Raw genomic sequence first — 55,890 nt, forward strand, 5'->3', positions numbered from 1 at the left:
CCATCAGGGTGCGCGCCCTGTGCGCGCAGGAGTTATCGAGGGCCAAAGCATAACATTGCTATGTGTCGGAACCGTTCCCGGCAAGCGCGCGCCGGCGCCGGACGTGCCGTTCCGGTCGCCTGGCCACCTCCCGTGCCATCTCTTCCTCCACCTCTCCCGCCGCCGCGCCACAGCGCGAAAACCGGACGGTGGCGCCGTTCGAAATCGCGACGTCCGCTACGCGGGCGCCCTCGCCGCCACCCGGCGGCTGCGCGCCAACCCGTTGATGCAAAAGACAATTCACCGCCTTCCGTGCGCTGGCACAGCGGTTGCGAAGAGAAGCCGGGCCCCGCGACGCGGCGAGCCTGGCAACGGCGCTGCCCGGCAGCCGCCGTGAACGCAATCACTGGAAGGAGACATGGATATGGAAGTGCAATCGCAAGTCCAGGTGATGGGCATCGATGCCGGCGGCACGATGACCGACACCTTCTTTGTGCGCTCCGATGGCCGTTTCGTCGTGGGCAAGGCGCAAAGCAACCCCGAGGACGAATCGCTGGCCATCTTCAATTCGTCCGAGGACGCGCTGGCGCACTGGCAGCGCGGCGTCGACGACGTCTATCCCGAGCTGCTGACCTGCGTGTATTCGGGCACCGCGATGCTCAACCGCGTGGTGCAGCGCAAGGGGCTCGACGTGGGCCTGATGGTCAACAAGGGCTTCGAGCACGTCCACTCGATGGGCCGCGCGATCCAGAGCTACCTCGGCTACGCGCTGGAAGAGCGCATCCACCTCAACACCCACCGCTACGACGAGCCGCTGGTGCCGCTGTCGCGCACGCGCGGCGTGACCGAGCGCACCGACGTGCAGGGCGAGATCGTGATCCCGCTGCGCGAGCACGAGACGCGCCAGGCCACGCGCGAGCTGGTGGCGGCCGGCTCCAGGGCCATCGTGATCTGCTTCCTCCAGTCGCACAAGAACGGCACCAGCGAGCAGCAGGCGCGCGACATCGTGCGCGACGAGCTCAAGAAGCTCGGCGCCGACATCCCGGTGTTCGCCTCGGTGGACTACTATCCGCAGCGCAAGGAAAGCCACCGCATGAACACCACGGTGCTCGAAGCCTACGCGGCCGAGCCCTCGCGCCAGACCCTCAAGAAGGTCAGCGACCGTTTCCGCAAGCACGGCGCCAAGTTCGACCTGCGCGTGATGGCCACCCACGGCGGCACCATCAGCTGGAAGGCCAAGGAACTGGCGCGCACCATCGTCTCCGGCCCGATCGGCGGCGTGATCGGCTCGCGCCTGCTGGGCGAGACGCTGGGCTACGACAACATCGCCTGCTCCGACATCGGCGGTACCTCGTTCGACATGGCGCTCATCACCAAGGGCAACTTCGCCATCGCCGCCGACCCCGACATGGCGCGGCTGGTGCTGTCGCTGCCGCTGGTGACGATGGATTCCGTGGGCGCGGGCGCGGGCAGCTTCGTGCGGCTCGACCCGTACAGCGGCGCCATCAAGCTGGGGCCGGACAGCGCCGGCTACCGGGTCGGCACCTGCTGGCCCGAGAGCGGGCTGGACACGGTCTCGGTGTCCGATTGCCACGTGGTGCTCGGCTACCTCAATCCCGACAACTTCCTCGGCGGCGCCATCAAGCTCGACGTGGCGCGCGCGCGCCGGCACATCAAGGATCAGATCGCCGACCCGCTGGGCCTGTCGGTGGAGGACGCCGCCGCCGGCGTGATCGAGCTGCTCGACCTGCAGCTGCGCGAGTACCTGCGCTCCAACGTCAGCGCCAAGGGCTACAACCCGACCGAGTTCGTCTGCTTCTCTTACGGCGGCGCGGGGCCGGTCCATACCTACGGCTATACCGAAGGGCTGGGCTTCAAGGACGTGATCGTGCCGGCCTGGGCCGCGGGCTTCTCGGCGTTCGGCTGCGCCTGCGCGGACTTCGAGTACCGCTACGACAAGAGCGTCGACCTGGCGCTGCCGCAGGGCGCGGCCGAGGCCGACAAGGCGCAGGCCGCGCAGACCATCCAGCAGGCCTGGTCGGACCTGGCCGCCAAGGTGATCGAGGAATTCCGCATCAACGGCTTCAAGCCCGAGGACGTGATCCTGCGCCCCGGCTACCGCATGCAGTACATGGGCCAGCTCAACGACCTGGAGATCGACTCGCCGATCCCCAGCGCGGCCGGCGCCGCCGACTGGGACCGCATCGTCGATGCCTTCGAGCAGACCTACGGCCGCGTGTACGCCAGCTCGGCGCGCTCGCCCGAACTGGGCTTCTCGGTGACGGGCGCGATCATGCGCGGCATGGTGCTGACGCAGAAGCCGGTGCTGCCCGAAGACCCCGACGGCGGCCCCACGCCGCCGGCCGCGGCCCGCATCGGCACGCGCCCGCTCTACCGCCAGAAGCGGTGGCACGACGCGGTGCTGTGGAAGATGGAGGCGCTGCAGCCGGGCAACACCATCACCGGGCCGGCCATCATCGAGTCCGACGCCACCACCTTCGTGGTGCCGGAGGGCTTCGCCACCACGCTCGACAAGCATCGCCTGTTCCACCTCAAGGAAGTGAACAAGGCAGCGAAATAACAGGAGACACGCCATGAACATGATGTCCAGCAAGGAAGTCGGCCTGGCCGACCTGCTCAAGACCGGCCAGACGCTCAAGGAATTCCGCGACGCGATACTCGAGCGCACCGCGCAGACCGGCCACTACAACGGGCTCACGCGCCTGGCCTTCCGCGAGCGCGACCCGATCCGCTACGAAAAGCTGTTCTCCAAGCTGCGCGGCGGCCTGGTGCATGCGCGCGAAACCGCCAAGAAGATCGCCGCCAGCCCCATCGTCGAGCAGGAAGGCGAGCTCTGCTTCACGCTCTACAACGCCGCCGGCGACTGCGTGCTGACCTCGACCGGCATCATCATCCACGTCGGCACGATGGGCGCGGCGATCAAGTACATGATCGAGAACAACTGGGAGGGCAATCCCGGCATCCATCCCGGCGACATGTTCACCAACAACGACTGCTCGATCGGCAACGTGCACCCGTGCGACATCGCCACCATCGTGCCGATCTTCTCGCACGGCAAGCTGGTGGGCTGGGTGGGCGGCGTGACCCACGTGATCGACACCGGCGCGGTCACGCCCGGCTCGATGTCGACCGGGCAGGTGCAGCGCTTCGGCGACGGCTACATGATCACCTGCCGCAAGACCGGCGTGAACGACACGCCGCTGCGCGACTGGCTGCACGAAAGCCAGCGCTCGGTGCGCACACCGAAATACTGGATCCTCGACGAGCGCACCCGCATCGCCGGCTGCCACATGATCCGCGACCTGATCGAGGAAGTGATCGCCGACGAAGGGCTGGAAGCCTACGAGGAATTCGCCTACGAGGTGATCGAGGAAGGGCGGCGCGGCCTGCAGACCCGCATCAAGGCCATGACGCTGCCGGGCAAGTACCGCAAGGTGGCCTTCGTCGACGTGCCCTACAACCACCCGGACGTGCAGACCTCGTCGGCCTTCGCCAAGCTCGACTCGATCATGCACTCGCCAGTGGAGATGGAGATCCGCAAGGACGGCTCGTGGCGGCTGGACTTCGAGGGCGCGAGCCGCTGGGGCTGGCATTCGTACAACGCGCACCAGGTGGCCTTCACCAGCGGCATCTGGGTGATGATGACCCAGACCCTGGTGCCGACCCAGCGCATCAACGACGGCGCCTACTTCGGCACGGAATTCCACCTGCCCAAGGGCACCTGGATGAACCCGGACGACCGCCGCACCGGCCACGCCTACGCCTGGCACTTCCTGGTGTCCGGCTGGAGCGCGATGTGGCGCGGGCTGTCGCAGGCGTATTTCAGCCGCGGCTACCTGGAAGAGGTCAACGCCGGCAATGCCAACACTTCCAACTGGCTGCAGGGCGGCGGCATCAACCAGGAAGGCGAGATCCACGCGGTCAACAGCTTCGAGGCCTCGTCGTGCGGCACCGGCGCCTGCGCCATCAAGGACGGGCTGAACCACGCCGCGGCGATCTGGAACCCCGAAGGCGACATGGGCGACATCGAGATCTGGGAGATGGCCGAGCCGCTGCTCTACCTCGGGCGCAACGTCAAGGCCAACTCCGGCGGCTACGGCAAGTACCGCGGCGGCTGCGGCTTCGAGACCCTGCGCATGGTGTGGAAGGCGCAGGACTGGACCATGTTCTTCATGGGCAACGGCTACATGAACAGCGACTGGGGCCTGATGGGCGGCTACCCGGCCGCCACCGGCTACCGCTTCGAGGCGCACAAGACCGGCCTGAAGGAGCGCATCGCCGGCGGCGACAGCCTGCCGCTGGGCGGCGACGCCAACCCGGACCTGCCGGACTACGAGAACCACCTCAATGCCGGCGCCGTCGTCAAGCGCGACCAGCAGTGCATGACCACCGAGGACTGCTACGACAACTACGACCTGTACCTGAACTACCTGCGCGGCGGCCCCGGTTTCGGCGATCCGCTCGACCGCGAGGTGGAGGCCATCGAGCGCGACCTGAACAGCGCCGTGCTGCTGCCCGAGTACGCGCAGAAGGTCTACGGCGCGGTGGCGACCAGGGACGGCAACGGCATCTGGAAGGTGGACGCCCGGCAGACCGCGCTGCAGCGCGTCGAGATCCGCAACCAGCGCCTGGCGCGCTCGCAGCCGACCCAGGAATGGATGAAGGGCGAGCGCGAGCGCATCCTGGTCAAGCATGCCTCGACCCAGGTGCAGCACATGTTCGCCACCAGCTTCGGCCTGTCGCAGAAGTTCGAGCAGCAGTTCCGCGCGTTCTGGGACCTGCCGGAATCATGGACCCTGACCGAGGACGAGCTCGACGTGCCGACCTACGGCTCCAAGTACCGCATGGACCTGTCCAAGATGCCGGACGTCCATACCGTGGTGCTGGTCGAAGAGTAAGGCCGCCCCGGCACATCCAATCACGCAGGATTCAGGAGAAGACGCAAGATGTCTACCTATACCAGTGAACAGGTCAAGAACCTCGTCGACGGCAAGCTCGACTGGGACACCACGCTGCGCATGCTGTCCATGCCCAAGGACGCGGAGCGCTTCAAGCTGTACGTCGAGGCGCTGCAGAAGAAGCTCGACTGGGACGACCGCATCGTGCTGCCGCTGGGCCCGCACATGTTCATCGTGCAACAGGCCAAGACCCGCAAGTGGGTCACGCAGTGCGACTGCGGCCATGTGTTCTGCGACTACCGGGAGAACTGGAAGCTGCACGCCAACATCTACGTGCGCGACACCGAGGAAGCCATGACCGAGGTCTATCCGCACCTGATGGCGCCGGACACCCAGTGGCAGGTCTACCGCGAGTACTACTGCCCGAAGTGCGGGACCATGCACGACGTGGAGGCGCCCACGCCGTGGTATCCGGTGATCCACGACTTCGAGCCGGACATCGAGGCTTTCTATACCGACTGGGTGAAGCTGCCGCTGCCGGAGCGCGCGGACTGACGCGCGCTCCGCTGCCGATGTAGTCCATCCTCCGCATCGGGCAACCGCATGTGGACAGGCCGCCGGTTTTGGCCGGTGGCCGGACGGCCGTTCGATTTTCGGACGGCCGTCCTGTTTTCGGACGGCGCCGCGCGGGCGGTCCGGCGCGCGCGCGCCGTGGCGCGGCGCCGGGCCGGTGGCGTGGAATTTGCTCGCAGTCTGCGGGCAGGGATGGGCAAGTCCCGGCTGGCCCTGGTGGCGCTGCCGGGAGTAGCATGCGCAAAGCAGACGGCCAGGCAAGCGAAGGCGCAGACCAGGAACGCGGGCGCCAGTCCCGCGCAGGCAGAGCCAGAGAGCGAAAAAGAGCGAGCCGGCACACCGGCCATTCGTGATCCGCCACCGGCGGACCCCGCAAGGAGACACGGCATGCATCCAGCCAGCACACCGATGGACTGGTTTTCCCATCCCGATCATGACGCGAGCATCATGTCCGCCTGGGAACACCTGATTGGCGGCGGCGAGGCGAATGCCGGCGAGCTGCGCTGCGTGGTGGACGACTCGTGGCGGCGCTGCCTCGTGGCCCGCGTCGATCCCGGCGCCGGCGCCGCGCCGCCGCCGCTGGGCCAGGACGGCCTGCGGGCGCGGCGCGAGAAGAACGCGCGGCTGGTCAGCACCAGCCTGCCGCTGATCCAGCAGACCCACGAATTCCTCTCGCAGACCGGCACCATCATGCTGCTGGCCGATCCCGACGGCATGATCCTGCAGCAGGAAGGCGACATGCGCATCGTCGAGCCGGCCGGCGAGGTCGGCCTGATTCCGGGCTGCGACTGGACCGAGCTGAACTGCGGCACCAACGCCATCGGCACCGCGCTGGCTTTGCAGCAGCCGGTGCAGATCCACGGCGCCGAGCATTTCTGCGCCGGCATCAAGCGCTGGACCTGCTCGGCCACCGTGATCCGCGACCCGCTCGACGGCGGCGTGCTCGGCGTCATCGACGTGTCCGGCCTGGCGCAGACCTACAGCCGGCACAGCCTGGCGCTGACGGTCTCGCTGGCCGGGCGCATCGAAAGCCGCCTGGCCAAGCTGGCGATGGAGCGCCGCCTGCGGCTGCTGGACCGCTGCGCCAGCCACTTCGGCTCGCTGCGCAGCGACGGCGTGCTGGTCCTCGACGAATGCGGGCAACTGGTCAAGGCCAATCCGCAGGCGCCCGCGGCGCTGCTGCGGCTGGGCGTGGACACCGCGCTGGACCGCCGGTTCTCGGTGCCGGGCCTGGGCATCCGGCAGGCCGGCGCCGCCGTCCGGCCCGCGCCGGACTGGCTGCGGCTGGCCCGCCTCGAAACCGTCCGCGAGGTCGGCGAGACGCTCGGCTTCCTGCTGGTGATCCCGGCCGTGCCGCAGCGCGCGGCCAGCGGCGCGCCGCCGGCGCGCACGGCCCCGGCGCCGGCCTTCTCGCGCATCGTCGGCAACGGCGCCGCGCTGCGCTCGGCGGTGGAGAAGGCGCAGCACCTCGCGCCGTCCCGGGTGCCGGTGCTGCTGCTGGGCGAGACCGGCGTCGGCAAGGAACTGTTCGCCCAGGGCATCCACCAGGCCAGCGCCTGCGCCGAGGGGCCGTTCGTGGCCCTGAACTGCGGCGGGCTGTCGCGCGACCTGCTCGCCAGCGAGCTGTTCGGTTATGCCGAAGGCGCCTTCACCGGCGCGCGCAAGTCGGGCGCGGCCGGCAAGATCGAGGCCGCCAACCGCGGCACGCTGTTCCTCGACGAGATCGGCGAGATGCCGCTCGACATCCAGCCGCACCTGCTGCGCGTGCTCGAAGAAGGCGAGATCTACCGGCTCGGCGAGAACACGCCGCGCAAGGTCAGCTTCCGGCTGGTCGCCGCCACCCACCGCAACCTGCGCGACGACGTGGCCGCCGGCAAGTTCCGCATGGACCTGTTCTACCGCATCGCCGTCACCAACATCGCCATCCCGCCGCTGCGCGAGCGCAAGGACGACATCCCCGCGCTGGTGGCGCACTGGCTCACGCATCTGTGCGAGCGCTACGGCCTGCCGCTGGCCTCGTTCGACGACGACGCCTATGCCTGCCTGCTCGCCTACGACTGGCCCGGCAACGTGCGCGAGCTGCGCAACGCGCTCGAAGGCTCGCTGCTGATGGCCGACGGCGGCGTGATCACGGTCGACAAGCTGCCGCTGGAGATCGGCGCGGCCGCCTGGCAGGGCGATGCGGCCCGGGCGGAACCCGCGGCTGCCGCGCCGCCCGGCGCCGTGTATTCGCTGGAGATGGCCGAGGCGGAATCGATCCGCCGGGCGGTGGCGTACAGCGGCGGCAACCTGACCAAGACCGCCTCGCACCTCGGCATCGCCAAGAGCACGCTGTACCAGAAGATCCGCAAGTACGGCCTCGCGGCGGCGCTGAGCGAGACGCGGGGCAGGGTGCCGTAGCAGGGGCGCGGGATTACCTCGAAGGTAATCGCCGCATGGCGCCGGCCGTGCTGTAATGCCGTCATGGACACCCTGACCCCCAGCTCCGAGACCGCCACCGACTTTCCCGGCCTGCTGCGCTACTGGCGCGGCAGGCGCGGCTACAGCCAGCTCGCGCTGTCGCTGGCCGCCGGGGTGTCGCAGCGGCATATCAGCTTCCTCGAGTCGGGCCGCGCCCGGCCCAGCCGCGAGATGGTGCTGTCGCTGGCGGACCGCCTCGGCGTGCCGCTGCGCCAGCGCAACCGGCTGCTGCTGGCCGGCGGCTTCGCCCCGGCCTACAGCGAGCACGGCCTCGGCGCGCCGGCGCTGCAGATGGTGCAGCAGGCGGTGGCGCTGATCCTGAGCAAGCAGGAACCGTATCCGGCGGTGGTGCTGGACCGCTTCTGGAACCTGCTCGACGCCAACCGGGCCTACCGCGACATGCTCCGCGTGCTGCTCGGCGGGCGCGCGCCGTCCACGCTGGAGCCGGGCGATGCGCGCGTCAACCTGATGCTCACGGTGTTCGACCCGCAGGGGCTGTGGCCGGCGCTCGGGAACGCCCGCCAGGTCGGCCGCTACCTGCTGCGCCGGGTCTGGCAGGAACTGCAGACGCAGGCGCAGGACCAGGCCGCGCGCGCGCTCTTCGCGCGCATCGCGGCCTGGCACCCGGACCTGCTCGGGCCGGGCGGCCTGCCGCTGGCCGACGACGAGGCCGCCGGCGGCCCGCCGCCGCCGCTGCTGCCGGTCACGGTGGCGGCGGGCGGCTTCCGCGCCGCGCTGTTCACCACGCTGACCACGCTCGGCATTCCGCAGGACGTGACGCTGCAGGAAATGCGCATCGAGTGCTTCTTCCCGGCCGACGAGGCCTCGCGCCTGGCGCTGGAGGCGCTGGCCAGCCACGCCGCGGCCGTGGCGCCCTAGGCCGGGGCGCGCCAAGCAAGCCTTGGCGCACCCGTGCTAACATGCCGTTGCCGGCGCGCCTGCCATCCCCGATGGTGGCGCGCCGGCATCGTTACGTCTTCAGGGCGGGGTGCAAGTCCCCACCGGCGGTATGCCACCACAGCGCGTGGCGAGCCCGCGAGCGCCCGCATTCCCGTGCGGGGTCAGCAGACCTGGTGAGAGGCCAGGGCCGACGGTCATAGTCCGGATGAAAGAAGATGGGCGGTACAACCCGGCTGGCTCCCCCCGGCATGCGCGTGCTGCGCGCGTGCGCGGCTGGATTTGCCCGTGTTTTCCGCTGATCCCCTGGAACGCCCGCTTATCGTTGCAATAGGAGCGTTTCATGCTGTCACTTCCCACCCAGGAACAACCCGTTGTCGCTTTCCCGGCCGGCGCGGAGGCCGACCAGCGCCCGCTCGGCGAGCGCATCGCGCGGGCGCTCGACGCCATGCGCGAAGGCCGTCCCGTGGTACTGCTCGACGATGACGACCGCGAGAACGAGGCCGACCTGATCCTTTCCGCCGAGCGCCTGACCCAGGCCAACATGGCCATGATGATCCGCGAGTGCAGCGGCATCGTGTGCCTGTGCCTGACGCGCGAGAAGGTGGCCAGCCTGGGCCTGCGCCCGATGGTCGAAAACAACCGCAGCCAGTACGGCACCGCCTTCACGGTCTCGATCGAGGCACGCGAAGGCGTGACCACGGGCGTGAGCGCGGCCGACCGCATCACCACCATCCGCGCCGCCGTCGCCGAGGACGCCGGCCTCGATGCCGTGGTCAGCCCCGGCCACGTATTCCCGCTGGTGGCGGTGGACGGCGGCGTGCTGGCGCGCCGCGGCCATACCGAAGGCTCGGTCGAGCTGGCCCGCCTGGCCGGGCTGGCACCGGCCGCGGTGCTGTGCGAGCTGATGAACCCGGACGGCACGATGGCGCGCCGCCCCGAGGCGCTGGCGTTCGCCGAGATGTACCGCCTGCCGGTGCTGACCATCGCCGACCTGGTGGCCTGGCGCGGTCAGCAGGGCTGAGCGCGGCGCCCCGCGGCGCGGGGCGGCGGCGGGACCGTATGCGACAATGCGGCCTGTTTTCTGCCTGAACGAGGGTCCGTCCATGTCCTTGCGCGCCGCTTTCCACGCCGTTTCCTGTGCCATCGTCCTGCTTGCGGGCGGCAGCCTGTGCCTTGCCGCCCATGCCGAGACGGCCACCGGCACGGTCCGTTCCGCCGCGGCCGCCGCCACGGCGGGGCTGTATCAATGCCCCGGCGCCGACGGCGGCGTGGCATTGCGCGCCACGCCGCGCGAAGGCTGCACCGCGGTGGCGGCGCCCGAGACCGGCGCGCCCGATCCGCAGCGCTGGCTGCCGCTCGCGGGCGCCAGCGGCGCGATCTCCTATTTCGACAAGACCTCGGTGCGCCGCCGCGGCGCGGAAGTGGGCGTGGCCGTGATGCGCAACGCGCCGGCCGGCGTGATCCGCACCACCAGCGGCGAGCAGATCCGCTCCTCGCTCCGGCGCATGATCTTCAACTGCGCGACCTCGATGTACGCGGTGGTCGAGCAGACCTTGTATTCGAAGCGCTACGCACGCGGCGAATCGCTCTACACCATCGGCGCGCCGCAGGCCGGCATGCCGCAGCAGGTCGCCGCCGGCACCGTGGCGGGCGAGCTGTTCAACCGCCTGTGCCACTGAACGGGCCGGCGCGCGCGTCAACCTTTTGCGCTCCTGCGCCGTTGCTGGTAGCGAAGGCGACCGGCGGCGGGCATGCCCGCGACGCCAGCAGTTCGCCGTGCCGCCCGCATCTGCATGCCGCGCCGCGCCAATAGGCCGACGTGCCGACGTGCCGGCGCGTTGCCGCGATGACGGGGAAACGGTGCCCAGTGGCAACATGCCGTCCGGGGGGACCGGCACCGGGGTGAGATCCGATCGAGAGGCTGCGGCCTCTCTTTTTTTTGCCTGCCCGGCAGGGCGGCACGCGGCCGCTGTGCACCGCACGAAGACCGGGGTGCGCCATGCGCCGTTTCGGGGCGCCGGCCCCCGCGTTGACGAAGCGCGATCCGTATCCTAGCGTTGCAGATTCGGGGTTCGTCCATACTGGTTCCAGCGAGCCCGACAAACGCGAAACGCGCACGACACCCGCGCGATGACTGCCATGCCCGCCTTCCCACGCCAAGCGCCGCGATCCGCAAGACGCCGACGAACGGCCTGCGCGCCTGACCTGCGCCGCACCGCGCTCCCGGTGTGACGCACCGGCCCGAAAGCCGCGCGCCAAGCGGCTTCCAGCCCACCGGGGTTTCAAATTGTTGCAAACGTTGCGTGGTCGAAACGTGACTTTTAAGTCTCGAATTGTTAAGGTCCTATTGCGCATTGCAACAAGGCTGTTACTTTTTCAAGACATTGTCGTTATGATGCGTCGCGTGCTCTTTCGGGATCGCGCCGGCGGCGTGCCGAAGCCGCCGCGCCCGGCCGTGACCTGCGCGACCGACGCGATCTCCGCCTGCCGCCGCCCCGGCCCGGCGATGGCCCGCCTCTTGCAGCGAAGCCTGCCGCGGCCCTTGTGTTCAACCCTGCCTGCCACTGGCATCCATGTCCGATACCGTTACCGTGCCGACCACCGTCAACCTTCCGCGCCGCCAGCCGGCGCGCGCCAGCAGCGGCGCCCTGCGCCTGGGCCGGTGGTTGTGCGGCGGACTGCTGGCGGTGTGCGCGCTGGCGGCGCATGCGTTCGACTTCGAGACCGTGGCGGCGCGCGCGCGCCAGCTTGCGGCCACCCCGTACAAGACGCCCGCGCAGAACCTGCCGCGCGAGCTGCGCGAGCTCTCCTACGAGCGCTACCGCGAAATCGAATTCAAGCCCGACCGTCACCTGTGGCGCAACGCCAAGCTGCCGTTCGAGCTGTCCTTCTTCCATGAGGGCATGGTGTTCGACCAGCCGGTGCGCATCAACGAAGTGGTCAGCGGCAGCGTGCGCGAGATCCGCTTCGACCCCTCGGCCTTCAACTACGGCCCGCACAAGCTCGACGCGACCAAGCTCAAGCCGCTCGGCTTCGCGGGCTTTCGCGTGCTGTTTCCGCTGAACCAGCCCAAGGTCAAGGACGAGGTGGTGTCGTTCGTCGGCGCGAGCTATTTCCGCGCGCTCGGCAAGGACCAGTGGTACGGCCTGTCGGCCCGCGGGCTGGCGCTGGACACCGCGCTCAACTCGGGCGAGGAATTCCCGCGCTTCGTCGAATACTGGATCGAGCGCCCGTCGCCGGCGGACAAGCAGCTGACCATCTACGCGCTGATGGATTCGCGCCGCGTGAGCGGAGCCTACCGCATCGTGCTGCGCCCCGGCGCGGAGACGGCGATGGAGGTGAAGTCGCGGCTGTTCCTGCGCGAGCACGTCACCAAGCTTGGCCTGGCGCCGCTGACCAGCATGTACCTGTTCGGCGAGAACCAGCCGTCGCCGGTGCCGGACTACCGGCCCGAGGTGCATGACTCCGACGGCCTGTCGGTCCAGCTCGGCACCGGCGAGTGGCTGTGGCGCCCGCTGGGCAATCCCAAGCGGCTGCTGGTGACGTCGTTCTCGGCCACCAACCCGCAGGGCTTCGGCCTGATGCAGCGCGACCGCAGCTTCGGCAACTACCAGGAGATCGGCGCGTGGTACGAGCGCCGGCCGAGCGCGTGGGTGGAGCCCAAGGGCAACTGGGGCTCGGGCCGCGTGGAGCTGGTGCAGATCCCGACGCCGGACGAGACCAACGACAACATCGTGGCCTACTGGGTGCCGGACAATCCGCCCAAGCCGCGGCAGCCCTTCGATTACGAATACCGCCTGCTGTGGCAGAAGGACAGCGAAAAGCTGCCGCCGCTGTCGTGGGTGACGCAGACGCGGCGAGGCCAGGGCCTGAGCCGCAAGCAGGAGGACACCAGCTTCTCGCTGGCTGTCGATTTCGAAGGCCCTGCCTTCAAGAAACTGGCCGCCGACACCCGCATCGATCCGGTGATCTCGGCCGACAGCAACGGGGAGCTGCTCAGCACTTCGACGCAGCGCAACGAGGCCACCGGCGGCTGGCGCATGACGATGGTCGTGCGCCGCAAGGACGAGACCAAGCCGGTCGAGCTGCGCGGCTATCTTCGCAACGGCAATACAACCCTATCCGAGACGTGGAGCTACATCTTACCCCCAGGCTAAAGCGGCGCGCCGCCCCGGCGGCGGCATGCGAGCGCTATCTCGATCGCGTGCCGGTCTCGCCCGACCAGCGCCGCGAGCTGCTTGGCGAGATCGCCGGCAGCGACGGCGCCGAGCCGGCCATGCAGCAACTGCAGCGCAAGCTCGCAGCGAAGGACTGCGCCAAGGACGGCGCGCAGCCGGCCCCCGGCGGCGCGGCCTACGCCTCGGTCTGGCGCCGCCTCGGCCTCGCCTACGGCGCGCCGCAGGCAGCGGGCGAGCCGCTCATCGCGCGGCGCGAGGACGGCACCGTGCATATCGACACCGGCCCGGCCCCGCGGCGCGCCTCGATGGTGCCGCGCGCGTGGCCGCCCCACATCGTCACCGGCTTCCTGCGCAACCTGGGCCGCCGGCTGTTCGGGCGCCCGCCGGTGCCCGAGACCTGGGACACGCTGCACGACGGCCCCGACGCCGAGGGCAAGTGGCACCCGGCCGGCACGCACCGCCGCTGGGTGCTGCTGGGCCTGGTGGCAGGGCAGACCGCGCTGGCCACCTATTTCATGACGAAGGTGCTGCCGTACCACGGCACCGACCCGCTCGAGATCGCCGTGCTGGCGCTCTTCGCCATCCTGTTCTCGTGGGTGTCGGCCGGGTTCTGGACCGCCATGATGGGCTTCCTGGTGCTGGCCAAGGGTGGCGACCGCCACCTGATCTCGCGCTCCGCGGCGCAGGCCGGGCCCATCGCCGAGCAGGCGCGCACGGCGGTCATCATGCCGATCTGCAACGAGGACGTGACGCGCGTGTTCGCCGGCCTGCGCGCCACCTATGAATCGATGGAGCGCACCGGCGAGCTGGCGCGCTTCGATTTCTTCGTGCTGTCCGACAGCGGCAACCCCGATCTGCGCGCCGCCGAGACCGACGCCTGGATGGAGACCTGCCGCGCCGTCAACGGCTTCGGCCGCATCTTCTATCGCTGGCGCCGCCACCGCGTCAAGCGCAAGACCGGCAACGTGGCGGACTTCTGCCGCCGCTGGGGCAGCGCCTACCGCTACATGGTGGTGCTCGACGCCGACAGCGTGATGAGCGGCGAATGCCTGACCACGCTGGTCAGGCTGATGGAGAGCAACCCCGGCGCCGGCATCATCCAGACCGCGCCGCTGGCGGTCGGGCGCGAGACCATGTACGCGCGCGTGCAGCAGTTCTCCACGCGCGTGTACGGCCCGCTGTTTACCGCCGGCCTGCATTACTGGCAGCTGGGCGAGTCGCACTACTGGGGCCACAACGCCATCATTCGCATCCAGCCGTTCATGGAGCATTGCGCGCTGGCGCCGCTGCCGGGCAAGGGGCCGCTGGCCGGCGAGATCCTCTCGCACGATTTCGTCGAGGCCGCGCTGATGCGCCGCGCCGGCTGGGGCGTGTGGATCGCCTACGACCTGGAAGGCTCCTACGAGGAACTGCCGCCCAACCTGCTCGACGAGGTCAAGCGCGACCGCCGCTGGTGCCAGGGCAACCTGATGAACTTCCGGCTGTGGATGAAGCAGGGCTTCCACGCGGTGCACCGCGCGGTGTTCCTCACCGGCGTGATGGCCTACCTGTCGGCGCCGCTGTGGTTCCTGTTCCTGGTGCTGTCGACGATCATGCTGGCCAAGCACGCGCTGGTGCCGCCCGAGTATTTCACGCAGCCCTACCAGTTCTTCCCGACCTGGCCCGAGTGGCATCCCGAGAAGGCGCTCGCGCTGTTCTCGGCCACGGCGACGCTGCTGTTCCTGCCCAAGGTGGCCAGCGTGCTGCTGCTGATGAAGGACGCGCGCAACTACGGCGGGCCGGGCCGGCTGGTCATGTCGATGCTGATCGAGGTGGTGATGTCGGCGCTGCTGGCGCCGGTGCGCATGCTGTTCCACACCAAGTTCGTGGTGGCGGCCTACAGCGGCTGGGGCATTACCTGGAAGTCGCCCCCGCGCGAGGATGCCGAGACCACCTGGGGCGAGGCGTTCCGCCGCCACGGCCTGCATACGCTGCTCGGCCTGGCGTGGGGCGGACTGGTGCTGTGGATCGATCCGAGCTTCGTCTGGTGGCTGCTGCCGATCGTCGGCGCGCTGGCGCTGTCGATCCCGATGTCGGTGTTCCTGTCGCGCGTGTCGTTCGGCCGCGCGCTGCGCCGCGCCCGGCTGTTCGTCACGCCCGAGGAAGCCCGGCCGCCGCGCGAGATGGTGGCCATGCAGGAGCACGTGGAAGCCGCCGGCGAGCCGCCGGCCTTCATCGACGCGGTGGTGGACCCCGTCACCAACGCCCTGATGTGCGCCACCGGCTCGTCGCGCCTGATCCAGCCCGAGGCCACGCGGCTCGCGCATGCCGCGCTGGTGCAGCAGGCCCTGACCGAGGGGCCCGAGAGCCTGGGCGCCGCGCAGAAGCACCTGCTGCTGGGCGACCCGTTCGCGCTGGCCAGCCTGCATGAGCAGGTGTGGGCCTCGCCGCTGGCGCATGCGAGCTGGAAGGAAACCCGCATCCTGCCGCGGCGCGCGGCCAACGTGGTGCCGCTGCGGCCGCGGCTGGCCTGAGCAGCGCGCGGACGACGGCGCCGGCATTCCTCGCGGGGAATGCCGGCGTTTTTCTTTGTGGGGCAGAGCGCGGAGGGAGGGGAGAGAGGGGGCGGTGTCCCGGACCTCAAGCAGGCTTGTCCGGCGCGATCGCGGGCCGGCGCGCTAGCGCAGTGCCGAGGTGCAGATCGGCGCGTTGATGTAGACATCCCCCACGCGGCGCTCGCCGCGCTCGCCGCGCGTCATGTAGCGGAACATCATGCTCACGCCGAGCTTGGTGAGGATTTCCACGTCGCGGTTGGCGCAGATATTGCGCTGCAGGGGCGCGGCATAGCTGAGCTCGAAGCTGGCGAGGTCCAGCATCGGGCCGCGGTACTTGGTGAGCTCGAGCTGGAACAGCACGTGCTTGCCCGGCACCGACTGGCAGCGGCGCAGGCGCGTCTCGCCGTCGATGTCGATCGGCAGCATGTCGTTGAGCTGGCGGCAGGCGCGCGCCAGGATGTTGTCCGGCCGCGCGGTGTTGCGCAGCAGTTCGGGCACGCCGGCCGCGCCGGTGTTCTGGCCGGTGGCCGCGCCCTTGAGCATCTGGGCCAGCGCGTCGGCTTCGTCGGGCGGTGCCGCAGGAGCGGAGGCGGCGGCTTTGGCGGGCGGCGGGGCCGCGTGCGCGTGCCGCGCCCACGGCAAGCTGGCCGCGCCGGCGGCGGCCAGGGTCAGTAAGGCGGTAAGCAGAGCGTGTCTTGTTCTCATGCAGGAAAACGTTGCCGGAAGCCATGCCGGCAGGCTGGCTTCCGCGGTGCGTCGGGCTGCGTGACCGTCCGCCCCGGGCGGCCGACAGGGTGGCATTGTACCCTTGGCCTTGCCGCGGTTGAAAGCCAGCCCCCCTGATCCACGCCGCGCGGCGGCGCGCCCGGGCGCGGACCTTCGCCGCCGGGCGCGCGCACGCCGCGCGCGCCAGCATCATCCGCGTTTGCCGCCGCGGGTGCGCGGCTTGTTACGCTATGCAACAATTACGCCTTTCGCCTTGTCGTCCCCGCGCGCGCCGCCGGCTGCGCGTCCCCCGTTCCCCAGGATGTTCCGATGAGCCTCTCCGCCCGCGCCCCCCGGGCCGCGCGTTTCCCCCTCTGGCTGCTGGTATGCGCGTCGCTGACCGCGCTGGGGCCGCTGTCCATCGACATGTACCTGCCGAGCTTTCCCGCGCTGGCGGCGGATCTCGGCGTGGACATCGGGCGCGTGCAGCTGACGCTGGGCACCTTCCTGGTGGGGCTGGCGGCGGGGCAGGCTTTCTATGGCCCGATCAGCGACCGCTTCGGGCGCAAGCCGCCGCTCTATGCCGGGCTGGCGCTGTACGCGGCGGCCGCCGCCGGCTGCGCGCTCGCGCGCGACGTCGAGGCGCTGATGCTGTGGCGCTTCCTGCAGGCGCTGGGCGGCTGCGCCGGCATGGTGATGGCGCGCGCGGTGATCCGCGACCGGCTCGAGGCGCACGAGTCCGCGCGCGCCTTTTCCTCGCTGATGCTGGTCATGGGGCTGGCGCCGATCCTGGCGCCGATCATTGGCGGCGCCGTGCTCGGCGTGTTCGGCTGGCGCGCCATCTTCTGGCTGCTGTGCGGCGCCAGCCTGCTGATCCTGCTGGTGGTCCACCGCTATATGGAAGAGTCGCTCGACCACGCCAGCGCCATGCCGCTGCGCCTGGGCCGCGTGCTGTCCAACTATGGCGAGCTGCTGCGCGACCGTGGCTTCGTCGGCTATTCGCTGTCGGCCGGCTGCGCGCAGGCCGGCATGTTCGCGTACATCGCGGGTTCGCCGTTCGTGCTGATCGAGCTGCATGGCATCGCGCCATCGCACTACGGCTTCGTGTTCGGCACCAATGCGCTGGGCCTGATCGCCATGTCGCAGGTCAACGCGCGGCTGGTGCGCAACCGCGCGCTCGACCACGTGCTGCGCGGCGCGCTGCTGGCGCCTTGCGCGGCCGGCGTGATGCTGGCCGCGGTGGCGCTGGCGGGCACGGCGCCGCTGCCGGTGCTGCTGGCGGGGTTCTTCGTGTTCATCGGCAGCCTGGGCTGCATCCTGCCCAATGCGTCGGCGCTGGCGATGGCCCATCAGGGCCACCGGGCCGGCACGGCCTCGGCGCTGATGGGCACGCTGCAGTTTTCGCTCGGCACGCTGGCCGGCGCCGCGGTCAGCGTCTGGCGCGACGGCACCGCGCTGCCGCTCGCCGTGGTCATGGCGGTGTGCGGGATCGGCGCGGTGGGCATGCGCCTGGTCGGCCGCGCCGGCATGCAGGCGCAGCGCCCGGCATGAGCCGGGCCGCGCGGGGTCAGGACACGGCGGCGCCGCTTTGCTGCACGACCACCAGTTGCGCCGGCATCGGCGCGGCGTAGCCGGCTTCGCCGAAGCTCTCGCGGATGACGCGGTTGGTGTCGAAATACACCTGCCAGTAATTGTCGTTATGGCAGTACGGGCGCACCGCCAGGACCGGGCCGACCAGCGTGAACTCCAGGATTTCCACGTCCGGCGCGGGCTCGGCCAGGACGTTGGGCAGCGCGGCCAGGCGTTCCTTGAGCAGCGCGATGGCCGCGGCCGCATCGGTGCTGCCGGCCAGCTGGGCTTTGAGCTCGACGCGGCGGAAGGCGTTGGCGCTGAAGTTCTGGATGGTGTCGGAGAAGATCTTGTTGTTGCCGACCACGGTCAGCACGTTGTCGGGCGTGTCCAGCGTGGTGGCGAACAGGCCGATCTCCCTGACCGTGCCGGTCACGCCGGCCACCGTCACGAAGTCGCCGACCTTGAACGGGCGCAGCACCACCAGGAAGGCGCCCGCGGCGAAGTTGGCCATCAGGCCCGACCACGCCATGCCGACGGCCACGCCGGCCGCCGCGATCAGCGCGGCGAAGGTGGTGGTCTGGATGCCGAAATAACCGAGGATGCCGATCACCAGCACCACGTTCAGCGTGACCGTGACGATCGAGCCGACGTAGCGCAGCAGCGTGGGGTCGACCTTCTGCTTGGCCAGCGAGCCCTGCACCAGGCGCACCACGAAATGGATCAGCCAGCGGCCGATCACCCAGAAGGCCAGGGCGGCAAGCACCTTGACCCCAAACTCCGTCGCGTAGGCGACGACGACTTCCTGTAGCTTCTGCAGCGTGGTGGCATCCATCGCGTTCTCCCTTGCTGGCTCTTGCAGGTTCATGAACACCGAACGTCGTGCGGCGCCGCCCGCGCGCGCCGGCGGCGCGGCGCACGTGCGGGCTACGCATTATTGCGTTGCGGCGAGCGGAAGTTCAAGCACAGAATTGTGGGGCTTGGTGTCTGCCGCGGCGGCCGGCTCACCAGCTGGTTTCGCGCTCCGGCGTGGCCGAGATGCGGTGCAGCGAGAGATCCGCGCCGTTGTATTCCGATTCGGCATCGAGCCGGATGCCGACCACCTTCTTGAGCGTGCCGTAGACCACGGTGCCGCCGACCAGGGCGATGACGATGCCCAGCAGGGTGCCGATCAGTTGCGCGACCAGCGAGACGCCGCCGATGCCGCCCAGCGCGCGCGCGCCGAAGATGCCGGCGGCAATGCCGCCCCACGCGCCGCACAGGCCGTGCAGCGGCCACACGCCCAGCACGTCGTCGATGTGCCATTTGTTCTGCGCCAGCGTAAACAGATAGACGAACAGCACGCCGGCGATGGCGCCGGTGATCAGCGCGCCCAGCGGGTGCATCAGGTCCGAGCCCGCGCACACCGCCACCAGCCCGGCCAGCGGCCCGTTGTAGGCGAAGCCGGGATCGTTGCGGCCCGCGGCCCAGGCCGCCAGCGTGCCGCCGGCCATCGCCATCAGGGAGTTGATCGCCACCAGCCCGCTGATCTTGTCGACGGTCTGCGCGCTCATCACGTTGAAGCCGAACCAGCCCACCGCCAGCACCCAGGCGCCCAGCGCCAGGAACGGGATGTTGGAGGGCGGATGCGCGCTGATGCGGCCATCCTTCTGGTAGCGGCCGCGGCGCGCGCCCAGCAGCAGGATGGCCGGCAGCGCGATCCAGCCGCCCATCGCATGGACCACCACCGAGCCGGCGAAGTCGTGGAACGGGGCGCCGGCCACCGAGGCGATCCAGTCCTGCACGCCGAAGCGGTTGTTCCAGGCGATGCCCTCGAAGAACGGGTAGACCAGGCCGACCAGGACGAAGGTGGCCACCAGTTGCGGGTTGAAACGCGAGCGCTCGGCAATGCCGCCCGAGATAATCGCCGGAATGGCCGCGGCAAATGTCGCCAGGAAGAAGAACTTCACCAGCTCATAACCGCTGCGCTGCGCCAGCGTCTGGGCGCTGGCGAGGAACTCCACGCCATAAGCCACCGTATAGCCGATAAAGAAATAGGCAATCGTGGATATGGCGAAATCCACCAAAATCTTGACCAGCGCATTGACCTGGTTTTTCTTGCGCACCGTGCCGAGCTCAAGAAACGCAAAGCCCGCGTGCATGGCCAGCACCATGATCGCCCCTAACAGGATGAACAGGGCATCGGTGCCGCTCTTCCAATTGTCCATACATTCCTCATGCTCAAAATGGGAGCACCCGTATGCAATAACCGTTCCAGATCGGTCCCATACAGGTGCATGACTGCACCGTCTTGGTGGTTATCGCACTGCTTTGTGGTCGGCGGCGGTGGTTGGGGACTGGCAATGTCGGCCGCGGGCGGGCAGAATGCGCCGTGCCGCGCGCCGGGAGGCGAGCCGGCGGCCCGCGCGGCCTGCGCCAAAATGATGCGGTGCATTGATTTGGGGCGTGTGGATGGCGTCGGTCTGCACCAAAATGAGCGTTGTCGCCATATCGGTGCATGACGGCGTCGGTGGCGCTGCCGGTTCCGACGGGGGCGCCAGGGGGCTTCCGGGCCGCGCGGCGGGGCCGGGCGGCCGGTGCCGGACAGGCTCGCGCGCCGTGCCCGCGGACTTACGCGCGTTCGAATTCGGCTACCCTCACGAACCGTATTTGAAAGCGTGGAAAAGGAGTGTAAATTCCCCGCAAAGGCGCTTGACTCAAGGATTTCCGGCTTTTTTCGTTGCATTGGTGCCACTGGGGATTGCCCAATGCGTAAAGCGCGGATTAGACTGCGCCGATCGGTGATTTGCCGCGTGGCAGACACTCCGATGACGACGACCAACAAGGGAAATCAGCCATGAATAAAGGTGAACTGGTATCTGCCATCGCCGCTGACGCGGAACTGAGCAATGCTGCAGCAGAGCGCGCGCTGAATGCCGCTCTGGACAACATTAAGAAGGCGGTTGCCAAGGGTGATTCGGTAACGCTGGTGGGCTTCGGCAGCTTTGGCTCGGGCAAGCGCGCAGCGCGCACCGGCCGCAACCCGCGTACTGGCGAAACCATCAAGATTCCGGCCGCCAAGACGGTGAAGTTCTCCGCCGGCCAAGGCTTCAAGGACGCTGTGAACAAGAAGAAGTAAGCAGTTCGCGTCTGCAGCGCAGCGGAAATGAGAAGGCGGCCTCGAAAGGCCGCTTTTTTATCGTCCCGCATTCCCATCTCCCGCATCTCATTGCCCGTGTCTCCGGCGGTATCGCCGGCGGCATCGTCCCCGCCCGCGCGGGCGCGGCGGCGCGGCCGTTCCGGGTTACACTGCCGGGCATCGGCGCGGGCCTTCGCGGACCTGCCCGGCAGCCCCCAGAATCCGGATTTTGATCATGAATGACCTGTCCCACCAGCTTTCCATGACCGTGTTGATGACACCGGACATGGCCAACTTCTCCGGCAACGTGCACGGCGGCACCATCCTCAAGTATCTCGACATGGTGGCCTATGCCTGCGCCAGCCGCTACGCGGGGCGCTACGTGGTGACGCTGTCGGTGGACCAGGTGGTGTTCCGCCAGCCGATCCACGTCGGCGAGCTGGTGACGTTCCTGGCGGCGGTCAACTACACGGGCCGCAGCTCGATGGAGATCGGCATCAAGGTGGTGACGGAGAACATCCGCAGCAAGCTGGTGCGCCATACCAACAGCTGCTACTTCACGATGGTGGCGGTGGACGACAACGGCGCCCCGGCCGAGGTGCCGACGCTGCAGCCGCGCGACGAGGTGGAGCGCCAGCGCTTCGCCGCCGCGCAGGCGCGCCGCCAGCTGCGCCAGGAAATGGAAAAACGGCATGACGAGATCACCGGCAAGGCGTCCTGAGACGATGGGCGCGGCCATGCAGACCATGATGAAGCGCAAGCTCGCTTTTGCCCTTGCCGCGCCGGCGCTGCTGGCGCTCGCGCTGCCGGCGCGGGCCGAGGAGATCGGCAGCGTCAGCACCAATTTCCGCATCACGGGCTCCGACAAGGTGGTGATCGAAGCCTATGACGATCCGGTGGTGGCGGGCGTGACCTGCTACGTGTCGCGCGCGCGCACCGGCGGCATCAAGGGATCGCTCGGCATGGCGGAGGACCCGGCCGAAGCCTCGATCGCCTGCCGCCAGGTGGGCCCGATCTCGTTCAAGGAGCCGCTGCGCCAGCAGGACAATGTGTTCTCCGAGCGCATGTCGATCCTGTTCAAGGCGCTGCACGTGGTGCGCACGGTGGACCGCAAGCGCAACACGCTGGTCTACCTCACGTATTCCGACCGCATCGTCTCCGGCAGTCCGCAGAACAGCGTGACCGCGGTGCCGGTGGGGGCGGACACGCCGATTCCGATCAGGTAGAGCCGCCGGGATCCCGCTTCCCGCCATATCCGCATCGTCCAGCATCGTCCACGCATTCCCATCCGGCGGGCCCGGCCCCGGGCCCGGCCCGCTGCAATTCCAATCAAGCATCGGAGAAGACAACATGACTCAGCAAGGCAAGGTGGCGCTGGTGACGGGCGCGGCCCGCGGCATCGGCAAGGCGGTGGCGCAGGCGCTGCTGGCGGCGGGCTACCGCGTGGTGTTCGCCGGCCGCACGGCCGAATCGATCGAGGCGCTGGCCGCGCAGGCGCGCGCGGACGGCCACGTCGCGCTGGCGGTGCAGTGCGACGTGGGCGACCCGGCCTCGGTGGAGCGCCTGTTCGAGACGGTCCGCAAGGAATTCGGCCGGCTCGACGTGCTGTTCAACAACGCCGGCATCAACGCGCCGGCGGTGCCGATCGACGAACTGTCGGTGGAGCAGTGGCTGGCGGTGGTCAACACCAACCTGACCGGCGTGTTCCTGTGCTCGCGCGCGGCCTTCGCGCTGATGAAGTCGCAGAGCCCGCGCGGCGGGCGCATCATCAACAACGGCTCGATCTCGGCGCACGCGCCGCGGCCGAACACGGTGCCGTACACGGCCACCAAGCACGCCATCACCGGCCTGACCAAGAGCCTCTCGCTCGACGGCCGCGCCCACGACATCGCCTGCGGCCAGATCGACATCGGCAACGCCGCCACCGACATGGCCTCGCGCATGGCGCGCGGCGTGCCGCAGGCCAACGGCGAGATCGCGCCGGAGCCGCTCATGGACGTGGCCCACGTGGCCAGCTCCGTGGTCCACATGGCCAACCTGCCGCTCGACGCCAACGTGCAGTTCATGACCGTGATGGCCACCAAGATGCCGTTCGTCGGGCGCGGCTGAGCGGCGCGGCGCGGAACGCGGGGCCGGCACGCAGCCGTGCCGCCGTGGCCGCGTCGGGCCAGCGTCAGGCCGCCGCATCGAACATCTTGCGCAGCGTCGACTTCAGGATCTTGCCGTTGGCGTTGCGCGGCAGCATCTCCGGGCAGAACACGATCCGCACCGGCACCTTGAACGCGGCCAGCCGCTCGCCCACGAAGGCCTGCAGCTCGGCTTCCGTGACCTGCGCGCCGGGCTTCAGCGCGACCACCGCGGCCGGCTCCTCGCCCAGCGTGCGGTGGGCGATGCCGACCAGCGCCGCGTCCATCACCGCGGGGTGGCCGTAGAGCGCGCTTTCGACCTCGATGCAGTAGATGTTTTCGCCGCCGCGGATCAGCATGTCCTTCATGCGGTCCACGATGTACAGAAAACCGTCCTCGTCCAGCCGCGCGATGTCGCCGGTCCGGAGCCAGCCGTCCACGAAGGCCTGCGCGGTGGCCTCGGGCTTGTTCCAGTAGCCGCGCACCACGTTCGCGCCGCGCACCATCAGCTCGCCGGTCTCGCCCGCGGGCAGCGCGCGCCCGCGCCCGTCCACGATCTTCATCTCGCCCACCGGCAGCGCGGGGCCGCTGCTCTCCGGGCGCGCCACGTATTCCTCGGCGCTGTGGCTGGTGAAGGTGGCCGAGGTCTCGGTCATGCCCCAGCCGATGCCCGGCGCCGAATGCGGGAACACCTCGGTGATGCGCCGGACCAGCTCGGCGGAGGCGGGCGCGCCGCCGTAGTTCATGTTCTCCAGCGAGGTCAGGTCGAAGCGCGCGCGCTCGGGATGCTCGATGAGCTGCCACGCGATGGTCGGCACGCCGCCCGCCGCCGTGCAGCGCTCGCGCTCGATCAGCGCCATCGCGCGCAGCGGCTCCCAGCGGCGCATCAGCACGATCTTGCTGCCGTTGGCCAGCGCGCCGTTGAGCGCCGCCATGCAGCCGGTGACGTGGAAGAACGGCACCGACAGCAGCATGCCTTTCTGCGGCGCCAGCGGATCGGGCGCGGGAATCGGCTCGCCGCGGCGCAGGCAGTTGCGCATCGGGCTGAACAGGCCGGCCACCGCCACCGTGGCCGAGTTGCGGTGCGTGCCGAGCGCGCCCTTGGGCTTGCCGGTGGTGCCGGAGGTGTAGAAGATGGTGGCGTCGTCGTCCGGCTCGATGGCGATGTCCGGCACCGGCAGCGCGGGCAGCGCGGCCCACGCATCGGGCGCGCCGAGCAGGCTTTCCAGCGCGGCGATGCGCGCGTCGCCGCGCGCGGCGCCGGCGCGGCTGACGTAGACTTTTTCCAGCGCGGGGCAGCCGGGCAGGTGTTCGAGGATGCGGCCCAGGCGCTCGTCGTCGACGAAGGCGACCCGGCTGCCCGAATCGGCCAGCCCGTATTCGAGCTCGGCGCCGGTCCACCAGGCGTTGAGCGGCGTGATGATGGCGCCGGCCAGCAGCGCGCCGTAGAAGATCACCGGCCATTCGGGCAGGTTGCGCATGGCCAGCGCCACGCGGTCGCCCTTGCGCACGCCGTCGCGGGCCAGCGCGTGCGCCACCGTCAGCGCGGCGCGGCCGAAGGCGTCGTACGAGACCCGTTCGTCCTCATAGACCACGAAGGTCTTGCCGCCCTGCGCGCGGGCGAGCAGGAACAGCTCGCGCAGCGTGGGCGGCGCGTTCCTGAAGATGGTGGTGGGAATGCCGCGGATGACGCGCGTCTCGGTCTCGAACGGAGCGCCGGGCGCGGTGAGGCGGGCATGCGCCTCGGCCAGGCTGATGGCCGGCCAGGACGCGGCCGCTTGCGGTTGGTTCGGCATCGGTGCCTCCCTGACTGCATGGCGGAATGGAGCCCGCCGCCGGCGGACTCCCGAGGGAACAGCGGGAACAGTGGGCGCGCGCGGGCACGGGCGTGCCCGCGCGGCTCAGATCGTCACGCCGCCGTCCACCACCATCGCCTGCCCGGTCATGAAGGTGCTGGCCGCCGAGGCCAGGAACACCGCCGCGCCGGCGATCTCCACCGGCTCGCCGATGCGGCGCAGCGGCGCGCCCTGGGTCGACTGCTTGTAGCGCTCCGGGTCTTCCCACAGCGCGCGCGCGAAGTCGGTCCTGATCAGCCCCGGCGCGATGCAGTTCACGCGCACGTTGTGCGGGCCGAACTCCACCGCGAGGTTGCGCGCGAGCTGGAAGTCGGCCGCCTTCGACACGTTGTACACGCCGATGGTGGGCGAGCCGCGCAGCCCGCCGATCGACGACACGATGATGATGGAGCCGTCGCGGCGCGCGATCATCTGCGGCGCCACCATCTGGATCAGCCAGTGGTTGGAGATGACGTTGTTGTCCAGCACCTTGCGGAACTGCTCGTCGGTGACGCCGCTCATGGGCCCGTAGTAGGGGTTGGAGGCGGCGTTGCAGACCAGCACGTCGATCTTGCCGAAGGCGCGGCTGGTCTCGTCGACCAGCCGCTGCAGGTCTTCCTTGGAGGAGATGTTGGCGGGCACGGCGATGGCGGTGCCGGCGCCATGCCTGCCATTGATGGCGTCGACGACTTCCTGGCAGGCCTCGGCCTTGCGCGAGGAAATCACCACACGGGCGCCCTGTACCGCCATCTGCTCCGCGATGGCGCGGCCGATGCCGCGCGAAGAGCCGGTGACGATGGCAACCTTGCCGGTCAGGTCGAACAATGACATGCGTGTCTCCAGATGTCCGCGTCCTCGCCGCGCGGGACCGGATGTTTTATGAAAAGCGTGATCGGGATGCGGGCGCGGAAGCCAGACCCGCCGGACCTGCCGGCGCGCCGCGCAATGCTACCGCCCGGTAGATTATGGTCGGGCGGCATGGCCCAGTCCACACGCAAAGCGGCGGCCGGCACGGCTTATCAGTGTTTTTTCTGCCGGCAATTCACGCGGTGCATGGCCGTGTTCTGCACAGCGGGAGGCGGTATGCTGGCGGCGCGGCGGCGGCATTGCCCGCGCCGGGGAGATACGCTTCATGCTTTGGCAGATCAGGAACACCGGCGTCGCCCTGCTTGGCGCCATCCACGTACTCGATGCGCCGCTCACGGCGCTGGCGCCGGCGGCGGAACAGGCCTACCGCGCGGCCTCGCGCGTGGTCTTCGAGGTCGCGCTGGACCGCGTGCCGGACGGCGGCGCGGCCTATTTCCCGGAAGGGGACGGCCTCGGCCGGCATCTCGCGCCCGCCGTGCTCGGGCAGGTGCGGGCGCTGTGGCAGGACTTCGGCCTGCCCGCCGCCGAGCTGGAGCGCCTGCGTCCGGTGTTCGCGGCGCTGCACCTGCAGTTCGCGCTGGCGGCGCGGCAGGGCATCGTGGCGCAGCACGGCGTGGACCGCTACCTGTGGATGCGCGCGCGGGCGGACGGCCTGCCCGCCGAGGCGCTCGAAGACGCCGGCGAGGCGCTGCGCCTGCTGCGCGACGTGCCGCTGCACGAGCAGCTCGGCATGCTGGCGTTCTTCGCCGCGCAGCCCGCGCTGGCCGCCGCCGAGCCGGCCGACATGGTGCGCTGGTGGCGCGGTGGGCAGGCCGCGCCGTTCGCCGCGCTGCTGGCGCAGCGGCGCGCGCAGTGGCCGGCCACGCTGGCGGCCCTGGTCGACGCGCGCAACCGGCTGTGGCTGCCGAAGATCCAGGCGCTGATCGCCGCGCGCACGCCGGCGCTGGTGGTGGTCGGCGCGCTGCACCTGGTCGGCGAGACCGGCTTGCCGGCGCTGCTCGCGCAGGCCGGATTCGAGACGCAGCCGGCCGGCGCCTGACACGCGGCCGGCGCTCAGCCGGCGCGCGATGCCGACAACAGCGCCGGCAGCATCGCCTTCAGCGCCTGCGCGTCGGCCGGCTCCAGCGCCAGGCCGAAGCGCCCGGCCAGCAGCGCGATCACATCATCGGGCGCATCGAGCCGTTCGCGCTGCACGCTGCCGTCCGCCGCGCGCACGTGGAACTCGCCGTCGAGCAGGGTGAGCCGCGCCTCGCCCTGCGAGCGCGCCACGGTGAGGCTGTTGCGGAACAGGCTGTCCGGGTGGGTGGCGGTGTACCAGTTGCGCTGCTCGTAGTCGATCTCCTGCTGCGGCGAGAGGTCGAAGCGGTAGAGACGGAACCAGCCCTCGGCGCCGCGCGCTTCCATGTCGTACTGGTGGAAGGCCGCGGGCGCGGCATCCGCCGGGGCCGGGGCCAGCCGGTAGGGGAACGCGGGATCGGCCTCGCCGGCCGGCGGCAGCGGCAGCGCGCGGTACGGCGTGGGGCCGCCGAAGCCCACGTCCACGATATGGCTCAGGTGCGCGGCTTCCACGCGCAGCAGCATGTGCGACTGCATGGTCGGCACCGCGTCCGGCACGTGCCAGCGCACGCGCGCGGCCAGCGCCGTGACGCCGTAGCCGAGCGCGCGCAGCGCGGCGGCCAGCAGGGTGTTGTGCTCGAAGCAATAGCCGCCGCGGCGCCGGCTTACCAGCTTGTCGAACACGGCGTCGATGCCGATGCGCACGGGCCGCCGCAGCAGCACGTCGATGTTCTCGAACGGAATCCGCGCCAGGTGCGCGGCGATCAGGCTGTCGAGCGCGGCGCGGTCGGGGGCCGGCGGATGAGGGTGGCCGATGTGGCAGAGATAGGCTTGCAGGCGCGGGGCGCTCAGCGTGGTCGGCGTGTTCAGTGTGGTCATGGGTATCGTCATGCGAGGTCAGGACAGCGCCAGCAGCGCCGGCACGTCGAGCAGTTCTATATCGGCGTAATGCAGCCGCAGCAGCCCGCGCGCTTCCAGCTCGCGCAGCGCGTGGTTGACGGTCTGGCGCGACAGCCCGAGCATCTGGCCGAGCTGCTCCTGCGGGATGTGCACGGAGCGGCGCCCGCCGGCGGGCAGGTCGCCGTAGGCCTGCGCCATCGCCGCCAGCCGGCGCGCGGTGCGCGCCAGCGGCGGCAGCACCTGGGTCTCTTCCACGTAATGAAAGGCCTCGCGCGTCTTGGCCGCCAGCAGCTTGCCGAACTCGCGCCACCATTGCGGATGCTGCGCCAGCATGGCGTAGAGCTTGTCGCGCGGCAGGTGCAGCACGGTGGCGGCGCTGGTGGCGTGCGCGTCGTGGGTGCGCGCCAGGCCGTCGAACAGGCAGATCTCGCCGAACCACACGCCCGGGACCAGCAGGCCGAGCAGGGCGGCCTTGCCGGCGGCGCTGTGGGCGTCGATCTGCAGCGTGCCGGCGAGCACCGCGAAGATGCCGTCGAAGGCGTCGCCGCGCGCGAACAGCAACTGGCCGGCGGCCAGCCGGCGCGGCGTGGCGTCGCGCAGCAGCGCGTCCTGCATGGCCGCGGGCAGCGCGGCGAACCAGCTTCCCGCGCGCAGCACCGGCAGCGGGTCGGGCGCCTGCGCCGGCTGCGCGCGTGGCGTTGCGGGCATCGTCGTCTCCTGTGTTTTTGTCTGGCCTGGCGGGCTTGGTGTTTTCCCTCTGCCGGGGCGGCCGGGGACTGTCAAAAACCGGACAGACCCGCGTGCCGGCGCCCCTTTACCATACCGCCACATCCGGCCCCATCATAAGCCGCACGGCGAGCGGCGGCATTCGCGGGACGGCAGGAGACACAGTTGAAAACACTGATCGACCACCTCGCGAACTACGCGGCCTACCACCGCGATCCGCGCAATGTGTTCACGCATTTTATCGGCATTCCGATGATCGTCCTGGCCGTGACCACGCTGCTCGCGCGCCCGGCCATGCCGCTCGGCGAGGGCCCGGCCTACCTGACTCCGGCGATGGTGCTGTACGCGCTGTCGTGCCTGTTCTACCTGCGCCTGTCGGCCGGCTTCGGGCTGGCCATGACGGCGATCCTGGCGGGCTTCGTCTATGTGGGCGGCCTGCTGGCGGCGCTGTCCACCGGCGCCTGGCTGGCCTGGGGCATCGGGCTGTTCGTGATCGGCTGGGTGATCCAGTTCGTCGGCCACTATTACGAAGGCCGCAAGCCCGCCTTCGTCGACGACCTGTCCGGCCTGGTGGTGGGGCCGCTGTTCCTGGTGGCCGAGACCGCCTTCGCGCTCGGCCTGGCGCGCGACACGCGCGAGGCCGTCAGCGCCCACGCGCACTGAGCGGACGGCCGCCTACGCGGCCTGCGCCAGCAGCCAGCCGCGCAGCTGCAGCACCTTGTCGTCGGGCGCCAGCCCGCGCCGGTGCGCGAAATAATAAGCCTTGCGGCTTTCGGCCTCGGCCGGCAGCGCGGCCAGCGGCATCACCAGCCGGCCCTGCGCCAGCTCCTCGGCAATCAGGATGCGCGGAATCAGCGCCACGCCCACGCCGGCGGCGGCGGCCTGCGCCAGCATGGTGTAGAGGTCGTAGCGCGGGCCGCGCATGGCCTGCGCCGGCAGCGCCGCGCCCGCCGCCGCCAGCCAGTCGTGCCACGCGCGCAGGCGGGTGGTCAGGTGCAGCAGCGGCAGCGCCAGCAACTGCGCCAGGTCCAGCCGCTTGCGCCGCCCCAGCAGCGACGGGCTGCACACCGGCACCGAGGGGCCTTCCTGCAGGATGCGCTCGCCCTCGGTGCCCGGCCACAATCCCTCGCCGTAGTAGATCGCCGCGTCGAAGGCGGTATCGCTGAGCTCGAATGCCTCGGTGCGCGCCGACAGGTGCAGCGTGAGGTCGGGCAGGGCCTGCGCCAGCTGCGGCAGGCGCGGGATCAGCCACTGGCTGGCGAAGGTCGGGCCGATGGCCAGCTCGATGGCGCGCCCGCGCGGGCGCTGCGCCATCACGTCCAGCGTGACCTGCTCGATCTGGTCCAGCCGTTCGCGCACTTCCTCGGCATAGGTGCTGCCGGCCGGCGTGAGCGCGATGCGCTTGCGGATGCGGTGGAACAGCGGCACGCCCAGGCGCGCCTCGAGCGCGGCGATCTGCCGGCAGACCGCGCTTTCGGTCACGGCCAGCTCGTCGGCGGCGCGGGTGAAGCTGCCCAGCCGCGCGGCGGCCTCGAACATCTGCAGCGCGGTGAGGCTGGGTATGCCTTTGCGCATAGTGCGTTTTTGGAAGGAAGTTGGTGCGAAGTTATCAATTGTACGAAGTCCCGCGCGGTCTCACAATAAGGCCGCCGGGAGGCTCCAGGCTCCCGCCGTCCCCCGAAAACAAACGATTTCCAGCGTATTGACCATGACCAAGCCGAATCTGCAACGCCTGCTCGAAACCATCTGTGGCGAAGCACAGGCAACCGAGTTGCTGCAATTGATGAATGTTTCGCCCGAATTGCTGAACGCTGGCGGCGACACGGCCAGCCGCGCCGAAGTGGCGCAGGCCCTCAACATGGTGCTGTTCGCCGGCATCCTCGAGCGCGTGCCGACCGGCATGGCCTACACCCGCGACGTGATCCGGTCCGGCGGCCGCGTGGTGTTCGACCACGGCGCGCTGCGCACCGTGAAGTGGGACTGCGGCAGCCTGCCCGGCGGCGAGATCGCCTTCACCCGCATCCTGGGGCCGCTGGGCTACCGCCTCAACGGCACCTATCCGCTGGAGCGCATCGGCATGACCGGCCGCTCCTACGCGCACGCCGACCTGCCCGACGACATCGCCCAGTATTTCCTCAGCGAACTGCACCCGGAGCGCTTCAGCGCCGAATTCCAGGCCGCCGTGTCGCGCGTGGTGTCGGGCTCCGCCGACCCGCTGGGCGAGGACGCCGTGGTGCTGCTGGCCGTGCTCGAGCGCGATGCCAGCCTGCCGCTGGCCGACGCCGCGCGCCTGGTGCCGCAACTGGCCGCCTGCTTCGAGCGCCACCACGCCGCGCCGGCGCTGGCCGACTACGAGCTGCTGCTCAAGGAATCGGCCGAGATGGCCTGGATCTCCACCGAGGGCAACGCCTTCAACCACGCCACCGACCGCGTGGCCGACGTGCGCGCCGTGGCCGACGCGCAGCGCGGCCTGGGCCGCCCGATCAAGGACACGGTGGAAGTCTCGCGCTCGGGCCGCGTGCTGCAGACCGCGTTCAAGGCCGATCCGGTCGAGCGCGGTTTCGTCGGCGCGGACGGCGCCATCGTGAAGCGCACCGTGCCGGGCTCGTTCTACGAGTTCATCACGCGCGACTTCGTGCCCGCCACCGAGGGCACCGCCGGCACGCTGGACCTGTCCTTCGATGCCGGCAACGCGCAGGGCATCTTCAAGATGACCGCGGCCTCGGCCTGCTGAAGCCGGCGCGCCGGCTTCAGGGCTGGCCCGCCGGCAGCGTCAGGCGGGCCAGCAGCCCGCCCAGCTCGCCGCGGCCCAGTTCCAGGCCGCCGTCGTAGAGCGCGGCCATCTCGCTGACGATGGCCAGCCCCAGGCCGCTGCCGGCGGCGGTTTCGTCGAGCCGCGCGAAGCGGGCCGTGGCCAGCTCGCGCGCCGCCTCCGGCATGCCGGGGCCATCGTCCTCCACCCGCACTTCCAGCATTTCCCCGCGTTCGGCCAGCGTCACGCGCACGCGCGAGGCGGCCCACTGGCAGGCATTGTCGAGCAGGTTGCCGAGGATCTCGATCAGGTCCTGGCGGTCGCCGGCAAAGTGTCCTTCCCCTTCCACCTCGATGGCGATCGCGCGCCCGGCATGCAGGCGGGCCAGCGCGCGCGCCAGCTCGGCCGCAGCCGGGCCGGCCTCGATGCGCGCGCCGCGCGCGCTGGCGGCGCCGGCCGCGCGCGCGCGCGCCAGGTGGCGGTCCACCTGGCGGCGCATGGCCTCGACCTGCGCGGCGGCGGCGCGCGCGGCGTCGCCGGGCAGCCGGGCGGCCTCGTTGGCGAGGATGGCCAGCGGCGTCTTGACCGCGTGGGCAAGGTCGGCGGCCTGCCGGCGCGAGCGCGCCAGCGCGTCGGCATTGCGCGCCAGCAGGCTGTTGATCTCGCTGACCAGCGGCACCACTTCGGCCGGCCACGTGCCGCCCAGCCGGCTTTCGCGGCGCGCCTGCATCGCCGCCAGCGCCTGGCGCAGCCGCGCCAGCGGCGCCAGCCCGAACTTCACCTGCGCCGCCACCGCCAGCAGCAGCCCGGCGCCGAGCGCCGTGAGCGACCACGCCAGCAGCCGGTTGAACGCCTGGCGCGCGGCGCGCAGCTCGGTGCGGTCGAGCGCCACCGAGAGCGTCACCGGCGCATCGGCCGAGGCCAGCACGATCGGCCGCGACACCACCAGCAGCGACTGGCCGTTGGGCCCGGGGCGCACCTCGGCGTGGCTGCCGGCGACCCGGCTGTCCACCGTGGCGGGCATGTCCGCGTCCCACAGCGAGCGCGAGCGCAGCGTGCTGCCGCCGCCTTGCGCCTGCCAGTAGGCGCCGGAGTAGGGCAGCTCGTAGCGCGGGTCGGCCGGCGCGCGCGTCAGCGCGAGCTTGCCGTCGGCGCTCCAGTCCAGCGCGGCGGCGAGGCTGGCGAGCTGGTTGTCGAGCTGGCGCACGTAGGTCTGGTTGACGTGGCGGGCGAACAGCGTGGACAGCAGCCAGCCGGTGCCGCCGAGCGCGGCGGCCAGCCAGATGGCCGCCACCGCGAGCAGGCGCAGCGCGAGCGACTGGCGCATGGCTCAGTCTCCTGCCGGCGCGGGCGGCGGGCGCAGCCGGTAGCCCTGGCCGCGCACGGTCTCGATCACGTCCACGCCGAGCTTGCGCCGCAGGCGGCCGACGAAGACCTCGATGGTGTTGCTGTCGCGGTCGAAATCCTGCGCGTAGATATGCCCGGTCAGGGTGGCCTTGCTGACGATGGCGCCCGGGTGGTGCATCAGGTAGTCCAGCACCTTGAACTCGTGCGCGGTCAGCACCACGGCCGCGCCGTCCACCGTGGCCATGCCGGTGCGCGGGTTCAGCCGCAGCGGACCGCAGGCCAGCTCCGGCGCCGGCATGCCGTGGGCGCGCCGGATCAGCGCGCGGATGCGCGCCAGCAATTCTTCCATGCGGAACGGCTTGGCGAGGTAGTCGTCGGCGCCGGCGTCGATGCCTTCGACCTTGTCGGTCCAGCTGTCGCGCGCGGTCAGGATCAGCACCGGCACGTTGACCTGCGCCGCGCGCCAGCGGCGCAGCACGGACAGGCCGTCCAGCCCGGGCAGGCCGAGGTCGAGCACCACGGCGTCGTAGGGCTCGGTGGCGCCGAGGTGGCAGCCGTCGATGCCGTCGGCGGCGGTGTCGACCGCGTAGCCGGCGTCGGCCAGGCTGGCGTGGACCTGGGCGGCGAGCGTGGCTTCGTCTTCCACCAGAAGGATGCGCATGCGGGGTTCAGGGTTTCTTGCGGGCCTGGTCGAGATCGCGCCCCTTGGCCTTGAGCAGGGCCGCGGTGCGGGCATCGTATTCGAGCTTGGCGACCGCGCCGGTGGGCAGCAGCAGCTTGACCTCGTACTGCCAGAGGCCGTCGTCGTGGTCGAGCTTGACGCCGATCACGTCGCCGGCGTACTGCGCCGCGACCGTCTCCAGGATGCGGGTGAGGGGCAGGATCTCGCCCGACTGCACCGCGGCGCGCGCGCGGTCGGCGTCCTTGTCGGCATGCGCGGGCGCCGCGGCGCACAGCAGCGACAGCGCGGCCAGCAGCGGCAGCGGGTAGCGAAAACGGCAGCGGGGGCGGCGGGCGGCGGGGTCTGTCTTCATCGGGCGCATGGTGGACGCATGGTGCGCGGGCTTGGCTGAACAGAGGCTGAACGCGGCGCTCAGGCGCGGTTCAGGGAGTGCTCGCCACAATCGGCGCCTTCGTCGTTGCCGCCTTTCCGGGAGCCTGCCATGCCAGACCTTCGCGTCTCCAATGATAGTCCTTCGCGCCGCCGGTCCGGCGCGGCGCGGCGCGCGCTGCTGCTGGCCGGCGCGGTCGCGGCGGTGCTGCTCGGCGTGATCGCGCTGTTCTGGCCGCACGCCGGCGCGCGCGCCGTGCTGCACGAGTGGAAGCACCTCGACGGCGGGCTGCTGATGATCGCGCTCGGCGCGCTGCTGCTCGGGCCGGTGTTCGCGTTCGGACTCGACGCATGACTAGGACGTTGCTGATTTTTTCCGCCGCCGGTGCCGCGCGCGAGCGCGCCTCGCGTTCCCCGTTTTCGTGTTTACCCCTTGTTTTCAGGGGCCAAAGCGGTGCGCGCTGCTGCTTCCACGCGACACAACGGCGCACCACGACAGGAAAAAACCCGGAAAAACCCGGGGAAAACCCCGCTTTTTGCATCGACAAGCACGAAAACCCCTTGACGTGCGCTCGTTTCCGCTATGATTCAGTCGGTGTCGCGCGCCGACAGCCGGCTGGTCAAGAACCAGCGCGGCATCGGGTGCCACATCCCGTGCGACATCCTTCTGTTCAACTCATATTTATCGATATGGCGACCAAAGCGAATCCGACCGCGAAGACTGCAACCAAGACCGCTGCCAAGAAGGCACCGGCAACCAAAGCACCCGTAAAGGCTGCTGCCAAGAAGGCCGCGCCGGCCAAGAAGGCTGCTCCCGCTGCTGCGGTAACACCGAAGCCGCTGAAGGAAACCTTCAACAAGTCGAGCCTGGTCGCTCACCTGGTAGCCCAGACCCAGCTGGAAGCCAAGGCCGTGAAGACGGTGCTGGCCCATCTGGAAAACACCATCGTCAGCGCGCTGCACAAGAAGGGCGCCGGCGAATTCACGCTGCCCGGCCTGATGAAGGTCACGGCGCAACAAGTGCCGGCCAAGAAGAAGCGCTTCGGCAAGGACCCGTTCTCCGGTGAAGAGCGCTGGTTCCCGGCCAAGCCCGCGAGCGTCAAGGTCAAGGTGCGCCCGCTGAAGAAGCTGAAGGACGCGGCCGCCGCCTGACCGGCGACTGTGCCGGGCTTCCACGGGGAAGCTTGAATGCAGCTTGAGAGAAGGAGCCGCTTGCCGGCTCCTTTTTCTTTGCAGCGCCGCCCGCGGGGCCGCCATGCGCGGCATCCGGCGAGGCAACCGCCGCCATGCCGGATTCGCGCGGAACGGCGATAATCGCGGGGCCGCCGGCCCGGGGCCGGCACCTAGGAGCATCCATGTTTTCTCGTCGTTACGGCGCGGTGTGGTTGTCCGCGCTGGCCTTGCTCGCCTGCGCGGTCCTCGCCGTGGCCCACCGCATCTCGCCGGGCTGGCTCGCCGTGCCGGTCGCGCTGCTGCTGGTCGGCCTGCGCGACATCGGCCAGTCGCGCCACTCCATCCTGCGCAACTACCCGATCTGGGGCCACCTGCGTTTCTTCTTCGAATTCATCCGCCCGGAAATCCGCCAGTACTTCATCGAGGACGACACGCACGAGATGCCGTTCTCGCGCCAGCAGCGCAGCCTGGTCTACCAGCGCGCCAAGAACGAGGTCGACAGCCGGCCCTTCGGCACCGAGATCGACGTGCGCCTGGCGGGCCACGAATGGATCAGCCACTCGCTCGCGCCCACCCGCATCCCGTCGGCCGACTTCCGCATCACCGTCGGCGAGGGCCGCGCCCAGCCGTACTCGCTGTCGGTGTTCAACGTGTCGGCGATGAGCTTCGGCGCGCTGTCCGGCAATGCGATCCGCTCGCTCAACCGCGGCGCCAAGATCGGCGGCTTCATCCACGACACCGGCGAAGGCTCGATCTCGCCCTACCACCGCGCCGAGGGCGGCGACCTGATCTGGGAAGTGGCCTCGGGCTATTTCGGCTGCCGCCGCGCCGACGGCCGCTTCGATCCCGACAAGTTCGCCGAGCAGGCCCGCTCGCCGCAGGTCAAGATGATCGAGGTCAAGCTCTCGCAAGGCGCCAAGCCCGGCCACGGCGGCGTGCTGCCGGCGGCCAAGGTGACGCCCGAGATCGCCGCCACGCGCGGCATCGGCATGGGCGAGGACTGCATCTCGCCGGCCACCCACAGCGAGTTCTCCACGCCGCTGGGCCTGCTGCAGTTCGTCGAGCGCCTGCGCGACCTGTCGGGCGGCAAGCCTACCGGCTTCAAGCTCTGCATCGGCCATCCGTGGGAATTCTTCGGCATCGTCAAGGCCATGCTCGAATCCGGCATCCTGCCCGACTTCATCGTGGTCGACGGCGCCGAAGGCGGCACCGGCGCGGCGCCGCTGGAATTCGTCGATCACATCGGCGTGCCGCTGCAGGAAGGCTTGCTGCTGGTCCACAACACGCTGGTCGGCGCAAACCTGCGCGACAAGATCCGCATCGGCGCGAGCGGCAAGATCATCACCGCCTTCGACGTGGCGCGCACGCTCGCCACCGGCGCCGACTGGTGCAACTCCGCGCGCGGCTTCATGTTCGCGCTGGGCTGCGTGCAGGCGCAGAAATGCCACACCGACCGCTGCCCGGTCGGCGTGGCCACCCAGGACCCGGTGCGCCAGCGCGCCATCGTGGTGCCGGACAAGGCCCAGCGCGTGGCCAACTTCCACCGCCAGACCCTGCACGCGCTGCAGGAACTGCTGCAGGCGGCCGGCCTGCAGCATCCGGGCGACCTCGAGCCGCACCACATCGTGCGCCGCATCTCGCCCAACGAGGTGCGGCTGATGTCCGAGCTGCTCAAGTTCCTCGCGCCGGGCGACCTGCTCAACGGCAACTTCCGCTACCAGCTCTACGAGAAATACTGGCCGCTGGCGCGCGCGGACAGCTTCGCGCTGTAGGCCGCGCGGCCGGGGTTACTGCGCCGCGCCGCCGGCCGCCCGGAACCCGACCGACTGCGCCAGCACCGGTACCTCGTCCTCGTTGAGCGACATGGCTTCCGCGAGCTGGCGCTGGTTCAGCCATCCGCGCACCACGGTGGCCAGCCCGCTGGACGCGCAGTAGAGATAGACGTTCTGGGCGATGGCGCCGGCGGCCACGCCCGAGAACACGTCCTGCTGCTGCCTGGGCATGCCGGTCATGCGGCCGTGGTTGACCACGTACACGAGGTCGAGCGCCGCTTCCTTGACGAAGTCCTGGTAGCCGGTCAGGCCGCGCGCGTCGATGTCGCGCTTGAGCAGCAGGCAATGCTGCTGCGGATCGTAGCGGTACAGGCCGCCCGGCAAGGCGGCGTAGACGTCGATTTCGTGGATGCCGTGGGCGGAGGGCGCCGTATGCCCGCCGGCGGCGGCGCGGTTGATGCCGTTGGCGGCCCACAGCAGCTCGCCGAGGCGGTGCAGCGACAGCGCCTCCGTGCCGAACTCGCGCGTGCTGTGGCGCTGCCAGAGCGCGCCCATCAGCGGCAGCCCGGTGGTCATGTCCGGCGCCGGCAGCGCGATGGTCTTCGCCGGCGTGCCGGCCGAGGGCCTCGGCAGCAGTCCGGCGACAGGCTGGTACGTCAGCAGTTTTTCCTGGTTCATGGCAAGCCTCGTTCAGGTCATGTGCGGTGCGTGGCCGCGGGCAGCGTGCCGGCCGGCGTGGTCGATGCGCTGCTGGCGGGAGCTTCGGGTGAAGGCGGATGGAAAGGACAGCGCGGGCGGCTAGCAGAGCCAGCCGATGGCCCGCAGGAAACGATGGCCGTCTCCGGTCACGTGCATCCGCTTGCAGCCGGGCACTGGCGCTTCCAGGCGCACCAGCTGCCGCTCGACCAGCGCGCCGATGTCGGCGGGATCCAGCTCGCGATGGCGCGCCGAATCGTTAAGGATCATCAGGGCTGCGATCTCGTGAGGGCTCAGCATCACAGGCATCATTGTCTCCAGCACGCGGATATGGCTATCGGGGCGCCGCCGGCGGCCATCGGGACAGAGCCATTGCGGCAGCCCGGCCGTGTCCGCTTGCGGTGCTCAAGAACTATATGTGCCACGGCGCCATCTCTGGCGCCATGTCGCATGGCCATTGCGCTGGATCAAACCGGGGGCGGCGCGGTGCCGCGGCGCGCATGCGGTGCGCGGTCGGTGCGGCGCGAAGTGTGCGGGCGGGGACGCCCGGCGCCCGCACCCGCGGCATGCGCGAACGCCGGCTACGGGATCGACATGCCTGCGCGGGGTTCTACTGGTCCGCCTTGGCGCCCGACTTGCGCACGATCTCGGCCCATTTGTTGCCTTCGGCCTGCGTGTAGCGCGCGAACTCGGCCGGCGACGAGCCGACCGGCTCGGCGCCCATCTCGGCGTACTGGCGCTGCACGTCGGGCTGGCGCAGGGCCTGCGCGGCGTTGGCCGCGAGTTTTTCGACCACCGGGCCGGGCGTGCCGCGCGGCGCCCACAGGCCGTACCACGTGCTGATGTTGAAGCCGGGCAGGCCGGATTCGGCCACGGTCGGCACATCCGGCAGCGCGCGGGCGCGCTTGAGCGTGGTCACGGCCACCGCGCGCAGCTTGCCGGCCTTGATGAACGGCATGGCCGAGGGCATCGAGTCGAACATGAGCTGGATCTGGCCGCCCATCAGGTCGGTCAGCGCGGGCGAACTGCCCTTGTACGGCACGTGCTGCATCGACACGCTGGCGGCGATCTTGAACGATTCCCCGGCAAGCTGCTGGGCCGAGGCGTTGCCGGCCGAGCCGAAGTTGAGGCTGCCGTTGCGCGCCTTGGCCAGGGCGATCAGGTCGCGCACGGTCTTGACCGGCGACTCGTTGTTGACCACCAGCACCAGCGGCACGTCCGCGAGTTGCGTGATGGGCACGAAATCGCGGAACGCGTCATAGCGCATCTTGGGGTAGATGCTCGGGTTGATCACGTGCAGCGAGGCGTTGGCGAGCAGCGTGTAGCCGTCGGCCGCGGACTTGGCCACGTTCTCGGCGCCGATCATGCCGCTGGCGCCGGGCCGGTTGTCCACCACCACGGTCTGCCCGAGCGTGTCGCCCATGCGCACGGCGACCACGCGCGCCAGCAGGTCGGTGGGGCCGCCCGGCGGATAGGGCAGCACCAGGCGGATCGGGCGCTGCGGGTAGTCGTCGGCGGCGCGCGCGGGCGCCGCGCCCAAGGCGCAGGCGATGGCGACGGTGGCGAGGGTGGCGGCGCGCAGCGCTAGCCCGGTTGCGGCCCTGCGGCCGGCGTGGTGGTGCATGGTTCTGTCTCCTGGATTTTTATCGCGACTTTGCCGACCACCTGGCGGGCTTCGAGCGCGTGCAGCGCCTCGGCCAGCCCGGTCATCGGGTACACCTTCGACACGGTCGGCCGAATTTTTCCCGCGCTGGCCCACGCCAGCAGCGTCTGCATCACGGCCTGCAGCGCGGGCGCGTGCTGCGCGCGCTCGTTGGCGGGCGTCCAGCCGATATAGCGGCCGACGAAGAAGCCGTGCAGCGTCAGGTTCTTGACCAGCAGCAGGTTCAGCGGCGCCTGCGGGATGCGCCCGCTGGCAAAGCCCACGCTGAGCAGCCTGGCGTTGGCGGCGGCCGCGCGCAGCGACTGGTCGAACAGGTCGCCGCCCACCGGGTCCACCACCACGTCGGCGCCGCGCCCGCCGGTCACGCGCTTGACGGCGGCGGCGAGGTCTTCGGGGGCCAGCGCGTGCGCCGCGCCGCGCCGCAGCGCCTCCTCGCGCTTGGCTTCGGTGCTGGCGCAGGCAATGACCTGCGCGCCGAGTTCGCGGGCGATCTCCACCGCCGCCAGCCCGACCCCGGCGCCGGCGCCCAGCACCAGCACGGTCTCGCCGGGCTGCACCGCGCAGCGCCACACCAGCCCGCAGTAGGCGGTGCCGTAGGACAGCGGGACCGGCAGCGCGCGCAGGGTGTCGACCGCATCCGGTATGGGGTAGACCGTGTACTCGGGCAGGCAGACCTGCTCGGCGAAACAGCCCCAGTCGGCGATGGCCACCACGCGGTCGCCGGGGCGCAGGCGCGTGACCGCGCTGCCGCGGGCGACCACGCGGCCCACCGCCTCGGTGCCGGGCACGAAGGGCAGCGGCGGCCTGGTCTGGTAGCGTCCGGCCACCATCAGGCCGGTGGCGTGGCTGACGCTGGCGTATTCGACGGCGATCACCACCGCATGCGGGTCGAGCGCCGCGGGGGCGAGTGCTGCGGGGTCGAGAACTGCGGGGTCGAGAACTGCGGGGGCGGGGATGTCCGCCACGCGCACGTCCTCGGCCGGGCCGAACCGGTCGCACAGCAGGGCGCGCATCATGCCGCGGCTCCCGCTGCCTGCCGCACCACGCCGGCCGCCAGCCAGCGGTCGAGATCGTCCTGGGAGACTCCCCATTCGCGCAGCACGGCCTCGGTGTGCTCGCCGATGCGGGGCGCGGCGCCCGTGGGGCGGCGCAGGCCGCGGGCGGGAATGCCGGCGAACGGCAGCGTGCCCAGTCCCGGCTGCTCGATCTGCTGGAAGGTGCCTTGCTGCGCGGCCTGCGGATGGTCCAGCACCTGCCGGTGGTCGCGCACCGGCGCGTGGAGCACGTCGTGCGCCTGGAACACATCGAGCCAGTGCGCGGTGCGCTCGCGCGCCAGGCAATCGGTGACCGCGTCGCGCAGCCAGCCGGCATGGGCCATGCGGCTGGCGTTGTCGGCAAAGCGCGGGTCCGCGGCCCAGCCGGGCTGGCCGAGCGCCTGGCAGAGCCGGCCGAACTGCGCATTGTTGAGGGCCAGCAGCGTGATGCTGCCGTCGCGGGTCGGGAACACGCCGTTGGGCGCGCTGACCGGGCCGGCCGCGGCCGTGCCCTGGATGGCGTATTCGAGAATGTTGTTGGCCTGCAAGGCGCAGCAGGCGTCGAACAGGCTCAGTTCCACGTGGGCGCCGGTGCCCGCCGTGCGGAAGCGCCGGCACAGCGCGGCGGCGCACGCCTGCGCCGCGTACAGGCCGGTGGCCGCGTCCGCCAGCAGCATGCCGATGCGGCGCGGCGTGCCGTCGGCGAGGCGGTTGGCGAACATCAATCCGCTGTCGGCCTGCATGACCGAGTCCGAGGCGGGATGGTCGGCATAGGGGCCGTCGGCGCCGTAGCCGCTGATGGACACATAGACCAGCGCCGGGTTGCGCGCGGCCAGCGCGGCGTAGCCCACGCCGAGGCGCTCGGCCACCTGCGGGCGGAAGTTCTGCACCACCACGTCGGCCCGCAGCGCGAGGTCGAACAGCAGGGCCTTGCCGGCATCGGTGGCCGCGTCGACGCAGACGCTGCGCTTGCCGCCGTTATAGGCCACCGACAGCGCGCTGTGCTCGCCGCGCACCACGCCCACGTGCCGGCCCCAGTCGCCCGCGGGCGGGTCGACCTTGACCACCTCGGCGCCTTGCTGCCACAGGATATGCGCGCAGTACGGCCCGGCGATGCCCTGGCTGATGTCGAGCACGCGCAGCCCGGCGAAGGGCAGGTCGGCAGGCGAAGCGGAAGGATGAGTGGGGTGCGGGGGCTGGGTCTGGGCCATCGGTATCGAACGCGGAATCGTCAGGTGGCTGGGGATGGCTTATGCTACGGCGCATCTCCCGCGGTAACAATCCGCCTGACTGTGCCAACCGTGTTGATCCATGATTGACAATACCCTCGGACATCTCGATCTCAACCTGATCCGCCTGTTCGTCACGCTGGTCGAATCGAAGACGCTCACGGCCGCCGCCGAGCGCGGCGGCATGACCCGCTCCAACGTCTCGCGCCGCCTCAAGGCGCTCGAGCAGCATATGGGCGCGCAACTGATGCGGCGGACCACGCGCCACGTGGAGCTGACCGAGGCGGGCCGCCTGCTTTATGCCCACGGCGTGCGCATGCTGGACGAGCTGCAGGCCGCGGGCACCTCGATCGACAGCCTCGGCCAGACCGTGCGCGGCGACGTGCGCATCCGCCTGCCGACCGGCCTCGGCCATCTCTACCTGGCGCAGGTGCTGCTGGAGTTCGCGCGGCAGTATCCGGCCATCTCATTGCGGGTGCTGATCAACGACTACATCGGCGATCTCGTGTCCGCCGAGGTGGACGTGGCGCTCAAGATCACCTCCCAGCCGCCGGACGACCACGTGGCCCGCCGCATCTGCGCGGTGGGCTGGACCCTGTGCGCGGCGCCGGACTTCCTGGCGCGGCATGGCGCGCCGGCGAGCGCCGAGGCGCTGGCGGGCTGCGACCTGATCTCCCCGGCTTCGCTGGGGCGGCGCTTCGATCTCAAGCTCAAGATGGCCGGCACGCAGCTGATGCTGCGCGTGGCGCCGCGCATCCAGTCCGGCGACTACCCGTTCCTGGTCGAGACGGTGACGGGCGGCCTCGGCGTGGCGCTGCTGCCGCGCTATGCGGTGTGGCGCCAGATCGCGCGCGGCGAACTGGTGGCGGTGCTGCCGGAATACGAGCCCGAAGGCGTGGGCGACAGCATCTACATGCTGACCGCGCCCAACCGCTTTCCCACGCTGGCCACGCGCACGCTGATGGATTTCATGCGGGCGCGGCTGGAGCGCGAGGCGGGGAACTGGGCCGGCAGGGGGGAGGAGGAGACGGAGGAAGCAAAGGATGCGGAAGGAACGGCGGCGGCGAGCGGAGCCGGGACGGGCTCCGCGCAAGACAGCCGGCGGCCCGGAGGCGGCCCGCCGGCCGGCCCGCTTACTGCGGACCCATCTTCTTGATCAGCGCGTCGAGCTGCTCGCATTCCTGCTCGGTCAGGTCGGTCAGCGGCGCGCGCACCGGGCCCGCGTCATGGCCGACCAGCCTGGCGCCGGCCTTGACGATGCTCACGGCATAACCGGCGCGGCGGTTGCGGATGTCCAGGTAGGGCAGGAAGAACTCGTCGAGCAGGCGGTTGGTGGTGGCGTGGTCGTCGGCGGCGATGGCGCGGTAGAAATCCATCGCCGTCTTCGGGATGAAGTTGAACACGGCCGACGAATACACCGGCACGCCCAGCGCCTTGTAGGCCGCGGCATAGACTTCCGCGGTCGGCAGGCCGCCCAGGTACGACAGGCGGTCGCCCAGCTTGCGGCGGATGCGCACCATCGGCTCGATCTCGCCCACGCCGTCCTTGAAGCCGATCAGGTTGGGGCAGCGGTCGGCCAGCCGTTCCAGCATCTCCGCGTTGATGCGGGAGTTGGCGCGGTTGTAGACGATCACGCCGATGTTGACCGACTTGCACACCTCCTCGATATGGTTGGCGATGCCTTCCTGGCTGGCTTCGGTCAGGTAGTGCGGCAGCAGCAGGATGCCCTTGGCGCCCAGGCGCTGCGCTTCCCTGGCGTAGGCGATGGCCATGCGGGTCGGGCCGCCGGCGCCGGCCAGGATGGGCACCTTGCCGGCGCAGGTTTCCACCGCGGTGCGGATCACGTTGGCATAGTCGTCCGGCGTCAGCGAGAAGAACTCGCCGGTGCCGCCGGCGGCGAACAGCGCGGTGGCGCCGTAGGGCGCCAGCCATTCGAGGCGCTCCACGTAGGTGTCGGGACGGAAGTCGCCTTGCGCGTCGAAGTCGGTCACGGGGAAGGAGAGCAGGCCTTCCGAGATGATCTGCTTGAGTTCTTGTGGTGTGGTCATGATGGCTGGTCCTGAGCGCCGCAAGGGCAAGGTTTAGGTCAGTTGGCTCCGTGCTTCCCGTGGGGAGCACTCGTTCTTGAGATATGTCATCGTACAACTGTGACCGGGTTTATGCAAGCGGATTTGTCATGAGGGCGACCGTGGGAGGTGGCGATGGCGGAAAGCGGCGGCGCTGGCCGGCCGGGCAGGGGACCGGCTTCGATGCGCCGCTTCGCGTCGAATGTCCGCCGAATACCCGCCGGATGCCTGAAAGCTCGCTGAAAGACAGGTACGGTAGCGCTTCGGAAGCCTTCTTCCGCACGCCATGTCCTATCGGCAAAGCCGCCCGGCGACCAATCGGTCTTGCAGCCCGACATCGGGTAAACACATAGCTTCGCATCCGAAACCAGGTGCTTATAATTCTAGTTATACGATGACATATCACGAGGCCGGCGGCAGTCTCGATGTGGCCGGCACCGGTTGGAAGGGGGCCTCCACGCGCGCGGCCGGCCTGCCGGAGACCCCATGAATCCCAGCAACACCCTCACCGTGGCCGGCGAGGCCACCCGCCGCAGCAACGTCCGCTACTGGATCCTGCTGATGATCTTCGTGGTGACGACGGTCAACTACGCCGACCGCGCCACGCTCTCCATCACCGGCCCGGCCATGCGCCAGGAGTTCGGCTTCGACGCCGTGCAGATGGGCTTCATCTTCTCCGCCTTCAGCTGGGCCTACGTGATGGCGCAGATCCCGGGCGGCTGGCTGCTCGACCGCTTTGGCGCGCGCCGCATCTATGCGTGCAGCATCTTCCTGTGGTCGCTGTTCACGCTGCTGCAGGGTTTTATCGGCGTGTTCGCCACGGTCGGCGCGGCCGTGACCACGCTGTTCGTGCTGCGCTTCGCCGTCGGGCTGGCGGAGTCGCCGGCGTTCCCGGCCAACGCCAAGGTCGTGGCAAGCTGGTTCCCCACGGCCGAGCGCGGCACCGCCTCGGCCATCTTCAATTCCGCGCAGTACTTCGCCGCGGTGCTGTTCACGCCGCTGATGGCGTGGCTCACGCATGCGCTCGGCTGGTATCACGTCTATATGTGGATGGGCGCGTTCGGCATGGTGCTGGCGGGCCTGTGGCTCAAGGTGGTGCGCAGCCCGGCCACGCATCCGGCGGTGAACCGCGCCGAGCTGGAGCACATCCGGCAGGGCGGCGGCCTGATCGAGATGAGCGGCGACGGCGGCAAGGCCCGCGCCGGCAAGGAGCCCGCCGGCGCGCGCTGGTTCTATGTGAAGCAACTGCTCTCCAACCGCATGCTGCTGGGCGTGTACCTGGGCCAGTACTGCATCAACGTGCTTACATATTTCTTCCTGACGTGGTTCCCGGTGTACCTCGTGCAGGCGCGCGGCATGTCCATCCTCAAGGCCGGCTTCGTGGCCTCGCTGCCGGCGATCTGCGGTTTTCTCGGCGGCGTGCTGGGCGGCGTGATCTCGGACACGCTGCTGCGCCGCGGCCATTCGCTCACGATGGCGCGCAAGGTGCCGATCGTCGCCGGCATGCTGCTGTCGGTCAGCATGGTGGCCTGCAACTACGTGGACAGCGAATGGCTGGTGGTGGGCTTCATGGCGCTGGCCTTCTTCGGCAAGGGCATCGGCGCGCTGGGCTGGGCCGTGGTGGCCGATACCGCGCCGAAGGAAGTGATCGGGCTGGCCGGCAGTATTTTTAATATGTTCGGCAATATTGCCGGCATCGTCACGCCGATCGTGATCGGTTATATCCTTGGCGCCACCGGCTCGTTCAACGGCGCGCTGGTCTTCGTCGGCGCCAACGCGCTGGTGACGGTGATCAGCTACCTGGTGATCGTCAAGGAAATCGGACGCGTCGAGCTCAGGCATCCCTGAGCGGCGCGCGGCACGCATCTGGGCACGTATCTGGCAAGGAACAAGGAAGGTCATGTCGGTGATCGATATCAAGATTGAACAACCAGGCGGCGCGCCGGCGGGCGCGCAGGCGCAGGGCGCCCCGCTGTACATCCGCATCCACGAGCAGGACAACGTGGCCATCGTCGCCAATGACGGCGGGCTGCCCGAAGGCGCGGTGTTCGCCGACGGGCTGACGCTGCGCGAGCGCGTGCCGCAGGGCCACAAGGTGGCGCTGGCCGACCTCAAGGCCGGCGACGCGGTGGTGCGCTACAACGTGGTGATCGGCTACGCGCTCAAGGACCTGCCGCGCGGCAGCTGGGTCAACGAGCGCGTGATCGAGATGCCGGTCGCGCCCGAGCTGCACGACCTGCCGGTCGGCACGCGCGCCGCGGCGCCGCTGCCGCCGCTGGAGGGCTACACCTTCGAGGGCTTCCGCAACCCGGACGGCTCGGTCGGCACGCGCAACATCCTCGCCATCACCACCACCGTGCAGTGCGTGTCGGGCGTGGTGGAGCACGCGGTGCGCCGCATCAAGGCCGAGCTGCTGCCGCAGTATCCCAACGTGGACGACGTGATCGGCCTGGAGCACACCTATGGCTGCGGCGTCGCCATCGACGCGCCGGACGCCATCGTGCCGATCCGCACGCTGCGCAACATCGCGCTCAACCCCAATTTCGGCGGCACCGCGATGATGGTGAGCCTGGGCTGCGAGAAGCTCCAGCCCGAGCGCCTGATGCCGGCCGGCACCATGCCCGCGCAGGCCGGCGCCGGCAGCCTCGACGTCGGCGTGGTGTGCCTGCAGGACGACGCGCATGTCGGCTTCGAGAGCATGATCGATTCCATCATGGCGATGGCGCACACGCACCTGGCCAGGCTGGACCAGCGCCGCCGCGAGACCTGCCCGGCTTCCGAGCTGGTGGTGGGCGTGCAGTGCGGCGGCAGCGATGCTTTCTCGGGCGTGACGGCCAACCCGGCGGTCGGGTTCGCCACCGACCTGCTGGTGCGCGCCGGCGCCACGGTGATGTTCTCCGAAGTCACCGAGGTGCGCGACGGCATCGACCAGCTCACCGCGCGCGCGGCCACGCCCGCGGTGGCGCAGGCCATGATCCGCGAGATGGACTGGTACGACCGCTACCTGGAAAAGGGGCGCGTGGACCGCAGCGCCAACACCACGCCCGGCAACAAGAAGGGCGGCCTGTCCAATATCGTGGAAAAGGCGATGGGCTCGATCGTCAAGTCCGGCACCAGCGCCATCACCGGCGTGCTGTCGCCGGGCGAGAAGCTCACGCAGAAGGGCCTGATCTACGCCGCCACCCCGGCCAGCGACTTCATCTGCGGCACGCTGCAGCTTGCCGCCGGCATGAACCTGCACGTGTTCACCACCGGCCGCGGCACGCCCTACGGGCTGGCCGAGGTGCCGGTCATCAAGGTCGCCACGCGCAGCGACCTCGCGCGCCGCTGGCACGACCTGATGGACGTCAACGCCGGGCGCATCGCCACCGGCGAGGCCACCATCGAGGACGTGGGCTGGGAGCTCTTCCTCCTGATGCTGGACGTGGCGAGCGGACGCAGGAAGACCTGGGCCGAGCATCACAAGCTGCACAATGCGCTGGCCCTGTTCAACCCGGCGCCCGTGACCTGAGTCCCGCCGCGCGGCCGGTTTCCGCCGGCGTCCGGGACACGCGTCCCGGACGCCTTTACATTGGCGCGGCGCCAACCTTAAATTGGGGAAGGATCCGTTCCCCACCGCGGCGACAACACACCGCACAAACCAGCCGCACAAGGCAAAGGGCGCCGCCACGGCAGGCGCCCGGCCTGCCACCACCGCGTTGCTCCGTTCGCTTCGCCATGCCGCTTTTCCCGCCGACATGACGCTTCGGCGGGGGCATGCCGTGCGCGCGTTTGCCGGCCGCGTGGCCAGCTACCGAACCGGGGACTCACGTCGCGAGGTGCATCATGGCTGACCTGTCCGGTGAACTGGTGGAAGAATGGAGGGCAAGGCTGCGCGGCAAGGCGCTGCTGCCCGGCGAAGCGGGCTACGATGAGGCCCGCACGATCTGGAACGCGATGATCGACCGGCGCCCCGCGCTGATCGTCAAGGCCGCGGGCGCGGCCGACGTCATGGCCACGGTGGCGTTCGCGCGCGACCGGAACATGCTGCTGTCGGTGCGCTCGGGCGGCCACAACATCGGCGGCCACGCGGTATGCGACGGCGGTATCACGCTGGATCTGTCCGGCATGAAGTCGGTCCGCATCGACCCGGTGGCGCAGCGCGCCCACGTCGAGCCCGGCGCCACGCTGGCGGAGTTCGACCACGAGGCGCAGGCCTTCGGCCTCGCCACGCCGCTCGGCATCAACTCCACCACCGGCGTGGCCGGGCTCACGCTCGGCGGCGGCTTCGGCTGGATCAGCCGCAAGTTCGGCGCCTCGGTCGACAACCTCACCGGCGCGCACGTGGTCACGGCCGACGGCAAGCTGCTGCGCGCCAGCGCGGGCGAGCACGCCGACCTGTTCTGGGCCATCCGCGGCGGCGGCGGCAATTTCGGCGTGGTGACGATGTTCGAGTTCGCCCTGCATCCGGTCGGCCCCGAGATCTACGGCGGGCTGATCGTCTATCCGCTGGAGCAGGCGGGCACGGTGCTGCAGGGCCTGCGCGACCGCTTTCCCGGCATGCCCGACGAGCTCACCGTGTGGGCGGTGCTGCGGCAGGCGCCGCCGCTGCCGTTCCTGCCGCCCGAGGTGCACGGCAAGCCCGTCGTGGCGCTCGCGGTCTGCTACATCGGCCCGGTGGAAAACGGCCCGCAGCTCGCCGCGCCGCTGCGCAACCTCGGCACGCCCTATGGCGAGCACCTGGGCCCGATGCGCTTCGCCTCGTGGCAGCAGGCATTCGATCCCATGCTGGTGCCGGGCGCGCGCAACTACTGGAAGTCGCACAACTTCGCCGGGCTCGACGACGGCCTGATCGAGGTGCTGACGGCGTGCCTCACCCGGCTGCCGTCGCCGCAGACCGAGATCTTCATCGGCGCGATGGGCGGGCAGACCAACCGCGTGGCGCCGGACGCCACCGCCTACGCCAACCGCGACGCCAACTTCATCATGAACGTGCATGGCCGCTGGGACGACGCGGCCAGCGACGCCGCCTGCGTCGCCTGGGCGCGCGAGGTCTTCACGGCGGCTGCGCCCTATGCGCTGGGCACGGTGTACGTCAACTTCCTTACGCAGGACGAGGGCGACCGCGTGGGCGCGGCCTACGGGCCGAACTACGCGCGGCTGGCGGAACTGAAGCGGCGCTACGACCCGGGCAACCTGTTCCGGCACAACCAGAACATCAAGCCGGCCTGAATCCAGGGAGCGATGAAGCGGCGGCGCGGGCGGGGAGCCGCCGCGAGAAAAAGGCGCGATTGGCGCCCAGGATTGTCCACCGGATACCAGTCATGCCGTCGGCAGGAATGGCGCAAGGGGGCACGCCTCCTCCCGCCATGCCCGGCCCGGCTCAGATCAGCCGCGCCCCCGGCCACGCGCCGGACATCACGATATTGCGCACCGACTGCCGCACCGTCTGCATGATGTCCCACAGTTCGGGCACCGGCGGGCGGTTGCGCGCGGTCGCCAGCGCCACCTGGCGCGTGACCACCGGATCCACCAGCCGGGCCGAGTGCAGCCGGCCCTGCGCCACGCGGTCGGCGACCGCGGCGAACGGCAGCAGCGTGGCGCCGCAGCCGTCTTCCACCAGGCGCATCGCCACGGTGTTGGAGGCATCGCATTCCAGCGCGAGCTGCAGCGCGGTGCCGCTGCGCGCGGCCAGCGACTCGGCCAGCACGCGCAGGCCGTGGCCGGTGCTGGGCAGGATCAGCGGCACTTCGGCGAGCCGGCGCACGGCAAAGGTCGGGCCGAGATGGCTCCACGAGGTCGGCGTGACCAGGGTCAGGTCTTCCTCGAGCAGGATGTCCACCTTCAGCGCGCCTTGCTGCTCGGGCAGGTAGAGCAGGGCGACGTCGATCTCGCCGGCCGCGAGCCACGCCAGCACCGGGCTGGCCAGCCCTTCGACGAAGCGTACCTTGGTGGCGGGAAAGCGCTGCTTGAGCGCGGTGCCGATGCTGGCGAACGCGGTGTTGGCGATGGTCGGCTGCGCGGCGATCACCAGTTGCGCCGGCCCCTGCGCCGACGACGCGCGGATGGCCTCGCGCGCCTCCGCCAGCGTGGCGGCGACCTGGCGCGCGTAGACGATCAGCGTCTGGCCGGCCTCGGTCAGCACCACGCCGCGCCCGCTGCGGTGGAACAGGCGCGTGTCCAGCGCCGATTCCAGCCGCGCGATCTGGCGGCTCACGGTGGACTGGTCGGCGCCCATTTCGAGCGCGGCGCGCGAGATGCTCTGCGTGTTGGCCACGCAGACGAAGCAGGCCAGGTCTTCCGAGTTCAGCGTGCTTGCCGTCATCGCACCGCCGCCATCAGCCCTTGGCCGCCGGCTTGTCGCCGATGGCGTGGCCGGCCATGTGCTCGAGCGCGCGCACCAGGCCGGAGTGGTCCCAGCGCGCGCCGCCGAGCGCGCCGCACACGTTGAACAGTTGCTGGCACGAGGCGGTGTTGGGCAGGCTCACGCCGAGCTTGTGCGCGGTGGACAGCGCCAGGTTCAGGTCCTTCTGGTGCAGCTCGATGCGAAAGCCCGGGTCGAAGGTGCGCTTGATCATGCGCTCGCCGTGCACCTCCAGGATGCGCGAACTGGCAAAGCCGCCCATCAGCGCCTCGCGCACGCGCGCCGGGTCGGCGCCGGCCTTGGCGGCCAGCACCAGCGCCTCGCCCACGGCCTCGATGGTCAGCGCGACGATGACCTGGTTGGCCACCTTGGCCACCTGGCCGTCGCCCACGCCGCCCACCAGCGTGATGTTCTTGCCCATCAGCTTGAGCAGCGGCAGCACGCGGTCGAACGCCTCCTGCCTGCCGCCGGCCATGATCGACAGCGTGGCGGCCTTGGCGCCGACCTCGCCGCCGGACACCGGGCCGTCCACGTAGTCGCAGCCGAGCGCCTCGATCCTGCCGGCGAACACGCGCGTCTCGATCGGCGAGATCGAGCTCATGTCGACCACGGTCTTGCCCTTGGAAAGCCCCTGTGCCACGCTGTTGTCGCCGAACAGCACCTTTTCCACGTCGGGCGTGTCGGGCAGCATCAGGAAAACGACCTCGCTCTGGCGCGCCACCTCGGCGGCGTTGGCGCACGCCTGCGCGCCGGCGTCGAGCAGGGCCTGGGGCGCGCCGCTGCGCGAGTGCACGTAGAGCGCGTGGCCGCCGGCCGCGAGGTGCTGCGCCATCGGCGTGCCCATCACGCCCAGGCCGATGAATCCGATCTTGCTCATGTCTGTCCTCTCTTCATGTGCGCTGCCTGGCGCCACGCCATGCAGCCTCAGGTCGTCAGGCTGCTTCAGCCGGCGAAGCGGTCGCGCAGCGCCTGCGTCGCGTTGCGGAAGATGCCCTGGTCCACGCCCACCGCGACGAAGGCCGCGCCCATGTCGAGGTAGCGGCGCGCGTCGGCCTCCACCGGCGTGAGCGTGCCCACGGCCTTGCCGGCGCGATTGGCGGCCGCGAAGATGCGCGCCACCTGCGCCTGCACGTCCGGGTGGTTGGGGTTGCCGATGTGCCCGCACGCGGCGGCCAGGTCGGACGGGCCGATGAAGATGCCGTCCACGCCGTCCACCGCGCAGATCTCGTCCACGGCATCCACGCCTTTCTGGCTTTCGATCTGCACCAGCACGCAGATATTGTCGTTGATCCGGCTGAAGTAGTCGGGTACCGTGCCGTAGCGGTTGCTGCGCTGGGACATCGACACGCCGCGCACGCCGGCCGGCGGGTAGCGCGTGGCGCTGACCGCGCGGCCGGCCTGCTCGGCGCTTTCCACGAACGGGATCAGGAAATTGTAGAAGCCGATGTCGAGCAGGCGCTTCATCAGCACCGGGTCGTTGACCGGCGGGCGCACCACCGGCGCGCTCACGCTGCCTTGCAGCGCCTGCAGCTGCGGGATGAAGGTCAGCACGTCGTTGGGCGAATGCTCGCCGTCGAGCAGCAGCCAGTCGAAGCCGGCCAGGCCGAGGATCTCGGTGGTGGTGGCGTTGCCCAGCGAGCACCAGCAGCCGATCAGGCGGCGGCGCGCGAGGATGTCGGCGCGGAAGCGGTTGGGCAGCGGCGAGGGCAGCAGCGAGTTCGGCAGCGGGGTCGGCAACGAAGGCATGAGGCGGTGTGTCCTGGCGCAGTTTGTCTGGTACGGGCGGAGTCGGAGGGAGTCGGGCGTCAGCCCGTGATGCCGATCTGCCACGGCGCGAATTCATGGTCGCCCAGGCCCAGCAGCTCGCTCTTGCTGCGCTGGCCCGAGGCGGTGGCCAGGATCTGCGCGAAAATGCGCTCGCCCATTTCCTGGATGGTGGCGGTGCCGTCGAGGATCTCGCCGCAGTTGATGTCCATGTCTTCCTCCAGCCGCCGGTACATCGGCGAATTGGTGGCGAGCTTGAGCGACGGCACCGGCTTGGCGCCGAACATGGAGCCGCGCCCGGTGGTGAAGCAGATCAGGTTGGCGCCGCTGGCGATCTGGCCGGTGGCGGAGACCGGGTCGAAGCCCGGCGAATCCATGAAGACGAAGCCCTTGCGCGTGATCGGCTCGGCGTAGCGGTACACGTCCATCAGCGGGCCGGTGCCGCCCTTCATCGACGAGCCCAGCGACTTCTCGAAGATATTGGCCAGCCCGCCGGCCTGGTTGCCGGGGCTGACACGGCCGTTGATCTGCACGTCGCGCCCGGCGGCGTAGACGTCCTTCCACCAGCGGATGCGCTCGACCAGCTTCTCGCCCACCTCGCGGCTGGCCGCGCGGCGCGTCAGCGTGTGCTCCACGCCGTAGATCTCGGGCGTCTCCGACAGGATGGCGGTGCCGCCGTGGCGCACCAGGAGGTCCATCGCGGCGCCGAGCGCCGGGTTGGCGGTGATCGAGGAAAAGCCGTCCGAGCCGCCGCATTGCAGGCCGATGCTCAGGTGGCTGGCCGAAACCGGCCGGCGCGCGGCGCGGTTGGCGTCCGGCAGCAGCGCCCGCACCGCGGCCACGCCGGCTTCGATGGTCCGGCGCGTGCCGCCGGTGTCCTGCATGGTGAACGCGTGCAGGCGCGGGCCGGTCTCCAGCCCTTCGGCCTTGAGCAGGGCGTTGACCTGGTTGCGCTCGCAGCCCAGCCCGATCACCAGCACCGCGGCCAGGTTGGGGTGGCGCATGTAGCCGGCCAGCGTGCGCTGCAGCATCGCCATCGGCTCGCCGCTCATCTCCATGCCGCAGCCGGTGCTGTGGGCGAAGGCCACCACGCCGTCCACGTTGGGGAAGTCCGCCAGCCGCTCGGGCGTGAACCACTCGGCGATCTTGTGCACCACGGTGGCCGAGCAGTTGACGGTGGCCACCACGCCGATGAAGTTGCGCGTGGCCACGCGGCCGTCGTCGCGCACGATGCCGTCGAAGCTGGCCTGCTCGGCCTCGGGCAGCAGCGCCACCGGCACGAAGTCGCGCGCATGGGCGTAGTCGCGGTCGAACTCGCGGAACTCGATGTTGTGGCCGGACACCAGCGCGCCCGGCGCGATGTCGGCGCCGGCGAAGCCGATGGTGGTGTTGTACTTCAGGATCGGCTCGCCCTTGTGGATCGGGCGCGCGGCGATCTTGTAGCCGGCCGGCACCTGGCTGCGGATGGTGAAGGTCTCGCCGGGCACCGGCGTGCCGATGCTGAGTTCGGTGCGGGCGATCAGCACGTTGTCCTGCGCGTGCAGGCGGATGACCGGCGCGGCGGGCGCGGTGGCGGGGCTGGTGGTGGTCACGCTGTCTCCTGTGGGCATCTTCACTGATTGTCTTTCTGCGTGGCCTCTCGTGGCGGCCGCGCCGCGCGTGCCCGGGAGGCACGGCGGCGGCGCGGCGCGGAGGCCATCGGTGCTGCGTTCCTGCCGGGCGCGGCTATGCGCCGACGACCTGCTTGGCGAAGCTGGCGCGCTCCATCTCCACCACATCCACGCTGACCTGCACGCTTTCGCCGGCCTGGCCGGGGCGCACCTGCTCGGCGATCGCCTCGCACACGGCCTTGCCGAGCGCCTGCCGCACGGCCAGCTCGCGCCCGTCGAGGATGCGCAGCGTGGCATGCACGAAGGCGCGCTCGCGCGCCTCGGTGCCCTGGCGGTAGGCGGTCAGCGTCACGCAGCGCGACTTGATGTCCGGCTCGTTGAACTGGCCGGAGGCCAGCAGCGCGGCGTTGGCCTGGTCCATCAGCTCTTCCTGCGAGCAGGCCAGCCGGGTGTTTTCGGTGAGTTCGATGATGAGATGGGGCATGGTGGTTCCGATGACGGGTTGCCGAAGGGGGCGGTTCAGTCCACCGCCAGCGGCGACAGCGGGCCGGGCGACTTGCCGCGCGCGGCCTGCACGCGCGCCGCGGCGTCGTCGAGCTGGGCCAGCGTGCCGCTGTCCACCGGAATGTGCTCGGCGCGCGCGCGGCGCCAGGCGCGCTCGGGCTCGCCGGGCAGCAGGATGGCCTCGGTGCCGGGCTGCAGCTTCGACGAGCGCACCCAGTCGACGAAGGACTGCACCTCGTGGCCGAAGGTGGTGCTGCTGCCCAGGCGCGCCGGGTCGAACACGATGGCCAGCATGTTGTTCCAGACCGCGTGCTCGTGGGTCAGCGTCTCCGGGCGGATGGTGTGGCCGCCGGTCACGGCCGCGCCCAGCAGCTCGCACATCATCGCCAGCACGTAGCCCTTGTGCTCGCCGAACGAGCGCAGCGCGCCATGCGGCTGGCCCGCGGGCGGGAACATCACGGCGGGATCGTCGGTGGGATGGCCGTCGGCGTCCAGCAGGCAGCCCGGCGGCACCGGCACGCCCTTGTTGTTGGCCACGCGCACCTTGCCCAGCGCGATCGCGCTGGTGGCGAAGTCCATCACCAGCGGCGCGGCGCCGGCCACCGGCACGCCGATGGTGAACGGGTTGGTGCCGTAGCGCGCCTCGTAGCCGCCGTGCGGCGCCACGATCTGCCGGGACAGCACGTTGACGAAGTGGATCGAGATCATGCCGGCGGCGGCGGCCTGCTCGGCCCAGTGGCCCACGCGGCCGAGGTGGTGCGAGCGGCGCAGCCCCAGCACGCACACGCCATGCTCGCGCGCGCGGCCGATGGCCAGGTTCATGGCCTCCTCGGTGACCGCCTGGCCCATGCCGCGGTTGCCGTCCAGGCTCAGGATGCCGCCGGACTCGTGCACCACGCTCACGTGCTGGTTGAGCTGGAGCTGCTCGCCCAGCCAGGACAGCACGTACTTCGGGATCATGCCCACGCCGTGCGAATCGTGCCCGGACAGGTTGGCGCCGACCAGGTGGTCGGCGGTCAGGCGGGCTTCGCGCGCGTCGGAGCCGGCGGCGAGCCAGAGGTCGGATACCCACTGATGCAGGGCGGCGGTCGGGATGCGGTGTTCACTCATGGGATCGGGTAGCGGGATAGCGGAAGGAGGGGGCGGACGAGACAGGCGGCAGAAAATGGCGGCAGAAGATAGCGAAAGAACCGGCGCAAGAAAACGGCAGCAGGGCCGGCGGCGGCCACCATCATAAGCCGCCGGGCCCCGCTTGGGTACCCGGCAATGGGCGCCGGCCATGCATCCGCGTCATTCCGGCCGGATATTGGCGCTCTTGATCAGCTGCGCCCACTTGGCCACCTCGCGCTTCTGGAACGCGCCCAGCTCGGCCGGGCCCGCGCCGGACGGCTCGATGCCGAGCGTGGCGAAGCGCGCGCGCATGTCCGGCTCCTGCACGATCTTGCCGATGTCGGCGCCGAGCCGGTTGACGATGGGCTGCGGCGTGCCGGCCGGGGCGAACACCGCCTGCCACGAGACGATCTCGTAGCCGGCCAGCTTCGGCCCGCCGGCCTCGGCCACGGTCGGCACGTCCGGCAGCTCGCGCGCGCGCGTGGCCGCCGTGGTGGCCAGCGCGCGCAGCTTGCCGGCCTGGATCATCGGCATGGCCGCCACGCTGTTCTCGAACAGCACGTCGACCTGGCTGCCCAGCAGCGCCTGCACCGCCGGGTTGCTGCCCTTGTACGGCACGTGCAGCAGCTTGACGCCGGCCATGCTGGCGAACAGCTCGCCGGCCAGGTGCTGCGAGGTGCCGTTGCCGGCCGAGCCGAACGACACCGTGCCCGGCTTGGCGCGGGCGGCGGCGATCACGTCCTGCACGCTCTTCCACGGGCTGCCGGCGTTGACCACCAGCAGGTTGGGCAGGGTGCCGATCAGCGCCACCGGCTTGAAGTCCCTGACCGGGTCGTAGGGCATCTTCGGATACAGGCTGACGTTGATGGAATGCGAGCTGATGGTGCCGCCGACCAGCGTGTAGCCGTCCGGCGCCGCTTTGGCCACGTAGTCCGAGCCGATGTTGCCGCCTGCGCCGGCGCGGTTTTCCACCACCACCGGCTGGCCGATCATCTGCGACAGGCGCAGGCCGATCAGGCGGCCCAGCACGTCGGTGGTGCCGCCCGCGGCGAACGGCACCACGTAGTTGACGGGCTTGGTCGGCCAGGCGTCCTGCGCATGGGCGGCCGGCCCGGTGGCCAGCAGGGCCAGCGCGCCGGCGGCGGCCAGGGCGCGCAGGGCGCGGCGTGGCGCCGACAGCGGTGCCGCACGGAAATGTTGGGGAAACTGGACGCGGGCGGGCCGCTGCGGCCGGCGGTGGGTAGGCATATGCTGGTCTCCTGGCTTGTTGTGCGGCCATCCTTCTTTCCGCCGCCCCGCGCGGGCCGCTATCATCTGGCAAGCGGCAAGGT

At 70.3% G+C, this 55,890-nt stretch carries 49 protein-coding genes and 1 riboswitch (1 of these 50 cut by a window edge); of the genes, 24 read left to right on the top strand and 25 right to left on the bottom strand.

Annotation, left to right across the window (positions count from 1 at the left end):
* Positions 1 to 4, bottom strand: the 5' portion of a protein-coding gene (locus KF708C_RS09555; protein ID WP_029043569.1) for a hemolysin family protein. 1,310 nt of this gene lie to the left of the window's left edge; the window shows 4 of its 1,314 coding nt (coding positions 1-4); it begins with the start codon at positions 2 to 4; its stop codon lies off the left edge, out of view.
* Between the two features lie 399 nt (positions 5 to 403).
* Between KF708C_RS09555 and KF708C_RS09560 the strand changes: the two genes are divergently transcribed.
* The 9 genes from KF708C_RS09560 to mdoH all read left to right on the top strand — a co-directional run bounded on the left by KF708C_RS09560 (position 404) and on the right by mdoH (position 15,522).
* Positions 404 to 2,560, top strand: coding sequence for a hydantoinase/oxoprolinase family protein (locus tag KF708C_RS09560; RefSeq protein ID WP_059411588.1), 2,157 nt, complete (start codon positions 404 to 406; stop codon positions 2,558 to 2,560).
* 13 nt (positions 2,561 to 2,573) lie between these two features.
* Entirely contained in the window at positions 2,574 to 4,898 is a 2,325-nt protein-coding gene (locus KF708C_RS09565) for a hydantoinase B/oxoprolinase family protein (RefSeq protein ID WP_059411589.1), read from the top strand.
* A gap of 48 nt (positions 4,899 to 4,946) precedes the next feature.
* On the top strand, positions 4,947 to 5,453 hold the full coding sequence (locus tag KF708C_RS09570) for an acetone carboxylase subunit gamma (RefSeq protein ID WP_020202827.1): 507 nt from the start codon (positions 4,947 to 4,949) through the stop codon (positions 5,451 to 5,453).
* 405 nt (positions 5,454 to 5,858) lie between these two features.
* Positions 5,859 to 7,871 (top strand): sigma-54-dependent Fis family transcriptional regulator, encoded by a 2,013-nt coding sequence (locus KF708C_RS09575; RefSeq protein ID WP_231586419.1) that lies wholly within the window; start codon positions 5,859 to 5,861, stop codon positions 7,869 to 7,871.
* Positions 7,872 to 7,934: 63 nt separating this feature from the next.
* On the top strand, positions 7,935 to 8,810 hold the full coding sequence (locus tag KF708C_RS09580; RefSeq protein WP_020202825.1) for a helix-turn-helix domain-containing protein: 876 nt from the start codon (positions 7,935 to 7,937) through the stop codon (positions 8,808 to 8,810).
* Between the two features lie 91 nt (positions 8,811 to 8,901).
* A riboswitch (FMN riboswitch) is annotated at positions 8,902 to 9,052 on the top strand.
* 119 nt (positions 9,053 to 9,171) lie between these two features.
* Positions 9,172 to 9,852: a 3,4-dihydroxy-2-butanone-4-phosphate synthase gene (gene ribB / locus KF708C_RS09585; protein ID WP_059411591.1), complete on the top strand. Its 681-nt coding sequence runs from the start codon at positions 9,172 to 9,174 to the stop codon at positions 9,850 to 9,852.
* Positions 9,853 to 9,934: 82 nt separating this feature from the next.
* Positions 9,935 to 10,510: a surface-adhesin E family protein gene (locus tag KF708C_RS09590; RefSeq protein WP_059411592.1), complete on the top strand. Its 576-nt coding sequence runs from the start codon at positions 9,935 to 9,937 to the stop codon at positions 10,508 to 10,510.
* A gap of 894 nt (positions 10,511 to 11,404) precedes the next feature.
* Complete coding sequence (locus tag KF708C_RS09595) at positions 11,405 to 12,988, top strand: glucan biosynthesis protein G (protein WP_020202822.1); 1,584 nt, start codon at positions 11,405 to 11,407, stop codon at positions 12,986 to 12,988.
* Positions 12,961 to 15,522, top strand: a complete 2,562-nt coding sequence (gene mdoH, locus KF708C_RS09600) for a glucans biosynthesis glucosyltransferase MdoH (protein ID WP_082079482.1) — start codon at positions 12,961 to 12,963, stop codon at positions 15,520 to 15,522. Before KF708C_RS09595 ends, mdoH begins: the two co-directional genes overlap by 28 nt.
* A gap of 144 nt (positions 15,523 to 15,666) precedes the next feature.
* On the opposite strand, the gene KF708C_RS09605 is transcribed toward mdoH, so the two are convergent.
* Positions 15,667 to 16,248: a hypothetical protein gene (locus KF708C_RS09605; protein WP_059411594.1), complete on the bottom strand. Its 582-nt coding sequence runs from the start codon at positions 16,246 to 16,248 to the stop codon at positions 15,667 to 15,669.
* A 330-nt stretch (positions 16,249 to 16,578) separates the two neighbouring features.
* Here KF708C_RS09605 and KF708C_RS09610 point away from each other — a divergent pair, with 330 nt between their 5' ends.
* Positions 16,579 to 17,799: a Bcr/CflA family multidrug efflux MFS transporter gene (locus KF708C_RS09610; protein WP_020202819.1), complete on the top strand. Its 1,221-nt coding sequence runs from the start codon at positions 16,579 to 16,581 to the stop codon at positions 17,797 to 17,799.
* 16 nt (positions 17,800 to 17,815) lie between these two features.
* Here the strand turns inward: KF708C_RS09610 and KF708C_RS09615 are convergent, their stop codons facing one another.
* Both KF708C_RS09615 and KF708C_RS09620 read right to left on the bottom strand, forming a co-directional pair.
* Positions 17,816 to 18,652, bottom strand: a complete 837-nt coding sequence (locus KF708C_RS09615) for a mechanosensitive ion channel family protein (RefSeq protein ID WP_059411595.1) — start codon at positions 18,650 to 18,652, stop codon at positions 17,816 to 17,818.
* Positions 18,653 to 18,821: 169 nt separating this feature from the next.
* The gene (locus KF708C_RS09620; protein ID WP_020202817.1) at positions 18,822 to 20,024 is read right to left on the bottom strand and encodes an ammonium transporter; all 1,203 of its coding nucleotides are present in this window, start codon (positions 20,022 to 20,024) and stop codon (positions 18,822 to 18,824) included.
* 629 nt (positions 20,025 to 20,653) lie between these two features.
* On the opposite strand from KF708C_RS09620, the gene KF708C_RS09625 reads away from it, so the two are divergent.
* From KF708C_RS09625 to KF708C_RS09640, 4 genes are all read left to right on the top strand, one after another.
* Positions 20,654 to 20,935, top strand: a complete 282-nt coding sequence (locus tag KF708C_RS09625; RefSeq protein WP_020202816.1) for an HU family DNA-binding protein — start codon at positions 20,654 to 20,656, stop codon at positions 20,933 to 20,935.
* A 235-nt stretch (positions 20,936 to 21,170) separates the two neighbouring features.
* A complete protein-coding gene (locus tag KF708C_RS09630; protein ID WP_029043566.1) occupies positions 21,171 to 21,656 on the top strand; it encodes an acyl-CoA thioesterase in 486 nt (161 codons plus the stop codon).
* A gap of 28 nt (positions 21,657 to 21,684) precedes the next feature.
* Positions 21,685 to 22,161, top strand: coding sequence for a CreA family protein (locus tag KF708C_RS09635; protein ID WP_059411862.1), 477 nt, complete (start codon positions 21,685 to 21,687; stop codon positions 22,159 to 22,161).
* A gap of 124 nt (positions 22,162 to 22,285) precedes the next feature.
* Complete coding sequence (locus tag KF708C_RS09640) at positions 22,286 to 23,044, top strand: SDR family oxidoreductase (RefSeq protein WP_059411596.1); 759 nt, start codon at positions 22,286 to 22,288, stop codon at positions 23,042 to 23,044.
* A gap of 64 nt (positions 23,045 to 23,108) precedes the next feature.
* Here the strand turns inward: KF708C_RS09640 and KF708C_RS09645 are convergent, their stop codons facing one another.
* Positions 23,109 to 24,857, bottom strand: a complete 1,749-nt coding sequence (locus KF708C_RS09645; protein WP_059411597.1) for a class I adenylate-forming enzyme family protein — start codon at positions 24,855 to 24,857, stop codon at positions 23,109 to 23,111.
* Positions 24,858 to 24,962: 105 nt separating this feature from the next.
* Entirely contained in the window at positions 24,963 to 25,727 is a 765-nt protein-coding gene (locus KF708C_RS09650) for an SDR family oxidoreductase (protein ID WP_020202811.1), read from the bottom strand.
* A 301-nt stretch (positions 25,728 to 26,028) separates the two neighbouring features.
* Here KF708C_RS09650 and KF708C_RS09655 point away from each other — a divergent pair, with 301 nt between their 5' ends.
* Positions 26,029 to 26,802 (top strand): TraB/GumN family protein, encoded by a 774-nt coding sequence (locus KF708C_RS09655; RefSeq protein WP_059411598.1) that lies wholly within the window; start codon positions 26,029 to 26,031, stop codon positions 26,800 to 26,802.
* Between the two features lie 14 nt (positions 26,803 to 26,816).
* Here KF708C_RS09655 and KF708C_RS09660 read toward each other — a convergent pair whose 3' ends face one another.
* Both KF708C_RS09660 and KF708C_RS09665 read right to left on the bottom strand, forming a co-directional pair.
* The gene (locus tag KF708C_RS09660) at positions 26,817 to 27,698 is read right to left on the bottom strand and encodes an arylamine N-acetyltransferase family protein (protein ID WP_059411599.1); all 882 of its coding nucleotides are present in this window, start codon (positions 27,696 to 27,698) and stop codon (positions 26,817 to 26,819) included.
* Between the two features lie 18 nt (positions 27,699 to 27,716).
* Positions 27,717 to 28,427 carry a Crp/Fnr family transcriptional regulator gene (locus KF708C_RS09665; RefSeq protein WP_082079483.1) on the bottom strand — a complete coding sequence of 237 codons (711 nt, stop codon included), beginning with the start codon at positions 28,425 to 28,427 and terminating at the stop codon, positions 27,717 to 27,719.
* A 183-nt stretch (positions 28,428 to 28,610) separates the two neighbouring features.
* Between KF708C_RS09665 and KF708C_RS09670 the strand changes: the two genes are divergently transcribed.
* Positions 28,611 to 29,108 carry an Mpo1 family 2-hydroxy fatty acid dioxygenase gene (locus tag KF708C_RS09670; protein ID WP_020202807.1) on the top strand — a complete coding sequence of 166 codons (498 nt, stop codon included), beginning with the start codon at positions 28,611 to 28,613 and terminating at the stop codon, positions 29,106 to 29,108.
* 12 nt (positions 29,109 to 29,120) lie between these two features.
* Here KF708C_RS09670 and KF708C_RS09675 read toward each other — a convergent pair whose 3' ends face one another.
* The gene (locus KF708C_RS09675; RefSeq protein ID WP_020202806.1) at positions 29,121 to 30,020 is read right to left on the bottom strand and encodes a LysR substrate-binding domain-containing protein; all 900 of its coding nucleotides are present in this window, start codon (positions 30,018 to 30,020) and stop codon (positions 29,121 to 29,123) included.
* A 208-nt stretch (positions 30,021 to 30,228) separates the two neighbouring features.
* Between KF708C_RS09675 and KF708C_RS09680 the strand changes: the two genes are divergently transcribed.
* Positions 30,229 to 31,179, top strand: a complete 951-nt coding sequence (locus KF708C_RS09680; RefSeq protein ID WP_231586447.1) for a DUF1338 domain-containing protein — start codon at positions 30,229 to 30,231, stop codon at positions 31,177 to 31,179.
* Positions 31,180 to 31,195: 16 nt separating this feature from the next.
* Here the strand turns inward: KF708C_RS09680 and KF708C_RS09685 are convergent, their stop codons facing one another.
* Genes KF708C_RS09685 through KF708C_RS09695 form a run of 3 tightly spaced genes read right to left on the bottom strand, consistent with a single transcriptional unit; the run spans position 31,196 to position 33,578 of the window.
* Complete coding sequence (locus KF708C_RS09685) at positions 31,196 to 32,524, bottom strand: sensor histidine kinase (RefSeq protein ID WP_059411601.1); 1,329 nt, start codon at positions 32,522 to 32,524, stop codon at positions 31,196 to 31,198.
* Positions 32,525 to 32,527: 3 nt separating this feature from the next.
* Complete coding sequence (locus KF708C_RS09690; protein ID WP_059411602.1) at positions 32,528 to 33,205, bottom strand: response regulator transcription factor; 678 nt, start codon at positions 33,203 to 33,205, stop codon at positions 32,528 to 32,530.
* A 7-nt stretch (positions 33,206 to 33,212) separates the two neighbouring features.
* Positions 33,213 to 33,578, bottom strand: coding sequence for a PepSY domain-containing protein (locus KF708C_RS09695; protein ID WP_063922984.1), 366 nt, complete (start codon positions 33,576 to 33,578; stop codon positions 33,213 to 33,215).
* A 129-nt stretch (positions 33,579 to 33,707) separates the two neighbouring features.
* On the opposite strand from KF708C_RS09695, the gene KF708C_RS09700 reads away from it, so the two are divergent.
* The 3 genes from KF708C_RS09700 (at position 33,708) to KF708C_RS09710 (ending at position 36,540) form a co-directional block, all read left to right on the top strand.
* Complete coding sequence (locus tag KF708C_RS09700; protein ID WP_059411603.1) at positions 33,708 to 33,950, top strand: hypothetical protein; 243 nt, start codon at positions 33,708 to 33,710, stop codon at positions 33,948 to 33,950.
* A gap of 335 nt (positions 33,951 to 34,285) precedes the next feature.
* Complete coding sequence (locus tag KF708C_RS09705; RefSeq protein WP_029044185.1) at positions 34,286 to 34,747, top strand: HU family DNA-binding protein; 462 nt, start codon at positions 34,286 to 34,288, stop codon at positions 34,745 to 34,747.
* Between the two features lie 203 nt (positions 34,748 to 34,950).
* Positions 34,951 to 36,540, top strand: coding sequence for an FMN-binding glutamate synthase family protein (locus KF708C_RS09710; RefSeq protein ID WP_059411604.1), 1,590 nt, complete (start codon positions 34,951 to 34,953; stop codon positions 36,538 to 36,540).
* 15 nt (positions 36,541 to 36,555) lie between these two features.
* On the opposite strand, the gene KF708C_RS09715 is transcribed toward KF708C_RS09710, so the two are convergent.
* The 5 genes from KF708C_RS09715 to KF708C_RS09735 form a co-directional block, all read right to left on the bottom strand.
* The gene (locus KF708C_RS09715; protein ID WP_059411605.1) at positions 36,556 to 37,218 is read right to left on the bottom strand and encodes a SagB/ThcOx family dehydrogenase; all 663 of its coding nucleotides are present in this window, start codon (positions 37,216 to 37,218) and stop codon (positions 36,556 to 36,558) included.
* Between the two features lie 120 nt (positions 37,219 to 37,338).
* Entirely contained in the window at positions 37,339 to 37,536 is a 198-nt protein-coding gene (locus KF708C_RS09720; protein WP_020205733.1) for a hypothetical protein, read from the bottom strand.
* Positions 37,537 to 37,846: 310 nt separating this feature from the next.
* The gene (locus KF708C_RS09725) at positions 37,847 to 38,860 is read right to left on the bottom strand and encodes a tripartite tricarboxylate transporter substrate binding protein (RefSeq protein ID WP_020205734.1); all 1,014 of its coding nucleotides are present in this window, start codon (positions 38,858 to 38,860) and stop codon (positions 37,847 to 37,849) included.
* Entirely contained in the window at positions 38,821 to 39,912 is a 1,092-nt protein-coding gene (locus tag KF708C_RS09730) for an NADPH:quinone oxidoreductase family protein (RefSeq protein WP_059411865.1), read from the bottom strand. The genes KF708C_RS09725 and KF708C_RS09730 overlap by 40 nt, the downstream gene beginning before the upstream one ends.
* Positions 39,912 to 41,144 carry a CaiB/BaiF CoA transferase family protein gene (locus KF708C_RS09735; RefSeq protein ID WP_059411606.1) on the bottom strand — a complete coding sequence of 411 codons (1,233 nt, stop codon included), beginning with the start codon at positions 41,142 to 41,144 and terminating at the stop codon, positions 39,912 to 39,914. The genes KF708C_RS09730 and KF708C_RS09735 overlap by 1 nt, the downstream gene beginning before the upstream one ends.
* Positions 41,145 to 41,244: 100 nt before the next feature.
* Between KF708C_RS09735 and KF708C_RS09740 the strand changes: the two genes are divergently transcribed.
* Positions 41,245 to 42,318, top strand: a complete 1,074-nt coding sequence (locus KF708C_RS09740) for a LysR family transcriptional regulator (RefSeq protein WP_059411607.1) — start codon at positions 41,245 to 41,247, stop codon at positions 42,316 to 42,318.
* Here KF708C_RS09740 and kdgD read toward each other — a convergent pair.
* The gene (kdgD, locus tag KF708C_RS09745) at positions 42,296 to 43,210 is read right to left on the bottom strand and encodes a 5-dehydro-4-deoxyglucarate dehydratase (protein ID WP_059411608.1); all 915 of its coding nucleotides are present in this window, start codon (positions 43,208 to 43,210) and stop codon (positions 42,296 to 42,298) included. The two genes, KF708C_RS09740 and kdgD, sit on opposite strands and share 23 nt — an antisense overlap.
* 504 nt (positions 43,211 to 43,714) lie before the next feature.
* Between kdgD and KF708C_RS09750 the strand changes: the two genes are divergently transcribed.
* The 3 genes from KF708C_RS09750 (at position 43,715) to KF708C_RS09760 (ending at position 48,439) form a co-directional block, all read left to right on the top strand.
* A complete protein-coding gene (locus KF708C_RS09750; RefSeq protein ID WP_059411609.1) occupies positions 43,715 to 45,076 on the top strand; it encodes an MFS transporter in 1,362 nt (453 codons plus the stop codon).
* A 52-nt stretch (positions 45,077 to 45,128) separates the two neighbouring features.
* Positions 45,129 to 46,739 carry a galactarate dehydratase gene (gene garD / locus KF708C_RS09755; RefSeq protein ID WP_231586420.1) on the top strand — a complete coding sequence of 537 codons (1,611 nt, stop codon included), beginning with the start codon at positions 45,129 to 45,131 and terminating at the stop codon, positions 46,737 to 46,739.
* A gap of 314 nt (positions 46,740 to 47,053) precedes the next feature.
* The gene (locus KF708C_RS09760; RefSeq protein ID WP_059411610.1) at positions 47,054 to 48,439 is read left to right on the top strand and encodes an FAD-binding oxidoreductase; all 1,386 of its coding nucleotides are present in this window, start codon (positions 47,054 to 47,056) and stop codon (positions 48,437 to 48,439) included.
* Between the two features lie 151 nt (positions 48,440 to 48,590).
* On the opposite strand, the gene KF708C_RS09765 is transcribed toward KF708C_RS09760, so the two are convergent.
* From KF708C_RS09765 to KF708C_RS09795, 7 genes are all read right to left on the bottom strand, one after another.
* Positions 48,591 to 49,532 carry a LysR family transcriptional regulator gene (locus KF708C_RS09765; RefSeq protein ID WP_059411611.1) on the bottom strand — a complete coding sequence of 314 codons (942 nt, stop codon included), beginning with the start codon at positions 49,530 to 49,532 and terminating at the stop codon, positions 48,591 to 48,593.
* A 13-nt stretch (positions 49,533 to 49,545) separates the two neighbouring features.
* Positions 49,546 to 50,448: a 2-hydroxy-3-oxopropionate reductase gene (locus KF708C_RS09770; RefSeq protein ID WP_059411612.1), complete on the bottom strand. Its 903-nt coding sequence runs from the start codon at positions 50,446 to 50,448 to the stop codon at positions 49,546 to 49,548.
* Between the two features lie 65 nt (positions 50,449 to 50,513).
* Positions 50,514 to 51,317: a 2-dehydro-3-deoxyglucarate aldolase gene (gene garL, locus KF708C_RS09775; protein ID WP_059411613.1), complete on the bottom strand. Its 804-nt coding sequence runs from the start codon at positions 51,315 to 51,317 to the stop codon at positions 50,514 to 50,516.
* A gap of 59 nt (positions 51,318 to 51,376) precedes the next feature.
* On the bottom strand, positions 51,377 to 52,927 hold the full coding sequence (locus KF708C_RS09780; RefSeq protein WP_231586421.1) for a UxaA family hydrolase: 1,551 nt from the start codon (positions 52,925 to 52,927) through the stop codon (positions 51,377 to 51,379).
* Between the two features lie 133 nt (positions 52,928 to 53,060).
* Complete coding sequence (locus KF708C_RS09785) at positions 53,061 to 53,429, bottom strand: 5-carboxymethyl-2-hydroxymuconate Delta-isomerase (protein ID WP_059411614.1); 369 nt, start codon at positions 53,427 to 53,429, stop codon at positions 53,061 to 53,063.
* 35 nt (positions 53,430 to 53,464) lie between these two features.
* A complete protein-coding gene (locus KF708C_RS09790; protein WP_059411615.1) occupies positions 53,465 to 54,559 on the bottom strand; it encodes a malate/lactate/ureidoglycolate dehydrogenase in 1,095 nt (364 codons plus the stop codon).
* 180 nt (positions 54,560 to 54,739) lie between these two features.
* Positions 54,740 to 55,807, bottom strand: a complete 1,068-nt coding sequence (locus KF708C_RS09795; protein ID WP_082079484.1) for a Bug family tripartite tricarboxylate transporter substrate binding protein — start codon at positions 55,805 to 55,807, stop codon at positions 54,740 to 54,742.
* Between the last annotated feature and the right edge of the window lie 83 nt (positions 55,808 to 55,890).

This window comes from Cupriavidus basilensis (assembly GCF_000876015.1).
Classification (GTDB): domain Bacteria; phylum Pseudomonadota; class Gammaproteobacteria; order Burkholderiales; family Burkholderiaceae; genus Cupriavidus; species Cupriavidus basilensis_B.

Excerpts from the sequence above, each read along its gene's own strand:
- KF708C_RS09790 (WP_059411615.1), bottom strand. The coding sequence starts at position 54,559 with ATGAGTGAACACCGCATCCCGACCGCCGCCCTGCATCAGTGGGTATCC.
- KF708C_RS09630 (WP_029043566.1), top strand. The coding sequence starts at position 21,171 with ATGAATGACCTGTCCCACCAGCTTTCCATGACCGTGTTGATGACACCG.
- KF708C_RS09680 (WP_231586447.1), top strand. The coding sequence starts at position 30,229 with ATGAATGTTTCGCCCGAATTGCTGAACGCTGGCGGCGACACGGCCAGC.
- KF708C_RS09705 (WP_029044185.1), top strand. The coding sequence starts at position 34,286 with ATGGCGACCAAAGCGAATCCGACCGCGAAGACTGCAACCAAGACCGCT.
- KF708C_RS09595 (WP_020202822.1), top strand. The coding sequence starts at position 11,405 with ATGTCCGATACCGTTACCGTGCCGACCACCGTCAACCTTCCGCGCCGC.
- KF708C_RS09580 (WP_020202825.1), top strand. The coding sequence starts at position 7,935 with ATGGACACCCTGACCCCCAGCTCCGAGACCGCCACCGACTTTCCCGGC.
- KF708C_RS09695 (WP_063922984.1), bottom strand. The coding sequence starts at position 33,578 with ATGAAGACAGACCCCGCCGCCCGCCGCCCCCGCTGCCGTTTTCGCTAC.
- KF708C_RS09700 (WP_059411603.1), top strand. The coding sequence starts at position 33,708 with ATGCCAGACCTTCGCGTCTCCAATGATAGTCCTTCGCGCCGCCGGTCC.
- garD (WP_231586420.1), top strand. The coding sequence starts at position 45,129 with ATGTCGGTGATCGATATCAAGATTGAACAACCAGGCGGCGCGCCGGCG.
- KF708C_RS09710 (WP_059411604.1), top strand. The coding sequence starts at position 34,951 with ATGTTTTCTCGTCGTTACGGCGCGGTGTGGTTGTCCGCGCTGGCCTTG.
- KF708C_RS09760 (WP_059411610.1), top strand. The coding sequence starts at position 47,054 with ATGGCTGACCTGTCCGGTGAACTGGTGGAAGAATGGAGGGCAAGGCTG.
- KF708C_RS09640 (WP_059411596.1), top strand. The coding sequence starts at position 22,286 with ATGACTCAGCAAGGCAAGGTGGCGCTGGTGACGGGCGCGGCCCGCGGC.
- KF708C_RS09730 (WP_059411865.1), bottom strand. The coding sequence starts at position 39,912 with ATGCGCGCCCTGCTGTGCGACCGGTTCGGCCCGGCCGAGGACGTGCGC.
- KF708C_RS09655 (WP_059411598.1), top strand. The coding sequence starts at position 26,029 with ATGCTTTGGCAGATCAGGAACACCGGCGTCGCCCTGCTTGGCGCCATC.
- KF708C_RS09590 (WP_059411592.1), top strand. The coding sequence starts at position 9,935 with ATGTCCTTGCGCGCCGCTTTCCACGCCGTTTCCTGTGCCATCGTCCTG.
- KF708C_RS09750 (WP_059411609.1), top strand. The coding sequence starts at position 43,715 with ATGAATCCCAGCAACACCCTCACCGTGGCCGGCGAGGCCACCCGCCGC.
- KF708C_RS09615 (WP_059411595.1), bottom strand. The coding sequence starts at position 18,652 with ATGGATGCCACCACGCTGCAGAAGCTACAGGAAGTCGTCGTCGCCTAC.
- KF708C_RS09765 (WP_059411611.1), bottom strand. The coding sequence starts at position 49,532 with ATGACGGCAAGCACGCTGAACTCGGAAGACCTGGCCTGCTTCGTCTGC.
- KF708C_RS09795 (WP_082079484.1), bottom strand. The coding sequence starts at position 55,807 with ATGCCTACCCACCGCCGGCCGCAGCGGCCCGCCCGCGTCCAGTTTCCC.
- KF708C_RS09740 (WP_059411607.1), top strand. The coding sequence starts at position 41,245 with ATGATTGACAATACCCTCGGACATCTCGATCTCAACCTGATCCGCCTG.
- KF708C_RS09725 (WP_020205734.1), bottom strand. The coding sequence starts at position 38,860 with ATGCACCACCACGCCGGCCGCAGGGCCGCAACCGGGCTAGCGCTGCGC.
- KF708C_RS09715 (WP_059411605.1), bottom strand. The coding sequence starts at position 37,218 with ATGAACCAGGAAAAACTGCTGACGTACCAGCCTGTCGCCGGACTGCTG.
- KF708C_RS09605 (WP_059411594.1), bottom strand. The coding sequence starts at position 16,248 with ATGAGAACAAGACACGCTCTGCTTACCGCCTTACTGACCCTGGCCGCC.
- KF708C_RS09735 (WP_059411606.1), bottom strand. The coding sequence starts at position 41,144 with ATGGCCCAGACCCAGCCCCCGCACCCCACTCATCCTTCCGCTTCGCCT.
- KF708C_RS09685 (WP_059411601.1), bottom strand. The coding sequence starts at position 32,524 with ATGCGCCAGTCGCTCGCGCTGCGCCTGCTCGCGGTGGCGGCCATCTGG.
- ribB (WP_059411591.1), top strand. The coding sequence starts at position 9,172 with ATGCTGTCACTTCCCACCCAGGAACAACCCGTTGTCGCTTTCCCGGCC.
- KF708C_RS09665 (WP_082079483.1), bottom strand. The coding sequence starts at position 28,427 with ATGCCCGCAACGCCACGCGCGCAGCCGGCGCAGGCGCCCGACCCGCTG.
- KF708C_RS09675 (WP_020202806.1), bottom strand. The coding sequence starts at position 30,020 with ATGCGCAAAGGCATACCCAGCCTCACCGCGCTGCAGATGTTCGAGGCC.
- KF708C_RS09570 (WP_020202827.1), top strand. The coding sequence starts at position 4,947 with ATGTCTACCTATACCAGTGAACAGGTCAAGAACCTCGTCGACGGCAAG.
- KF708C_RS09720 (WP_020205733.1), bottom strand. The coding sequence starts at position 37,536 with ATGCTGAGCCCTCACGAGATCGCAGCCCTGATGATCCTTAACGATTCG.
- KF708C_RS09650 (WP_020202811.1), bottom strand. The coding sequence starts at position 25,727 with ATGTCATTGTTCGACCTGACCGGCAAGGTTGCCATCGTCACCGGCTCT.
- KF708C_RS09560 (WP_059411588.1), top strand. The coding sequence starts at position 404 with ATGGAAGTGCAATCGCAAGTCCAGGTGATGGGCATCGATGCCGGCGGC.
- KF708C_RS09610 (WP_020202819.1), top strand. The coding sequence starts at position 16,579 with ATGAGCCTCTCCGCCCGCGCCCCCCGGGCCGCGCGTTTCCCCCTCTGG.
- KF708C_RS09565 (WP_059411589.1), top strand. The coding sequence starts at position 2,574 with ATGAACATGATGTCCAGCAAGGAAGTCGGCCTGGCCGACCTGCTCAAG.
- KF708C_RS09660 (WP_059411599.1), bottom strand. The coding sequence starts at position 27,698 with ATGACCACACTGAACACGCCGACCACGCTGAGCGCCCCGCGCCTGCAA.
- KF708C_RS09620 (WP_020202817.1), bottom strand. The coding sequence starts at position 20,024 with ATGGACAATTGGAAGAGCGGCACCGATGCCCTGTTCATCCTGTTAGGG.
- KF708C_RS09575 (WP_231586419.1), top strand. The coding sequence starts at position 5,859 with ATGCATCCAGCCAGCACACCGATGGACTGGTTTTCCCATCCCGATCAT.
- KF708C_RS09770 (WP_059411612.1), bottom strand. The coding sequence starts at position 50,448 with ATGAGCAAGATCGGATTCATCGGCCTGGGCGTGATGGGCACGCCGATG.
- kdgD (WP_059411608.1), bottom strand. The coding sequence starts at position 43,210 with ATGACCACACCACAAGAACTCAAGCAGATCATCTCGGAAGGCCTGCTC.
- KF708C_RS09625 (WP_020202816.1), top strand. The coding sequence starts at position 20,654 with ATGAATAAAGGTGAACTGGTATCTGCCATCGCCGCTGACGCGGAACTG.
- KF708C_RS09785 (WP_059411614.1), bottom strand. The coding sequence starts at position 53,429 with ATGCCCCATCTCATCATCGAACTCACCGAAAACACCCGGCTGGCCTGC.
- KF708C_RS09635 (WP_059411862.1), top strand. The coding sequence starts at position 21,685 with ATGAAGCGCAAGCTCGCTTTTGCCCTTGCCGCGCCGGCGCTGCTGGCG.
- KF708C_RS09645 (WP_059411597.1), bottom strand. The coding sequence starts at position 24,857 with ATGCCGAACCAACCGCAAGCGGCCGCGTCCTGGCCGGCCATCAGCCTG.
- garL (WP_059411613.1), bottom strand. The coding sequence starts at position 51,317 with ATGCCTTCGTTGCCGACCCCGCTGCCGAACTCGCTGCTGCCCTCGCCG.
- KF708C_RS09690 (WP_059411602.1), bottom strand. The coding sequence starts at position 33,205 with ATGCGCATCCTTCTGGTGGAAGACGAAGCCACGCTCGCCGCCCAGGTC.